Annotated in this window: 40 protein-coding genes; 18 read left to right on the forward strand and 22 right to left on the reverse strand. The window is 70.1% G+C overall.

Translation table 11 applies throughout. The annotated features are described in order from the left end of the window. Positions 1–38 precede the first annotated feature (38 nt). The 7 genes from ACFXAZ_RS21530 to ACFXAZ_RS21560 form a co-directional block, all read right to left on the reverse strand. Positions 39–455 carry a cytidine deaminase gene (locus ACFXAZ_RS21530; protein WP_384593454.1) on the reverse strand — a complete coding sequence of 139 codons (417 nt, stop codon included), beginning with the start codon at positions 453–455 and terminating at the stop codon, positions 39–41. Further along, on the reverse strand, positions 452–1717 hold the full coding sequence (locus ACFXAZ_RS21535; RefSeq protein WP_384593457.1) for an ABC transporter permease: 1266 nt from the start codon (positions 1715–1717) through the stop codon (positions 452–454). Before ACFXAZ_RS21535 ends, ACFXAZ_RS21530 begins: the two co-directional genes overlap by 4 nt. After that, positions 1714–2844: an ABC transporter permease gene (locus ACFXAZ_RS21540; RefSeq protein ID WP_384593459.1), complete on the reverse strand. Its 1131-nt coding sequence runs from the start codon at positions 2842–2844 to the stop codon at positions 1714–1716. Before ACFXAZ_RS21540 ends, ACFXAZ_RS21535 begins: the two co-directional genes overlap by 4 nt. Next, complete coding sequence (locus ACFXAZ_RS21545; RefSeq protein WP_384593462.1) at positions 2844–4580, reverse strand: ATP-binding cassette domain-containing protein; 1737 nt, start codon at positions 4578–4580, stop codon at positions 2844–2846. The genes ACFXAZ_RS21540 and ACFXAZ_RS21545 overlap by 1 nt, the downstream gene beginning before the upstream one ends. Positions 4581–4776: 196 nt before the next feature. Then, positions 4777–5832, reverse strand: a complete 1056-nt coding sequence (locus ACFXAZ_RS21550; RefSeq protein WP_384593465.1) for a BMP family protein — start codon at positions 5830–5832, stop codon at positions 4777–4779. Between the two features lie 301 nt (positions 5833–6133). Next, a complete protein-coding gene (locus ACFXAZ_RS21555) occupies positions 6134–7192 on the reverse strand; it encodes a BMP family protein (RefSeq protein ID WP_384593468.1) in 1059 nt (352 codons plus the stop codon). A 290-nt stretch (positions 7193–7482) separates the two neighbouring features. After that, the gene (locus ACFXAZ_RS21560) at positions 7483–8706 is read right to left on the reverse strand and encodes an amidohydrolase (protein WP_384593471.1); all 1224 of its coding nucleotides are present in this window, start codon (positions 8704–8706) and stop codon (positions 7483–7485) included. 312 nt (positions 8707–9018) lie between these two features. On the opposite strand from ACFXAZ_RS21560, the gene ACFXAZ_RS21565 reads away from it, so the two are divergent. Beyond that, on the forward strand, positions 9019–9690 hold the full coding sequence (locus ACFXAZ_RS21565; protein ID WP_384593474.1) for a class I SAM-dependent DNA methyltransferase: 672 nt from the start codon (positions 9019–9021) through the stop codon (positions 9688–9690). A gap of 4 nt (positions 9691–9694) precedes the next feature. Here the strand turns inward: ACFXAZ_RS21565 and ACFXAZ_RS21570 are convergent, their stop codons facing one another. Next, the gene (locus ACFXAZ_RS21570) at positions 9695–10099 is read right to left on the reverse strand and encodes an ATP-binding protein (protein WP_384593477.1); all 405 of its coding nucleotides are present in this window, start codon (positions 10097–10099) and stop codon (positions 9695–9697) included. Between the two features lie 204 nt (positions 10100–10303). Between ACFXAZ_RS21570 and ACFXAZ_RS21575 the strand changes: the two genes are divergently transcribed. From ACFXAZ_RS21575 to ACFXAZ_RS21585, 3 genes are read left to right on the forward strand one after another with little or no spacing between them, the layout of a single operon-like run. Further along, entirely contained in the window at positions 10304–11155 is an 852-nt protein-coding gene (locus tag ACFXAZ_RS21575) for a helix-turn-helix transcriptional regulator (RefSeq protein WP_384593480.1), read from the forward strand. A 7-nt stretch (positions 11156–11162) separates the two neighbouring features. Continuing rightward, positions 11163–11357 carry a DUF397 domain-containing protein gene (locus ACFXAZ_RS21580; RefSeq protein ID WP_384593483.1) on the forward strand — a complete coding sequence of 65 codons (195 nt, stop codon included), beginning with the start codon at positions 11163–11165 and terminating at the stop codon, positions 11355–11357. After that, a complete protein-coding gene (locus tag ACFXAZ_RS21585; RefSeq protein WP_384593486.1) occupies positions 11357–12199 on the forward strand; it encodes a hypothetical protein in 843 nt (280 codons plus the stop codon). The genes ACFXAZ_RS21580 and ACFXAZ_RS21585 overlap by 1 nt, the downstream gene beginning before the upstream one ends. A 95-nt stretch (positions 12200–12294) precedes the next feature. Here the strand turns inward: ACFXAZ_RS21585 and ACFXAZ_RS21590 are convergent, their stop codons facing one another. Together ACFXAZ_RS21590 and ACFXAZ_RS21595 are read right to left on the reverse strand one after the other, a co-directional pair. After that, entirely contained in the window at positions 12295–13146 is an 852-nt protein-coding gene (locus ACFXAZ_RS21590; RefSeq protein ID WP_384593489.1) for a helix-turn-helix domain-containing protein, read from the reverse strand. Positions 13147–13156: 10 nt separating this feature from the next. Then, positions 13157–13891: a DUF6879 family protein gene (locus ACFXAZ_RS21595; RefSeq protein WP_384593492.1), complete on the reverse strand. Its 735-nt coding sequence runs from the start codon at positions 13889–13891 to the stop codon at positions 13157–13159. Positions 13892–14062: 171 nt separating this feature from the next. Here ACFXAZ_RS21595 and ACFXAZ_RS21600 point away from each other — a divergent pair, with 171 nt between their 5' ends. From ACFXAZ_RS21600 to ACFXAZ_RS21620, 5 genes are read left to right on the forward strand one after another with little or no spacing between them, the layout of a single operon-like run. Continuing rightward, the gene (locus ACFXAZ_RS21600) at positions 14063–14233 is read left to right on the forward strand and encodes a hypothetical protein (RefSeq protein WP_384593495.1); all 171 of its coding nucleotides are present in this window, start codon (positions 14063–14065) and stop codon (positions 14231–14233) included. Continuing rightward, positions 14230–14388: a hypothetical protein gene (locus tag ACFXAZ_RS21605; RefSeq protein WP_384593498.1), complete on the forward strand. Its 159-nt coding sequence runs from the start codon at positions 14230–14232 to the stop codon at positions 14386–14388. The genes ACFXAZ_RS21600 and ACFXAZ_RS21605 overlap by 4 nt, the downstream gene beginning before the upstream one ends. 13 nt (positions 14389–14401) lie before the next feature. Continuing rightward, positions 14402–15583, forward strand: coding sequence for a JmjC domain-containing protein (locus ACFXAZ_RS21610; RefSeq protein WP_384593501.1), 1182 nt, complete (start codon positions 14402–14404; stop codon positions 15581–15583). A gap of 17 nt (positions 15584–15600) precedes the next feature. Beyond that, positions 15601–16491 (forward strand): aldo/keto reductase, encoded by an 891-nt coding sequence (locus ACFXAZ_RS21615; RefSeq protein ID WP_384593504.1) that lies wholly within the window; start codon positions 15601–15603, stop codon positions 16489–16491. Then, complete coding sequence (locus tag ACFXAZ_RS21620) at positions 16475–17296, forward strand: hypothetical protein (protein WP_384593506.1); 822 nt, start codon at positions 16475–16477, stop codon at positions 17294–17296. Before ACFXAZ_RS21615 ends, ACFXAZ_RS21620 begins: the two co-directional genes overlap by 17 nt. 395 nt (positions 17297–17691) lie before the next feature. On the opposite strand, the gene ACFXAZ_RS21625 is transcribed toward ACFXAZ_RS21620, so the two are convergent. Genes ACFXAZ_RS21625 through ACFXAZ_RS21635 form a run of 3 tightly spaced genes read right to left on the reverse strand, consistent with a single transcriptional unit; the run spans position 17692 to position 21320 of the window. Next, complete coding sequence (locus ACFXAZ_RS21625; RefSeq protein WP_384593509.1) at positions 17692–18759, reverse strand: hypothetical protein; 1068 nt, start codon at positions 18757–18759, stop codon at positions 17692–17694. After that, positions 18756–19904 (reverse strand): polyprenyl synthetase family protein, encoded by a 1149-nt coding sequence (locus ACFXAZ_RS21630; protein ID WP_384593512.1) that lies wholly within the window; start codon positions 19902–19904, stop codon positions 18756–18758. The genes ACFXAZ_RS21625 and ACFXAZ_RS21630 overlap by 4 nt, the downstream gene beginning before the upstream one ends. A 12-nt stretch (positions 19905–19916) precedes the next feature. Beyond that, on the reverse strand, positions 19917–21320 hold the full coding sequence (locus ACFXAZ_RS21635) for a cytochrome P450 (protein WP_384593515.1): 1404 nt from the start codon (positions 21318–21320) through the stop codon (positions 19917–19919). Positions 21321–21573: 253 nt separating this feature from the next. Between ACFXAZ_RS21635 and ACFXAZ_RS21640 the strand changes: the two genes are divergently transcribed. Further along, complete coding sequence (locus ACFXAZ_RS21640; protein WP_384593518.1) at positions 21574–22755, forward strand: LLM class flavin-dependent oxidoreductase; 1182 nt, start codon at positions 21574–21576, stop codon at positions 22753–22755. An 80-nt stretch (positions 22756–22835) separates the two neighbouring features. Continuing rightward, positions 22836–24974 (forward strand): acyltransferase family protein, encoded by a 2139-nt coding sequence (locus tag ACFXAZ_RS21645; RefSeq protein ID WP_384593521.1) that lies wholly within the window; start codon positions 22836–22838, stop codon positions 24972–24974. 45 nt (positions 24975–25019) lie between these two features. On the opposite strand, the gene ACFXAZ_RS21650 is transcribed toward ACFXAZ_RS21645, so the two are convergent. Genes ACFXAZ_RS21650 through ACFXAZ_RS21665 form a run of 4 tightly spaced genes read right to left on the reverse strand, consistent with a single transcriptional unit; the run spans position 25020 to position 29783 of the window. Continuing rightward, positions 25020–26105, reverse strand: a complete 1086-nt coding sequence (locus tag ACFXAZ_RS21650; RefSeq protein WP_384593524.1) for a hypothetical protein — start codon at positions 26103–26105, stop codon at positions 25020–25022. Positions 26106–26163: 58 nt separating this feature from the next. After that, on the reverse strand, positions 26164–27123 hold the full coding sequence (locus tag ACFXAZ_RS21655; RefSeq protein WP_384593527.1) for an N-acetylneuraminate synthase family protein: 960 nt from the start codon (positions 27121–27123) through the stop codon (positions 26164–26166). Positions 27124–27153: 30 nt separating this feature from the next. After that, complete coding sequence (locus ACFXAZ_RS21660) at positions 27154–28404, reverse strand: cytidylyltransferase domain-containing protein (protein WP_384593530.1); 1251 nt, start codon at positions 28402–28404, stop codon at positions 27154–27156. A 26-nt stretch (positions 28405–28430) separates the two neighbouring features. Next, positions 28431–29783, reverse strand: a complete 1353-nt coding sequence (locus tag ACFXAZ_RS21665) for a DUF6716 putative glycosyltransferase (RefSeq protein WP_384593533.1) — start codon at positions 29781–29783, stop codon at positions 28431–28433. Positions 29784–29981: 198 nt separating this feature from the next. On the opposite strand from ACFXAZ_RS21665, the gene ACFXAZ_RS21670 reads away from it, so the two are divergent. From ACFXAZ_RS21670 to ACFXAZ_RS21690, 5 genes are all read left to right on the forward strand, one after another. Further along, positions 29982–30968, forward strand: coding sequence for a glycosyltransferase family 2 protein (locus ACFXAZ_RS21670; RefSeq protein ID WP_384593535.1), 987 nt, complete (start codon positions 29982–29984; stop codon positions 30966–30968). Between the two features lie 278 nt (positions 30969–31246). Next, positions 31247–32581 (forward strand): alpha-2,8-polysialyltransferase family protein, encoded by a 1335-nt coding sequence (locus ACFXAZ_RS21675; RefSeq protein WP_384593538.1) that lies wholly within the window; start codon positions 31247–31249, stop codon positions 32579–32581. Between the two features lie 243 nt (positions 32582–32824). Beyond that, complete coding sequence (locus ACFXAZ_RS21680; protein ID WP_384593541.1) at positions 32825–33886, forward strand: glycosyltransferase family 2 protein; 1062 nt, start codon at positions 32825–32827, stop codon at positions 33884–33886. Next, the gene (locus ACFXAZ_RS21685) at positions 33876–34319 is read left to right on the forward strand and encodes a GtrA family protein (RefSeq protein ID WP_384593544.1); all 444 of its coding nucleotides are present in this window, start codon (positions 33876–33878) and stop codon (positions 34317–34319) included. Before ACFXAZ_RS21680 ends, ACFXAZ_RS21685 begins: the two co-directional genes overlap by 11 nt. Beyond that, positions 34316–35584, forward strand: coding sequence for an NAD(P)/FAD-dependent oxidoreductase (locus tag ACFXAZ_RS21690; protein ID WP_384593547.1), 1269 nt, complete (start codon positions 34316–34318; stop codon positions 35582–35584). The genes ACFXAZ_RS21685 and ACFXAZ_RS21690 overlap by 4 nt, the downstream gene beginning before the upstream one ends. Positions 35585–35636: 52 nt before the next feature. Here the strand turns inward: ACFXAZ_RS21690 and ACFXAZ_RS21695 are convergent, their stop codons facing one another. Genes ACFXAZ_RS21695 through ACFXAZ_RS21705 form a run of 3 tightly spaced genes read right to left on the reverse strand, consistent with a single transcriptional unit; the run spans position 35637 to position 41291 of the window. Next, the gene (locus ACFXAZ_RS21695; protein WP_384593550.1) at positions 35637–37385 is read right to left on the reverse strand and encodes a hypothetical protein; all 1749 of its coding nucleotides are present in this window, start codon (positions 37383–37385) and stop codon (positions 35637–35639) included. 4 nt (positions 37386–37389) lie between these two features. Continuing rightward, entirely contained in the window at positions 37390–39777 is a 2388-nt protein-coding gene (locus ACFXAZ_RS21700; RefSeq protein ID WP_384593553.1) for a glycosyltransferase, read from the reverse strand. Beyond that, the gene (locus ACFXAZ_RS21705; protein WP_384593556.1) at positions 39774–41291 is read right to left on the reverse strand and encodes a glycosyltransferase family 29 protein; all 1518 of its coding nucleotides are present in this window, start codon (positions 41289–41291) and stop codon (positions 39774–39776) included. Before ACFXAZ_RS21705 ends, ACFXAZ_RS21700 begins: the two co-directional genes overlap by 4 nt. Before the next feature lie 488 nt (positions 41292–41779). Between ACFXAZ_RS21705 and ACFXAZ_RS21710 the strand changes: the two genes are divergently transcribed. Beyond that, entirely contained in the window at positions 41780–42721 is a 942-nt protein-coding gene (locus ACFXAZ_RS21710; protein WP_384593559.1) for a class I SAM-dependent methyltransferase, read from the forward strand. A gap of 1030 nt (positions 42722–43751) precedes the next feature. Here the strand turns inward: ACFXAZ_RS21710 and ACFXAZ_RS21715 are convergent. Both ACFXAZ_RS21715 and ACFXAZ_RS21720 read right to left on the reverse strand, forming a co-directional pair. Beyond that, a complete protein-coding gene (locus tag ACFXAZ_RS21715; RefSeq protein ID WP_384593562.1) occupies positions 43752–45011 on the reverse strand; it encodes a trypsin-like serine protease in 1260 nt (419 codons plus the stop codon). Positions 45012–45087: 76 nt separating this feature from the next. Beyond that, the gene (locus tag ACFXAZ_RS21720; protein ID WP_384593565.1) at positions 45088–45636 is read right to left on the reverse strand and encodes a hypothetical protein; all 549 of its coding nucleotides are present in this window, start codon (positions 45634–45636) and stop codon (positions 45088–45090) included. A gap of 575 nt (positions 45637–46211) precedes the next feature. On the opposite strand from ACFXAZ_RS21720, the gene ACFXAZ_RS21725 reads away from it, so the two are divergent. Beyond that, the coding region (locus tag ACFXAZ_RS21725) for an ALF repeat-containing protein (protein ID WP_384593568.1) at positions 46212–47147 on the forward strand (936 nt) is incomplete at its 3' end.

Below are 47147 nucleotides of genomic sequence, written 5' to 3' on the forward strand. Positions count from 1 at the left end.
CTCCGAGTGGGGGGCTCGGAGGGGCCGCGGGGAACGGGCTATCCGGCGAGGTGGCCGGGCCCGAAGGCCTGCGGGAGCATGTCCGACAGGGGCAGGATTCCCGCCGGGGTGTCCACCAGCAGGCCCGGGCCGCCGAACTCGTACAGCAGCTGGCGGCAGCGTCCGCACGGGACGAGGAGGTCGCCGTTGCCGTCGACGCAGGTGAAGTGGGTCAGCCGGCCGCCGCCGGTGCGTTGCAGCTCGGAGACCAGCCCGCACTCGGCGCACAGGCTGAGGCCGTAACTGGCGTTCTCCACATTGCAGCCGGAGACCGTGCGGCCGTCGTCGACCAGGGCCGCGACCCCGACCGGGTAGCCGGAGTAGGGCGCGTAGGCGTGGGTCATGGCCTCGCGGGCGCGTCCGCGCAGCGCCGCCCAGTCGGGCTCGGGGGCGGCGGTGCTCGCCGGCCCGCTCACTTGCCCTGTCCCTTGCGGTACGGCATCCCGTCCGCCTTCGGCATCCGCAGCCGTTGCGCGGAGAGCGCGAGGACGACCAGCGTGATGACGTACGGCGTGGCCGAGACGACCTGGTTGGGGACCTCGTTGGTGCCCGCGTACCAGGCGAAGACCAGGGCGCCGATGACGAGGGTGATGGCGGCCTTGACGTATTTCTTGCGTACGGCCATCCAGATCGCGCCGATGATCAGCAGCAGGGCGGCGAGCAGGAGGAGGGCGTGGACGTTCTCCGAGCCGCCGCGCAGGTTCAGGCTGTCGGTGTAGCCGAACAGGCCCGCGCCGATCGCGAGGCCGCCCGGCATCCAGTTGCCGAAGATCATCGCGGCGAGGCCGATGTAACCGCGCCCGCTGACCTGGCCCTCCAGATAGAAGGGGTTGGCGACGATGGACAGGAAGACACCGCCGAGGCCCGCCAGGCCGCCGGAGATGATGACCGCCAGGTACTTGTACTTGTAGACGTTGACGCCGAGCGACTCGGCGGCGACCGGGTTCTCGCCGCAGGAGCGCAGCCGCAGGCCGAACGCGGTGCGCCACAGGATCCACCAGGTGGCGGGGATCAGCGCGACGGCGATCAGGGTCAGCCAGGAGACATTGGTGACCAGGCCGCCGAGCAGTCCGGCGATGTCGGAGACGAAGAACCAGCCCCGGTCGTTGAGATCCCGGAGCCAGTCGGACAGTCCCGGCACGGTGAAGTGGCCGAGCGACTCGACCGGCGGGGACTGCTTGGCGGAGCCGCCCTGGCGGCCCTCGAAGGCGAGCGGCGCGAGATAGCGGGTGGCGCCGAGGGCCAGGATGTTGATCGCCACACCGGAGACGATGTGGTTGACGTTGAAGGTGACGGTGACGATGGCGTGCAGCAGTCCGCCGAGGCAGCCGCCGATGATGCCGACGAGGACACCGGTCCACGGGCCCCACTGGAATCCGGCCCAGGCGCCGAACCAGGTGCCGAGGATCAGCATGCCTTCGAGGCCGATGTTGACCACGCCCGCGCGCTCGGCCCACAGTCCGCCGAGACCGGCGAGGCCGATGGGCACGGCGAGCTGGAGGGCGGTGGACATCTGGCTGACGTTGGTGATGCCGTCGGCGCCGGTGATGATCCGGACCAGCGAGGTCAGCGCCAGCCCGCCCGCGATGATCAGCAGCAGGACGGGCAGGGTCAAGCGGCGGCCGGTCGGCGCCGCGGGCTGCCGCGTGGGCTGGTTGAGGTCGGTCACGGTCGTCATCGGCCAGCCACCTCCTTCGTGGTGTTGTCGGTGCCGGTGGCGCCGAGGACATGACCGGCGGCGAGTTCGGCGCCGACCCGGCGCTGCTGGCGGCGCAGGCCCCACTCGCGGACGGCCTCGTAGGAGACGACGACCGAGAGCACGATCAGGCCCTGCATGATGACGGCGATCTCTTTGTCGTACCCGTGGAAGTCCAGCTCGGGGGACGCCTTGTCGAGCCAGGCCCACAGCAGCGCGGCGAACGCGATGCCGACCGGGTTGTTCCGGCCGAGCAGCGCGATGCCGATGCCGAGGAAGCCGATGCCGGTCGGGAAGTTCAGGCTGTAGGTGTGGGTGTCGCCGAGCAGGATCGGCAGGCCCGCGAGTCCGGCGATGGCGCCGGAGATCAGCATGGCGGTGAGCACCATCCGCTTGGGCTCGACGCCGCTGGCCGCCGCGGCGGTCTCGGAGGCGCCGGAGGCGCGCAGGTCGAAGCCGAAGCGGGTGCGGTTGAGGGTGACCCAGTAGCCGATGCCGAGGAGGACGGCGAGGACCACCAGGCCGTAGATCTCACCGGCCGCGCCCATGTCGATGCCGGGCACCCAGCCGGACTCGTGCATCTCGCCGGTGGTGTTGTTGTTGCCGACCTTGACGCCGAAGACGTCCGGCAGCCACATGTACGCGATGACGGCGGTGGCGATGGCGTTGAGCATGATCGTCGCCACCACCTCGCTGACCCCTCGGGTGACCTTGAGGACACCGGCGATGCCGGACCAGAAGGCGCCGGTGCACATGGCGGTGAGCAGCAGCAGCGGGATCTGGAGCACGGCGGGCAGGTTGGCGTGGGCGCCCACGACGGCGGCCATCATGGCGGCGAGCTGGTACTGGCCGTCGACGCCGATGTTGAACAGGTTCATCCGGAAGCCGATGGCCACCGCGAGGGCGGCGATGTAGTACATCGACGCCTGGTTGATGATCAGGACCTGGATGTCGGAGAAACCGGCCTGCTCGAACATCAGGGCGAACGGCTCGACCGGGTTCTTGCCCGAGGCGATCAGCACGATCGCGCTGAGCACGAAGGCCACGGCGAGCGCGATGACCGGTCCGGCCACCGCGAGGAGCACCCGCTCCTTGTCGAACTTCTTCATCAGCGGGCCTCGTCTTCCGGAGACGCGGGGGACGGTCCGGTCTTGCCGGTCTCGGGGGTGTCTGCTGGGGGCTGAGCGGTCCCCCGGGTCTCGGGCGTCCCAGGGGCCTCCAGGGCCTCCGGGGCCTCGGGCGCCTCCGGGTCGCCCAGCGTTTCGGGGCTGTCCTCGTCCAGGTGGCCGGTGGAGGCGCCGGTCATCGCCGAGCCGAGCTGCTCGGGGGTGATGTCGGCCGGGTCGGCGTCGGCGACGAAGCGGCCGTTGTAGATCACCCGCAGGGTGTCGGAGAGGCCGATCAGCTCGTCGAGGTCGGCGGAGATCAGCAGCACGGCCAGGCCCTCGCGGCGGGCGTCGCGGATGTGGTCCCAGATCGCGGCCTGGGCGCCGACGTCCACGCCCCTCGTCGGGTGGGCGGCGATCAGGAAGCGCGGCTGGTGGCTCATCTCACGGCCGACGATCAGCTTCTGCTGGTTGCCGCCGGACAGCGAGGCGGCGGTGACGTCGATGCCGGGGGTGCGGACGTCGTACTCCTCGACGATCCGGCGGGTGTCGGCCTGGGCGGCCTTGAGGTCGAGCCAGACGCCCTTGGCGTTGGGCTTCTCGGTGACATGGCCGAGGATACGGTTCTCCCAAAGGGGCGCCTCAAGGAGCAGTCCGTGGCGGTGGCGGTCCTCGGGGATGTAGCCGATGCCCTGCTCGCGGCGCTTGCGGGTGGCCCAGGAGGTGATCTCCTGCTGGGCCAGGACGATGGTCCCGGAGTCGGCGGAGCGCAGACCGATGAGGGCGTCCACCAGTTCGGTCTGGCCGTTGCCCTCGACGCCCGCGATGCCGAGCACCTCGCCCGCGTGGATGGTGAAGGTGATGTCGTCCAGCAGGGCCTTGCCGCCGGGGGCGACCAGGCGCAGCTTGTCGACGGCGATGACCGGCCGGTCGGTGACCGTGGAGTCCCCGGTGTGGGGCGTGGGCAGCTCGCTGCCGACCATCATCTCGGCGAGCTGCTTGGTGGTGGTCTCGGCGGGGATCGCCGTACCGACCGTGGTGCCCCGGCGTATGACGGTGATGTCGTCGGCGACGGAGAGCACCTCGCCCAGCTTGTGCGAGATGAAGATGACCGACAGGCCCTCGGCGGTCAGCTCGCGCAGGTTCACGAAGAGCGCGTCGACCTCCTGCGGGACGAGGACGGCGGTCGGCTCGTCCAGGATCAGGGTGGTGGCGCCCCGGTAGAGGACCTTGAGGATCTCCACGCGCTGCCGGGCGGCGACGCCCAGCTCCTCGACCAGCAGATCGGGCCGGACGTCCAGGCCGTAGCGCTCGGACAGCTCCTTGATCCGGCGGCGGGCGCGGGCGCCGATGCCGTACAGCTTCTCGCTGCCCAGGACCACGTTCTCCAGGACCGTGAGGTTGTCGGCGAGCATGAAGTGCTGGTGGACCATGCCGATGCCGCGGGCGATGGCGTCGGCGGGCGAGGAGAAGGTGACTTTCTCGCCATCGACGGCGATGACGCCCTCGTCCGGCTTCTGCATGCCGTACAGGATCTTCATCAGCGTCGACTTGCCGGCGCCGTTCTCGCCGACGAGGGCGTGGACGGTGCCCTTGCGGACGGTGAGGTGGATGTCGTGGTTGGCCACGACGCCGGGGAAGCGTTTGGTGATCCCGGCGAGTTCGACGGCGGTCGCCTGACCGCCCGCCGCCGCGGAGGCCGGAGGGCTGCTGGACGCGTTGATGGCGCACTCTCCCATGCAAACGGGGTCGAGGGGGGTCATCTACACGCGTAGCGCCCCTACGGCATATCTACGAGGGGGCCACGCACCGAGACAACGGGGTACCGGGAGACAGCCTCCCCGTACCCCGTCGAGCGGACGTGACCCGGTGGTTACACGCTGCTCAGAATGCTCGTACCGCTGGTGCTGGTACCGCTGGTACCACTGATGGTGCTCAGCTGCTCTTCACCGTGATCTCGCCGCTGATGATCTTCTCCTTGGCCGTGTCGATGGCGGTCTGGAGCTCGGCGTTGTCCGCGAACTGCGGGTTGGAATCCGCCAGTCCGACCTCGCCGGTCTTCAGATCGCCCTTGACGATACCGGTCTCGGGCTTGCCGTCCTCGACGGACTTCGCGAGGTTGAAGACCGCCTTGGCGACGTCCTTCGTGGCGGAGGTGAGGATGGCGTCCTTGTACTGCGCGAGCGCCTCCTGCTTGTACTGGTCGGAGTCGACACCGATCGCCCACACCTTGTTGGCGGAGGCGGCCTCGATGACGCCCTGACCGGACAGACCGGCCGCGGCGTACACCACGTCGGCCTTCTTCTCGATCTGGCCCTCGGCGGCGGTCTTGCCCTTGTCCGGGCTGGAGAAGCCGCCCTCCTCCGCGGTCTGCGTCAGGTACTGGGTGAGCACCTGGACCTTGGGGTCGGTGTCCTTGACGCCCTGCTCGAAGCCGGCCTGGAACTTGTGGATCAGCGGGATGTCCACGCCGCCGACGAAGCCGACGACATCGCTCTTGGTGCTCTTGGCGGCGGCGACACCGGCGAGGTACGACGCCTGCTCCTCGGAGAAGACCAGGTCGGCGACGTTCGTCGCCTCGATCGTGGAGTCGTCCACGATGCCGAAGGTGGTGTCCGGGTACTTCTCCGCCGCGGCCTTCAGGGCGGTCGCGTAGGCGTAGCCGACACCGACGACCGGGTTGTAGCCCTGGCGGGCCAGGGACTCCAGACGCTGCTGCTTGTCCGCGTCGGTCTCGCCCTCGGTGGGCTCGACGTCCTCGGTCTGGTAGCCGAATTCCTGCTGCGCCTGCTCCAGACCGGCGTACGCGGCGTCGTTGAAGGACTGGTCGCCCTTGCCGCCGACGTCGTAGGCGATGGCGAGGCCCTTGTCCGCGCCGTCCGACTCTGAGGACGAGCTGGACGAGGACGAGGTGCCGCCGCAGGCCGCGAGGGCGAGGGCCAGCGAGGCGGTCGCCGCGCCTGCGACCGTGATCCGGGAAATCCGGCGCATGAGTGGTGCTCCTGTCGTACAAGCGCCGGGAGGGTTCAGCCAGGATCGGCTTCGGCGCTGGTTTCGCCGCAGATTAACGCGCGTAGACCAGCCTGAAAACCCCTTCTGTCCACCTTGTTATCCGGCCGTGCCCAATGCCCTGCGGGCGGCGGGCGTGTACTGCCTGCGGGTTGGCTGCCTGGTTGGCTGTCGCAAAGGGGCTGCGGGCTGGCCGGGAACGCCGAAGCGGGCGGGACGACCGACCCCCACCCGCTTCGTACGGCTTACTGCCGCTTTGCCAGACTTTTACGTCTCTGGACGGCTACTCGGTGGCGACCTTGATGGTGCCGTCGATGATGCCCGCCTTGGCCGCGGCCACCGCGTCGGTCAGGCCCGCGACCTCGGCCATCTTCGGGTTGCTGTCGGCCAGGCCCACGCCGTCGACCTTGAGGTCGAAGGTCTGGGTGCCGGTCAGCGGCGTGCCGTCCTCGACGGACTTGCTCAGCGCGTACACCGCGCCGCCGACGTCCTTGAGGGCGGAGGTGAGGATGTAGTCCTTGTACCCGGCGAGGGCTTCCTGCTGGTACTGGTCGGAGTCGACGCCGATCGCCCAGACCTTGGCGGTGGCGGCGGCCTCGATGACCCCCTGCCCCGACAGCCCGGCCGCCTGGTAGACGACGTCGGCGTCCTTCTCGATCTGGCCCTCCGCGGCGGCCTTGCCCTTGTCCGGGCTGGAAAAGCCGCCCTCCTCGGCGGTCTGCGTCAGATACTGCGACTCGACGGTGACCTTGCCGCCGGAGGTGTCCTCGACGCCCTGCTTGTAACCGGCCTCGAACTTGTTGATCAGGGGAATGTCCACGCCGCCGACGAAGCCGACGATGTTGGTCTTGGTGGCCTTGGCGGCGGCGACACCGGCGAGGTAGGAGGCCTGCTCCTCGGCGAAGACCAGGGAGGCGACGTTCGGGCCCTCGACCACGGAGTCCACGATGCCGAAGGTGGTGTCGGGGTAGTCCTTGGCCACGGCCTCCATCGCGGGGCCGTAGGCGAAACCGACGCCGATCACGGGGTTGTAGCCCTGCCGGGCCAGCGAGGCGAGCCGCTGCTCCTTGTCGGCGTCCGTCTCGCCCTCGGTGGGCTCGACGTCGGCCGTCTTGTAGCCGTACTCCTGCTGCGCCTTCTCCAGACCGGCGAACGCGGCGTCGTTGAAGGACTGGTCGCCCTTGCCGCCGATGTCGTAGGCGATGGCGAGACCGAGTTCCTCGCCGCTGGAGCTGCTGTCCGAGGCGGTGTTCTCGTCACTGGTTCCACCGCAGGCGGTGGCGGCGATGGCGAGCGACGCGACCCCCACCGCGACGCGGGTCAGTTTGGAAATCCGACGCATCTGAAGTTCCCCATTCTCCAAAGCCCCGCAGTGGGTGCTGAGTTCGGCGCACATTAACGCGCGTAGACCATCCTGGGAACGGGGTATCGCCGTGCCGTTATCCATTCGTGCCGATGGCCGGTTACGTCCTTGTGTCCGACCGGGTCGAAAGGGATGGCGGGGGGTTTTTCGCGCGGGAGGTGGGGGGTGGTTGGGGGGCGCGGGCGGGTGCGGGTCCGATGTGGCTGGTCGCGCCCACGCGGCGGAGCCGCACATCGAAACAGCCCCGCGCCCCTTAGGTGGGCTGGTCCTCAGCCTGTGATCAGTGCTGCGGCGGTGAACAGCTCGACGCCCACGGTGATCGCATGCTCGTCGACGTCGAAGTCGCCTTGGTGCAGATCGCGTACCGCGCGCTCGCCCGGGGTGCGGACGCCCAGGCGGGCCATGGCGCCCGGGACGTGTTCCAGGTACCAGGAGAAGTCCTCGCCGCCGAGGCTCTGCTCGGTGCTCTCGACGGAGTCGGCGCCCCGGCGGACGGTCATGGCGTCGCGCAGCAGTTCGGTGACGGCGGGGTCGTTGACGACGGGCGGGACGCCGCGCACGTAGGTGATCTCGGACTTGGCGCGGTGGAGGGTGGCGACCTCGTCGATCGCGGCGTGCACGATGTCGGGCGCCTGGCGCCAGGCGTGGATGTCCAGGCAGCGCACGGTTCCGGACAGCTCGGCGTGCTGCGGGATGACGTTCGGGGCGTGGCCGGATTCGATGCGTCCCCAGGTGACGGCGAGCCCGGCGCGGGTGTCGACCCGGCGGGCGACGAGCGCGGGAACGTCGGTGACGACCCGGGCGACGGCCGTGACCAGGTCGGTGGTGAGGTGCGGGCGGGCGGTGTGGCCGCCGGGCCCGTCCAGGGAGATCTCCAGCCGGTCGCAGGCCGAGGTGATGGCGCCGGTACGCAGTCCGATCCGGCCGGCGTCCACGCGGGGGTCGCAGTGCACGGCGATGATCCGGCCGACGCCGTCCAGCACCCCGCAGTCGATGGCGTCGGCGGCGCCGCCGGGCAGCACCTCTTCGGCGGGCTGGAACAGCAGCCGCACGGGACGCGGCAGCCGCCCCTGCCGGTGCAGGTCGGCGAGGACTAGCCCGGCGCCGAGGACGGCGGTCGTGTGCACGTCGTGACCGCAGGCGTGGGCGCGGTCGGGCACGGTGGAGCGGTAGGCGCAGTCGGCCTTGGCGTCCGGGATGGGCAGCGCGTCGATGTCGGCGCGGAGCGCGAGCATGCCGGAGGGATCTCCGGCGGTGTCGTCCGGTACGCCGATGTCACACACGAGTCCGGTGCCCATGGCGAGTACGCGGGGCTCAAGGCCCGCCTTCTCCAGCCGGGCCTTGATCGCGGCGGTCGTACGGAACTCCTGATTGCCCAGTTCTGGATGCATGTGCAGGTCGCGACGGAAGGCGACGAGTTCTGCGCGCAGGGCCTCCGGCAAGGTGCCGGGCAGGGCGTCTCCGGGAAGATCGACCTCGGACTCTGGGGACATCAATTGCTTCACCCTCTGAAGGGTAGGCCGCCCGCACGGTCAACTGACCCACGATCAACAAAACTTCAGCCGGTTAGGGCAAAAAATCTGGCCGTACGGGGCTTAGGAGTGGACTTGGATGGGTAAGCTTGCCGCCTTTTCCCGCGGCGCTCCCTACGAGGACAGCACCCGTCCCCACCAGGACAGCACCCGGAAAAAACGTCCCACCCTCCACCTTTACCACGCCCGCCTCCAGACTTGCCGAACTGTTCATCTGACGGGACAGGGCGATGGGAGGGCGCCGTACGGGTGACTTCGGTAGCGTGCGGCGACGTGACGAACACCAGCGAGGGGCTGCCCGCCCAGGATTTCGTGCCCAGCACGCGTGACGCGTACGACGCGATCGCGGTGGAGTACGCCGATGAGCACGCCGACTGGCTGGCGGACCGCCCGCTGGACCAGGCCCTGGTCTCGTCATTCGCGGACCTCACCCGCGAGCACGCGCCGGCGCCGGTGGCGGACCTGGGGTCGGGACCGGGGTACGTGACGGCCCGGCTGCGTGATCTCGGCGTCCCGGTCTTCGGCGTGGACCTCTCCCCCCGCATGGTGGAAATGGCCCGCCGCGCCCACCCTGACCTGCGGTTCCATGTCGGTTCGATGACGTCGCTCGACCTGCCGGACGGGACGCTGGGCGGGGTGGTGGCGCTGTTCTCGATCATCCATGTCCCGGATGACCACCTGGTCGGGTTGTTCGAGGAGATGCGGCGGGTGCTGGTCCCGGGGGCACCGGTCCTGCTGAGCTTCCAGTCCGGGGACGAGGACGAACACGTACACCTGACCGAGCGCTACGGCCACGAGATCGCGCTCGACTACTACATGCGGGCCACCGGGACGGTGACGGAGGCGCTGGCCAAGGCGGGTCTGACGGTGCGGTCGCAGACCGTACGGGAGCCGCAGGGCGAGGAGAAATGGGCGAAGACGTTCGTGGTGGCGTCGAGGCCGTAGCCCGTCAGGCTCCCTTCAGCTCGCACCAGACGTACTTCCCCCGGTCCCTGACCTGCCAGCCCCAGTGATCCGAGCACGCCCGTACGAGTTCCAGCCCGCGCCCGTCCTCCAGATCGAGGGCCCGTCCCAGGAGGCAGGGCGGGTCCGGCGGCGCGGGGTCGGTGTCCCAGGCCCCGATCCACACGGCGCCCTCCGGGTTGCGGCGGACCCTGAGCGCGGCGGGCCCCTTCGTATGCCGCACGGCATTGGACACCAACTCGGCGGCGAGCAGCTCCGCTGTGTCCACGAGGGTGATGAGTCCGTGCAGGGTGAGGATCAGGCGGAGGGTGCGGCGGCAGACGGTGACGGCTCTCAGGTCGTTGGGGATGGAGAGGGTGTAGTCCCAGGTTTCGACGCCGTTTTCGGGCATGGGGGATCAACTCCGGTGGGGGGTGGGGGTGTTGGCGTGCGGTGGCAGTGCCGCGGCCGTCCCGGGCAGGGGGGAGCGGTGCGCTTCCGCTGCGCGTTTGGTGCGTCACCGACGGTAGGGCTTACTGTTAATGCATCGCAAGCCGATCGCGTAACCTGACGCCCGAACGAGTCGAGTTCACCGACCTGTTGAGGGGATCGTTAAATGCCATTGAGGTCCGAGCCGACAGCACGTCAGCTGCGCCTAGCTACTGAGCTGCGCAGACTGCGTGACGCGGCAGGACTCAGCGCGAGGGAGGCGGCGAAGCTGCTCGGAGTAAGCCCTCCGCACATCAGCCAGATCGAGTCCGGCCACACGGGCGTGAGCGAGAGCCGGCTGCGCCGACTCGCCTCCAACTACGCTTGCTCCGATCCGGAACTCATCGATGCCTTGGTGGCTATGGCTACCGACCGCACGCGGGGGTGGTGGGAGGAGTACCGGAACTCGCTGCCCGCCCCGTTCCTCGACCTCGCCGAGTTGGAGCATCACTCGACGTACCGAAGCGATGTGGAGTTCCTCTTCATCCCCGGCCTGCTCCAAACGGATGACTACGCCAGGGCGGCCTTCTCATCCAGGGTGCCCGAACTATCTGAGGAACAGCTGGAGTTGCGAGTGCGGCACCGGATACAACGTAGGGTCATCCTCGAAGAGCCTGCTCCTGTGCCGTACAAAGCCATCGTGCACGAAGCAGCACTTCGCGTGAGACTCGGTGATCGAGCCACCTCACGCGCCCAGCTCGCCCGCGTGCTGGAACTCTCGGAGGCGGATCACATCACCGTGCAGGTCACTCCCTTCGACCTCGATCATTTCGGAGGCTCCTGGACTCCGATGATGCTCTCAGGGGGTGCCGTACCCAGTCTGGACACCGCCGCCCATGACGCCCGGCACGGCACCAGGTACATCAATGACCAAACCCAACTCGGCATATTGCGAACGCTCTTTCGTAGAGTAGAAGCTGTCTCCCTCGACACAACGCGCTCGCGTGACGTCATCCGTCGAATCGCCAAGGAACTGTGAGAGCACCGTGACCACCCACGACATCTGGCGGAAGTCGTCGTACTCCGGCGGCAATGACGGAGACAACTGCGTGGAGATCGCCACCCGCCCCACCCACATATCCATCCGCGACTCCAAGACCCCCGGCCGAGCGACCCTCACCTTCCCCCCTGTTGCCTTCACTCCGTTCGTCAGAGCCCTGAAGAACGCCCAGCTCTCCTAGTGTTCTGGTCCCCGGAGTCGGAACTGATCATCGGCGGCTGGCTGCTGGCGTTCTTCGCCGTGGACGTCGCCTTACGGGTGGCCAGGTGGCGCGGCGCCCGGACCGACCGCGCGGTCATCCGCCGGGCCATGGCAGAGGGCGTCTCCCCCGTACAGGCGGCATATCAGCGTGCCCGGTGGATACCGGACGCGGCGGAGGTCGCCGTCTGCGGTCTCCTCGCGGACGGGATCGCCCAGGTCTCGGACGACGGAATGCTCACCGTGGCGGCGTCGGCGCCGGTACCGGCTGATCCGGCACTCCGGGAACTCGTTCTCGCACTCAAGGCACGGAGCGAGACCGGCACCCGGTTCTATGAGGTGCTGAGCGAGGACGACTTCGCGGCGTTCCGGGCCCGGGTCACCGAGGGGGCGTTGCCCCTGAAGCAGTACAACGGGTCGGAGCGCATGGGGCTGATCTGCTACGCCTTCCCCGTGGTCTTCGGGATGGCGATGCACGGCGGCTTCTCCGACGCCCCGGCACCCGGCGAGATGGTCGAGGCCGAGTTCTGGGCCTCGCTGCCGGTGATCGCCTGGCCGGTGCTGTGTCTGTGGGCGGTCGTGACCTGGCCGGACTCGTCCACGCCACGCTGGCCCCGGTTCAACCGCCACTGCTGGCAGATCGCCGACGCCGAGGTGGCGCGGACGCCCGTACGGGATCTCAGCGCACTGCGGCTCCACCGGTTCCGGCCGAGACCGCCGCGAACGTCCGGGGCGGGCGCCGGTGGGCGGACACGGGGTGCCGGGGACGGCGACGTAGGGGACTGGGGCGGGGACTCGGACGGCGGGGGCTTCGACGGCGACTAGTGTCTCCGTCTCGACCCTGTTTCACCGCACCTGACACTCTGCCAACTCATTGAAGTATCGTCAGCAGCCATGATCGGAGGGCACGCCAGCGCGTCTCAACGGGGGTTCAGCGCACGCCTGGCCGCGTTGATGACGTTGTGAGCGTCGGCTCCGTACACGGCCGACTCGCGCAGCGTGGCCCAGACCTTCGAGTACAAGGCGATGTTGTCGGCGTCGTCCAACCACATCTCGGCGTGCCAGTCCTCGGCAACCACCAGGCGGTCATCAAGGACCCAGAAGCCGTTCCCCGGCACGATCTTGACGGACGCCTTGAACGGGACAATGCCCAGCTCGACCGTGTCCATCCCGAGCATTCCCGTAAGGCGGTCGAGCTGGGCGGCCAGCACCGAGGGCGGGCATATCAGCGACCACAACGCGGCTTCCCACGTCAGGACGTGCAGCTTGCGGCCAGGCCGGTACAGCCACTCTTGCCGCTGCGCCCGGGACCGCACGGCAGCCTCGATGTCGTTGGCTCCGCCCAGCAGCTCGGAATAGCGCTGGATGACGTGGCGCGCGTACTCGGGAGTCTGCAACAGGCCCGGGATCACCGACTCTTCCCAGATCCACATGTCCGAGGTGCGGTCGATCTCGCCGCTCAGCCCCTCGTGCAGCGGCCTGAAGCCGTTCGCCAGAGCACGACGCCATGACCTGATGTGCGACTCGAACCCCGCCAGCCGGGCCGCGAGCTCGGCGTACGCGCCCGGCTGCTCGGTCGCGACGGCCCACGCCTTCAGATCCTCGGGGGTGGCCGTCTGCCTGCCGTTCTCCAGCTTGCTGACCTTGGAGCCGGGCCAGCCGAGCCGTTGGGCAAGCTGCTGACCGGTGAGCCGACCACCGGGGCACGAGAACCGGAGTTCGCGCAGTCGCGCCCCCAGGGCCACCCGTGCCTGTTGATAGTCGGTGCTCACCGGTCACGCGTCATTCGGTCGCGGCGAACTGGTGGAACGGCACAGCGCGGTGCATCGCCTCGTCCCGCACGATGGCGTACCGCACGACCTCGGCCGGTGCGGTGATCAGCTCGATGTTCGTGATGTTGTCGGCGTCATCGAAGTGCAGCAGCGCGACCAAGCGCGAGTCGAAGATCCAGAAGTCTTCGGCGGGCAGGTCAGCCGCGTCCTCGCGCCACAGGTACCGGATGTCCTCGCCGACCGCCGCGTTGTGCCGGGCGTAGTCGAGCAAGAACCGCTGTTCGGTGGTCATCGGGCGGTCGGCGACGCGCACTCGCCCGACGCGCTTGCCTGCCTCGGTCTGGGCCTTGATGTTGACGAACCAGGGCTCATCAGGATCGCAGGGCGAGGATCCGGTGGCCAAGAACTCCTGAAAGTCGGGGTCCTCACGGTCCGACGCGTAACCGCGTCGCGTCTCCAGCCTCCAGGCAGTGTGCTTGAAGGTCTCGAAGAGGCGGCGAAAGGCGGCCCGGTCGACGCGTTCTGGCACGCGCTCCACCTCCTTCGGGCCCCAGTTCACGAGCAGTTCGCGCGGCACGGCCACCGCCGCATCGTCCGGCCCGAAGTGGTTGAGCTGCGCGAGGTCGTCCGGGTCGGTGACGGGCGTGCCCTGGACGATGATCTCGCCGGTTCCCTCGTCCGTGTGCAGGGCGGGGCAACCGTCGACCTTGCTGTCCGTGCCGGTGAAGCGAAGCTGACGAGCCATGGACTCTCTCCCTCCGAAGGGCTGATCCACTCAGCATGACCGGAGGTCCGGCTCGGTTCTACGGGGTCAGTCGGGATGGAGGAGAAAACACCAGCAATCTGAACGAGGCGTCGAGCAAACACGAGAAAACAGCGTATCGCCAGCCAACCCCCCACTTCTAGTCTCCGGTTCATGGCAACGAAGAAGCCGGATGTCGCCTCGTACGCGGCAGTGAAGCCGCCAACGATGCTCAGCCACGGTGAACTGCCGTACCCGGCTGGAACGCTTGTCGAGGATCCTGCGAAACCGAGTGTGGAGACCGGCTCCACGCTCAACCACCAACAACAGATGAGGAGTTCATGATGGAAACTCGACACGAGGAGCAGGCGGGTGCCCAGTCGGCACCCGCGCCGGGCGGCGGTCTGCTGCTTGCCCGCGCCAAGGTGAAGGCCGCGCGAGAGCGCATGTCCGTCCCCTCCGACAACACTGGCGGCAAGTCCGACCAGAACGACAGCTGACAGGACTGGACACATGACCGCTGAGCCCCATGCGGTCGTCGCACACCTCGGCGAGGACTTCCTCGCCGAGGCGTCCGGCCGCACTTACCGCCTCATGCCCGGTGGTCAGGCCGTTGCCGGGCTTCTCGACTGGGATGACGTGAACGAGATTCTCGCCCGCCATCGCCTTGAGGCACCGCGGCTTCGCCTCTCGGTCAATGGTGTGGCGGTTCCGTCTGATGCCTACACCGTGCGGGAGGTCGCAAGGCGGCGCACGGTCTGGAACCGCCTTCATCCGGCAGCCCTGCACGAGCAGCTCGCCAAGGGTGCCACGCTGGTGATCGACTCGTTCGACGAGCTTCACCCCGGCGTGCAGAGCCTTGCCGGAAGCCTTGAGACGGCACTGCGCTCTCGGGTCCAGGTGAACCTCTACGCCTCTTGGACAGCCACCGAGGGCTTCGGTGTCCATTGGGACGATCACGATGTGGTGGTGGTCCAGGTGGACGGGCGGAAGCGTTGGCGAATCTACGGTCCGACCCGCGTCGCCCCGACGTATCGAGACGTGGCAGAGGCTGAGATGCCGCCGGAGGAACCAATAGCAGAGTTCGTTCTCGTCCCTGGGGACGTGCTGTATCTGCCGCGCGGCTGGTGGCACGCCGTCTCTGCCTCTGAGGGGGAACGGTCGCTGCATCTGACGTGCGGGCTGACCACCACGACTGGTCGTGATCTCGTTTCCTGGGTTCTGGACAGCCTCCTCTCGGAGGAACTGGTCCGGGCGGACCTCCCCCACTTCGGCTCGGCCGCAGAAAAGCAGCGGGCGGTCAACGGGCTGCGGGAACTCATCGTCAAGGAGTTGGCCGACGGTAGCCTGATCGACCGTTACTTTGAGCACCAGGACGCGGACGAGCGGGTACGGCTCCGGCCCAGCCTCCCGTTCGTAGCCGGAGTGCCAGCTGATCCTGACCTCCGGGCGCGGCTGCTCGCGACTCGTCACACGCTCGGCACCGACGAGGACGGCAATGCCGTACTGGCCGCAGGGGGCGAGTCCTGGACCTTCGCCCCGCCCGCCCTGCCCCTGCTCGAACGCCTCACCGACCGGTCGGAGCACCGGCTCGCGGATCTCGTCAGCAGTACCGGCCTCACGCTGGAGCAGGCGGCGGCAGTCGTCGGAGAACTGGTAGCCGGGCAGATCGTCGCGGTCGGGGGCGCGGTATGAGGGGTGCAGAGTTGGCCATGGGCACGTACCGGACGCACGGGATGGTCGCGGCAGCCCGGTCCGCCATTGCCCAGGGAGTGAGGTGGATCGACACCGCTCCGAACTACCAACAGGGGACCGCCGAGCAACAGCTCGCGTCTGTGCTGGCCGCGCATGCGTCCGTCCGGGTATCCACGAAAGTCGGCTTCCCCGGCCCGGTCGGCCGGCGGCAGGCCGTGAAGGCGGGGATACGCACGCCCTGCCGCACCGGGGTGGGGTACAGCCTCGATCCGGCCTTTGTCAGATGGCAGGCCGAGCAGAGCAGAGCCGCACTCGGCCGGACTCCGGACGTCACCTTCGTTCATAACCCCGAGCACGGCGACCCTGATCCGGGCGAACTCGATGCTCGTCTCCTGGGGGCCTTCCGGGTACTGGAAGACTGTTGCCGACAGGGGGTGATCAGGGGGTACGGGGTCGCCACCTGGTCGTCTCTGCACGACGGGTCCCTGACGGTCCCCCGTCTCTTGGATCTGGCTACCCGGGCGGGCGGGGCGGCACACGCGCTCAAGGCCATTCAGCTTCCTTTGAGCCTCGTCCACAGTGGCCCGATGTCCGATGCGCTGAAGGGCCGTGGCGTCCTCTGTGACGCCCACGAAGCCGGACTGGAAGTCTTCGCGTCGGCTCCGCTCCACGGCGGGGAACTGCTGGAGATCGTGACTCCCGGCGTCGCGGAATTGGTCTCGCCTGGCGCGACACCTCTCGATGTTGTGTTGGGTACCGTGGCTTCCTCGCCGGGCGTGACCCGCGTACTTCTTTCGGCCAGCACGGCTCATCACTGGGCAGATGCGGCCCGACTCATCCGCGTGACCCGAAGCGGCCCCTTGCACAGCACCGAAATCACGAGGATCTTGGATGCCTTCCGCTCCTGACCCGGCCACGGCACAGCGCATGCGCAAGGCGTTCGAGTACGCCGCCTCCGTCTTCGGCCTCCGCCCGGCCGGGGATGCAGAGACCTGGGGATGGGACGGCAAGACGCTCAGCGGCCCCGTGACGAGCGGTCGGTGGCTCCGCGTCGCGGCGGCACTGACGGAGAAGGCTGCTCGGGCCGCGTGGGACGGGGCGGAAACCGCGCAGGAGGCGATGCCCGACAGCGTTCCCCGGCCCCGGCTGGAAAACGTCCGTCAATGGTCGGAGGCCACATACACCTACCGGGCGGAGGTCCACGAACGCATTGAGGGCGGCGTGATCAGCTCGACCGTCATGCCCCCCTCGGGGCTCGACCTCCCCGACGCGTGGTGGGGCTCACTCCGCAATGCCCTCGGCGCGGTCTCCGAGGTCCCCACGGACAGGGTGGCCATCCGCCAGGAGCGGCTTCACTGGGCTATGCCGGAGTTCCTGGGCATCCAGGTGGATACCGAGATCCCGGAGTGGGCGACGCTGCACGCTGACATTCAGTGGTCGAATCTGGTCGGGCCTGAGCTGTGCATCCTCGACTGGGAGCGATGGGGCTTGGGCCCGGCGGGATACGACGAGGCCAATCTCTACGTTTCCAGCCTGTCCGAGCCCTCTGTCGCGGATCGCGTCCAGCGCGAGTTCGCCCCCGCACTCGCATCCCCCTCGGGGCGCTTCTCCCAGTTGGTTGTGGCCGGCGAGTACCTCCAAGGCATCGGGCGCGGCAACAACCTGGAGCTGGAAGCGCCCCTGCGGGAACTCGTCGCCCGTCTGCTCGGCTGACCCTTTCCACATGAGAAACGCCGACCGGACCTCTACTCGGGCACCCGCACCGTGGAGGAAACAGTGCGACGCTGGCTGCACGGACAGCACAGCACGTATCCCCATCTGTGGCCGCCTCCCGTGCGAGTCACTTTGAGCCCGGCCGCCTCCGCCCTCTTGAGCGCGGCTTCCACGTCCTTCTTCTGATGCCGGTCGCCGATTCCCATGGCCATACGTGCTGCTCGCAACCGGGAGGAGGACACGGAACCAGATGCGAAACCTCCCGATCCAGCCAACCCACCCGCCCGCGGCCAGGCAGCCGGGAGGCGTTCAGCCCTCCCATCCGCGCTCGCGCGGGGCAGCGCGCACGGTTGCGGGACCGACGCACCCAACCGCGTCACCCCCGCCACCCCGGCTCACCACCCCTCCGACCACCACGCGATAGACGCCAGATCCCTAGGGTCGATCCGTGGGGCGCGGGTCATGTCCGGGTGGTCGGTGACAGGGTGGGCCGAGTAGCGCGGGACCAGGTCGGACCAGTCCAGGACGCCCCGGATCAGGCCGCCCAGGGCTGTCAGGTAGGTGCGGGTGGGCGGGCTCAGCGTGGGGGACACCTCCGCCCTCAGGCGGCAGAACTGGTCGATGATGCGGTTGCACAGGTGGACGGCCTCCGTGGTCGCCTCCGCGCGGGTGCACGCCAGTTCGTGGGCGATGACGTTGACGATGTTGTAGTCGAGGGGGCCCTCCTTGGGGGCCGAGCCCAGGTCGCCGAAGAGGGACATCACGATGGACGCGGCGTCGGTCAGGGCGTGGACGGACGGGGTCTCCAGCTCGGTGGCGTCCGGGCCCGGGCCCGCGCACAGGTCGACCAGTGCCGCGCCCGCCGCCCCGGCCGCGGTGTACATCCGCAGATAGAGGAAGTCGTCCAGCGTGGGCAGCACGCCCCTTTCCGCGTCCAGCAGTTCGCGGGCCACGCCCGTCATGTACCGGGCGTGCGAGTCCACCCAGCGGCGGATCTGCGGCGCCGAGACCCGGCCCTCCAGGTACAGCCGCATGTCCCGGAGCAGCAGGATCACCGGGTGCAGTCCCTCGGGGCGGCGCCAGGGGTCGTTGAGGGTGCGGACCAGTTGGGGGGCCAGCAGGGCGTAGTTCCGCTTGCGGTCCGCCAGTTCGCCGTGGTCCAGCAGCGTGTCGAACAGCAGGCCCCACACGATGTACGCCGAGGAGAACCGGAGCAGGTCCTCGGGGGCGTCCGGGGTGAGCATGCAGGCGCAGTGGGCGGGGGCGCAGGCCACCAGCATCTCGCGTTCGGCGGCGCTCGCGCCGAATCCGAAGCGGGCGAACCAGTCCAGGGTGTGTTTCTCGATGCTCCCGGCCCGGGTGGGCGGGGTGTGCGGGATGGGGCACTTGATGTGCGAGAGGGATGGGTGAGGGGAGGTCACGGGGGTGGTGGGGGGCAGGGGGTTACGGGGGGCCGTGTTCATGGGGTGCTCCTCACGTCCTGCACACCGCTCGGGTCCGGTGACGGCACGCCCCGCACGCTCAAGCGGCGGGCCGCGTGCAGCAGTACGGCCGTGTAGGCGTGGTCGTCGGAGCGGAGGCGGGCCAGGGCGGCGCAGGCCAGGTCCGCCTCCTCGTGGACCATGGCCCGTGCCGTGTCCAGCGCGCCCAGCCGGGTCAGCAGCCCCCGCATCGCCGTGAGGGCCGACGCCGGGTCGTCGCCGCCCAGTAACGCCCGCCGCATCGCGTCCCGGTCGGCCGGACCCGCCCCCCGGTAGGCGAGCAGGACCGGCAGCGTGGGGCGCCGGTTGCGCAGATCGCTGACCGGGGGCTTCCCCTCCGTATCGGGAGCGTCGTACGGCAACAGGTCGTCCCGTAGCTGGAACGCGACCCCGAGATGGTGGCCGAACCGCCCGACCGCGTCGATCACGGGCTTCTCCGCCCCGGCGAGCACGGCCCCCACCCGGCACGCCGCCTCGAACAGCACGGCGGTCTTGGCCTCCGCCATCCTCAGGTATTCCTCCACGGTGCTGTCGATCGCCCCGGCCATGGTGATCTCGTCGTAGGCGCCCCCGCAGACCCGGCTACCGGCCGCCGACTGCACCTGCATCGCCAGTGCCACCCGGTCCACCGGGATGCCCCGCCGCGCGCATTCGGCGAGCGCGGAGAACCACTCGAAGTACAGGGCGTTCCCCGCGACGATCGCCTTCCCCGGGCCGAACACCGTGTGCGCCGCCGGACGGCCACGGCGTTCCCCGTCCTGGTCGATGATGTCGTCGTGGAGCAGGCTGCCGACATGGGCCGCCTCGAAACCGACCGCGGCCGGAACGGTGGCGTACAGCGAGCCGCCGGTGGCCAGGGCCGAGCAGAGCAGCAGTACCGGGCGCAGGAGTTTGCCCGGGGGGAGCATCGCGTGCCGGTGCAGGGTGGCCATCCCGGTCGCTGCCCCTGCCCCGCCAGTCGTACCGTCTGCCCTCCCGGCCGCTGCCGCACCGGCCGGCTCGCCGGACATCCCGCCCGTCGCCCCGTCCGCCTCACGCGGCCAGCGCCAGCCGATCTCGTCCGCGACGGCGCTCCGCAGGATCTGGAAGGTGGACAGCGCGCCGGGATCGTCGTCCTGGGCGACCATGGCGACCTCCCCTCACCTCGCGGACCCGGCCGTGGGCACGTGGTCCGGCACCGGGCCCCGCCGGGTCAGGTCGAAGTGGAGTCGGCGCGGGATGTTGAGGGCCATCAGCGGGGTCAGCCGCAGATCGGCGCCCGGTGCGGGGGTGGTGTCCCAGCGGCCCGCGATGGTCGCCAGGCCGATGACGGACTCCGTCAGGCCGTAGACGTCGCCGATGCATTTACGGGCCCCGGCGCTGAACGCCTGGAACGAGCCCTTCGGCATCGCCGACCGGGCCTCGGGCAGCCAGCGGTCCGGGTCGAAGCGTTCCGGGTCCGGGAAGACATCGGCGTTGAGATGGACGGCCGGAGGGCAGATGAGGATCGGGGCTCCCTCGGGCAGGCGCACCCCGCCGAGATCCACCGGCACGGTCGTCGCCCGGGTGAACAGCCAGGCCGGGGTCCGCACCCGCAGGGTCTCCCTGACGACCCGCTCGGTGACCACCAGCGCGGGCAGATCGTCCCAGCCCGCCGGACGGCCCTTGAGTACGTCGTCGGCCTCCGCCCGCACCGCGCGGGCGATGTCGGGATGCTCGGAGAGCAGATACAGGGCCCAGGTGAGGGTGGTGGCCACGGTCTCCGAACCGCCGGCCAGCATGGTCAGGATCTGCGCCTCGATCTCCTCGTCACTGAGGCCCGGCCCGTCCTGTGCCCCGCCGGCACCGTCGTCGCCGGGGTCGCCCGCCGCGATCAGCATGGAGAGCAGATCCCCGTGGTCCACACCGTCGCGCCGGTAGTTCTCGACAATGCGCTGTACGGTGCCCCGCACATAGGTCATGGAACGGCGATGGCGCCGATAGGCCGGAAGCGGCAGCCGGTGCAGGGCGTCCGGGAAGAACATCCACTGGAAGAATCCCGCGCTCAGTGTCTCGAAGGCATGCCGGACCCCCTCGACGGTTTCCTCGTCGGCATGGGCCGAGAAGAGGGTGCGGATGACCGTGCGCAGGGTGAGCCGGTTCATCGTCGCGTAGGCGTCGATCCGTTCCCCGTTGGACCAGGAACGCGTCAGTTCTTCGATCTCCTCCTGCATGACGGAGGCGTAGTACGCGATACGGTGCCGGTGAAAGGCGGGCTGGAGCAGTCGGCGCTGCCTTCGGTGCTCGGATTGCGGGCAGGTGCCGATGCTGTTCCCGAACAGATCTCGCGCCTTGCGGTAGAACGGGCCGCCCTTGTCGAAGGTACGGTCGTCCGCCAGAATGCGCCGGACTAATTCCGGATGGCACGGGACATAGGCGCGGGTGGGGCCCAGCCTGACCTCGACCAGATCGCCGTACTCCCGCAGCGAGGCCAGGAAGTCGACCGGCCTGCGGATCAGCGGCAGGGCGTGTCCGGCGAGCGGCAGGGCGCCGGGGGCCCGTCCGCCGATGAAGGTGGATGTCATATGAATTCCCTTCCCTTCTCTTCTTTGGATCGTAGGATTTTCTTGCGCATTCCCTTCCGGGTGCCGTCTGCGCCTTCCTGGTCTTCTCTGCCGCCAAAAGGCCGGTGATCACCCCTCCGACCGAAGGGATTCACCATTTCCCTGGAGGATCTTCACCGATGAATACCCCCCGTGAATTCCCCCACGAATGCACTCTTGTCCGGGCAGTCCGCCACGGATACGCTTGACAGTCGTGCATAAATCACATTTACGCGTGGGAGTTTTCACGCCCCCCTGGCTGCTCCCGCTGACCTCGGATCCGACCCTCGCCATCCGCCGCGAGATCGACCTCATCGAGTTCCTGGACCGTCTCGGATATGACGAGGCGTGGATCGGGGAACACCATTCCGGCGGAATGGAGATCATCGGATCTCCCGAATTGATCGTGGCGGCGGCAGCCGAGCGCACCCGGCGCATCCGGCTGGGTACGGGCGTCATCTCGCTGCCGTTCCACCACCCCCTCACCGTCGCCGACCGGATCGTCCAGCTCGACCACCAGACCCGGGGGCGCGCGATGTTCGGGTTCGGCCCGGGGCTGCTGCCCGGCGACGCCCATATGTTCGGGGTGCCCGCCCGGCAACAGCGCGCCAGAATGGCCGAATCCCTCGACATCGTCATCCGGCTCCTGGACGGCGGGACGGTGACCCGGCAGGCCGGACCGCACACCCTGCGCGACGCCCGGCTCCAGCTCGGGCCGTACACCAGGCCACGGCCCGAACTCGCCGTCGCCAGCGCCGTCACCCCCTCCGGCGGCAGACTCGCCGGGCGCTACGGCATCGGCATGCTCTGCCTCGCCGCGGCGACCGGCCCCGGCTACAGCGTCCTCGACGTGAACTGGGCGAACGCCCTGGCCGCCGCCGAGGAACACGGCCAGGTCATGGACCGCTCCGCGCTGCGCCTGGTCGCCCCCTTCCATCTCGCCCCGACCCGCGACCAGGCGATCCGCGAGGTCGAAGCCGGCTTCCGGCGCTGGGCCCGGCACGCCGACCGCGTGATCGAGGGCGGCACCGCGACGGTCGGATACGCCGACTTCGAATCGTTTCTGGGCAGCGACGGGGTCACGGTCGGCACCCCCGCCGACGCGGTCGCCGCGCTCGCCCGGTACTGGGACAAGTCAGGCGGCTTCGGCGCGATCCTCAACCAGATCACCCACTTCGCCGACGACGAGGCCGGCAGACGTTCCCATCTGCTCCTCATCGACCAGGTGATGCCCGCCTTCACCGCACACTGCGCGCCCCGCCTGGCCTCCCACGACTGGTCCGCCGCCCACCGCACCACCTGGTTCGGCGACACCTTCAAAGCGGCGGAGGCGGAGATCCGCAGACATCTCGACGGGGGCCGCGCCTCCGGAAATCCACCCGAATCGGAGACCGGTCCGGGTATCGGCACCACCTGACCCGAAAAGCTGTGCAACCCTCCAGGTGAGCCATCGGTCCAACGTGGGCGAATTCCCGTCGCCCAACACAAGGGACCGAATTGAAGACATCACCCTGCGAGGGTCACGGATCGCTACCCTCCATATCCCCGACACCCCCCATATCTCCACGAGGAATTCATCCGCCCCCGCACCTTCGGCCCGATATACAAGGGCTCCGCGCGGTGGCCGTCGCACTGGTCGTCCTCTCACATGCCGCCATTCCTCCCTTCAGCGGTGGATATGTCGGCGTCGATGTCTTCTTCGTCATCTCGGGCTTTCTCATCACCTCCTCGCTGCTGCGCGAGTTGTCGACCACGGGTCGGATATCGATCCGGACGTTCTACGCCCGCCGCGCGCTGCGGCTGCTGCCCGCCTCGACGCTCGTGGTCGTCGCCACCCTGGCCGGCTCCTGGCTGTTCCTGTCGAAGGCCCGCTTCACCGAGTACGCGGGGGACGCGCTGAGCAGTGCCCTGTACGCGGTGAACTTCCGGTACGCGCTGAGCGGCACCGACTATCTCGCCGAGGGCAGCCCTCCGTCGCCGTTCCAGCATTTCTGGTCGCTGGCCGTGGAGGAGCAGTTCTATCTGCTCTGGCCGCTGCTGCTGATGCTCAGTTGGCGGCCCACGGGCCGACGCCGGTTCCTGGCCGTACCGCTCGTCGTGCTCTGCCTGGTCTCGCTCGGGCTGAGCGTCCTGACGACGAGCGGTTCGCCGTCCTGGGCGTACTTCGGCTCGCACACGCGTTTCTGGGAACTCGGCGCCGGCGCTCTCCTCGCCCTGTCCGCACGGCGACTCGACAGGCTCCCCGCCCATTGCGCCGCCCCGGCCACCTGGATCGGCCTGCTCTGCATCGCGCTGTCGGCCGTCCTGTACGACGGCGGCACGCCGTTCCCCGGCCCCTACGCGCTCCTGCCGGTGCTCGGAACCGTCCTCGTCCTGGCGGGCGGCGGCTCGCCGACTCCGTACGGCGCCCGGTGGCTGCTCGCCCGGCGGCCCGCGGTGTGGATCGGCGGGCTGTCGTACAGCTGGTATCTGTGGCACTGGCCGTTGCTGATCATCGGCCCGCTGGCCCTGGACCGCCCCGCGGACCTGCCGCTCGCGCTGGGGCTGGGGCTGCTCGCGCTGCTCCCGGCCTGGGCGACCCTGCGGCTGGTGGAGAATCCCGTACGGTTCCACGCCGGTCTGCGCGGCAGGCCCGGCCGGGCGCTGGTGCTCGGCGGGGTGCTGTCGGCGGGCGCGGCGGTGCTGGCCCTGACGTCGTCCTTCTTCCCGCCGCCGATCGACTCCGGCAGACCCGGGCCGGAGCTGCGACAGGAGACGGCGACCGCCACGGATCCGCTGCCACGCCTGCGGCAACTCCTGGAGGACTCCGGGACGAGCCTGCCCAGCAATCTGACGCCACCCCTGACCGAGGTCAAGGACGCGGAGTCCGCGGTGTACCGGGACGGCTGTCATGTGGGGTACGCCGGCACCCAGAGCCCGTCCTGTGTCTATGGCGACCCCGGCTCGGACACCGTCGTCGTGCTGTTCGGGGACTCCCACGCGGCCCAGTGGTTCCCCGCGCTCGACGCGCTCGCCCGTACCCACCACTGGAAACTGGTGTCCCTGACGAAGGCGTCGTGCAAACCGGCGAGGGTGACCACCGTCCAGAACGGCGGGCCGTACAGCGCCTGCGACACCTGGCGCACCAGGGCGCTCGCGCGGATCGCGGCGCTCGATCCCTCGCTGGTGATCGTGTCGTCCTCGGAGGCGGGTGATCCGGCGTACCCCACGAGCGATCCCGGTCAGCAGTGGACCGACGGGTTCCGTGAGACCTTCGCGGCGCTCGGGGAGTCGGGGGCCCGGGTCGCCGCCCTGCTCGACACACCGTGGCCGAAGTCGGACGCGGTCGACTGCGCGGCGACCTACCCGCTGGACCTCGGCCGCTGCGCGAGCGAGGTGTCCGAGGCGATCCGGGACCCGGCCCGCAGAGACGCCGTCCGGGAGGCGGCGGAGTCGGCCGGTGCCCTGGTGATCGATCCCGCGCCCTGGCTGTGCACCCCGGCCGGAGACTGTCCGGTCCTCGCGGGCAACGCCCTTGTCTATCGCGACGACAGCCATCTGTCCGAGGCGTTCGCCGGGGCGGTCGCGCCGGTGCTGGGCGAGGTGATCACCCCTGTGCTCGGCGAGGAGCCGCCGGACCTTTCCGCAGGGCCGTAGGCGGTAGGGCGGTAGGGCGGTAGGCCAGACCGGTGGAGCCCTCGGCTACACCGCCCGCACCGCCGACAGCCGATGCACATCCCGGGCCGTCCCCGTCACCCCCGACAGGAATCCCTGCGCCCGGGGGGACGCGTTGCGGGTGAGCCATTCCGGGTCGATGTCGCACACCGCGACCTTGACCTCCGTACCGGCGAGGGCCAGGGGGAGGGTGTGGACGACCGTGGAGGGGAAGCTGAGGATGGTGCGGCCCACCGGGCCGCGGCGGGCGATGAGTTCGAGGGGGAGTTCGGGGCGGACGATCTCCAGGCCGGTCTCCGCGTGCAGCCGGTGGAGTTTCTCGGTGCTCTCGCGGCGGTGGGCGAAGTAGCGGGTCGCGCCATGGGTCTTGGCGAGGGTACGGACCGCGTCCAGATAGCGCTCGCCGTCCACGACCCCCGTCTCGACCAGGGAGGTGCCCACCATGTCGGCGCCCTTGGTGATGCGCGGGGGGCCGAAGCGGGCGCGGGTCCAGGAGAAGTCGTTGGCCGAGACGGTGACGCCCTCGGGGGTCTCCGCCATCGGCATGGAGGAGAAGATCTCGACCCGGCGGCCGGGCCGGGGGGTCAGCCGGCGCCTCGCCGCCGAGGACACCGGGGCGAACAGCAGATCGCGCGGGCTCTGCCGGCTGCCCTTGCGGTGCCAGCGCACCAGGCGCTCACCGCGGGCCAGTTGGGTGACGAACTCCATCGTGGCCGTGCCGTCGTCCACGACGACGAGGTCACGGGCGGAGGTGATGGTGAGCAGCAGCTGTACATAGCGGGAGAACGGGTCGCCCATGACGATCCGGTCGGCGCGGCGCAGGATGCCCAGCAGGCCGCCGACCGTCTGGAAGGGGGCCGTGCTGCCGCCGCGCGCCTCCTCCCAGCGCACCTCGTAGCCCTCTTCGCGGGCCAGCTCCGACATCCGGCGCAGCTGGCCCCGGGTCATCGGGTCGAGGGGCGAGAGGACCACGAGGGTGAGGCCCGCGCCGGGGGTGTGCGTGTGCGCCCACTCCAGGACGTTCAGGAGCTGCACCGGGCTCTCGACGAACGCGAGGGTGCGGTGCGGCTGCTCTGCGGAGCGGGGGCCGGGCACTTCGGCGCGGGGACTCATCCTCGTACGACCATCCCGTTCAGGAGGGAGAGATAACCGGAGAAGAAGGGAGGGGGCTTCAGACCTGGACGGGCTCGCCGGCCGCCGCCGCGATCTCCGCCTCGGCCACCACGCCCTGGACGCGGCGCAGCTTCTTCATCGGGCCCAGCTCCGAGTCGTAGACCTGCTTGATGCCGTTGCCCAGCGACGCCTCGATGGTGCGGATGTCGCGGACCAGCCGGGTCAGGCCCTGCGGCTCGACGGAGGCGGCCTGGTCGGAGCCCCACATCGCGCGGTCCAGGGTGATGTGGCGCTCGACGAACGTGGCGCCGAGCGCGACGGCGGCGAGGGTGGTCTGGAGGCCGGTCTCGTGGCCGGAGTAGCCGATCGGGACGTTCGGGTACTCCTTCTCCAGGGTGTTGATCACCCGGAGGTTCAGCTCCTCCGCCTTCGCGGGGTAGGTGGAGGTGGCGTGGCACAGGAGGATGTTGTCCGAGCCCAGGACCTCCACCGCGTGGCGGATCTGGCGGGGGGTGGACATGCCGGTGGAGAGGATCACCGCGCGGCCGGTGGCGCGCAGGGCGCGCAGCAGTTCGTCGTCGGTGAGGGAGGCGGAGGCCACCTTGTGGGCGGGGACGTCGAACTTCTCCAGGAAGGCGACGGCCTCGGTGTCCCACGGGGAGGCGAACCAGGCGATCCCCTTCTCCTTGCAGTGCTCGTCGATCTGGCGGTACTCGGCCTCGCCGAACTCCACGCGGTGGCGGTAGTCGATGTAGGTCATCCGGCCCCAGGGGGTGTCGCGCTCGATGTCCCACTGGTCGCGCGGGGTGCAGATCTCCGGGGTGCGCTTCTGGAACTTGACCGCGTCGCAGCCGGCCTCGGCGGCCACGTCGATCAGCTTGAAGGCGTTCTCCAGATCACCGTTGTGGTTGATGCCGATCTCGCCGCAGACGTAGACGGGCTTGCCGGGGCCGACCTCGCGGGCGCCGAAGGAGCGGACGCGGGAGTGCGAGTGGGGGTGGGGGAAGGAGTTGCTCATGACTCGGGGGTGTCCTTAACTGTCACGTTGTCACTTGTCGAGGGTGTCGAGAGAGGGGCCGAGGAGCCATCCGGCGATCTCCCGGATGGCGCCGTCACCGCCGGGCAGGGAGGTGACGGCGCGGGCGGCGCCGCGGACGACGTCGTGGGCGCTCGCGACCGCCACCGGCCAGCCGACGAGGGCGAAGCACGGCAGGTCGTTGACGTCGTTGCCGACGTAGAGCACGCGCTCCGGCGCGATGCCCTGCTCCTCGCACCACTGCTTGAGGGCGAGGTCCTTGCGGTCGATGCCGTGCAGCACGGGAACCTTCAGCTTCCGGGCGCGGGCGGCGACGACGGGGTTCTGTTCCGTGGACAGGACGAGCAGCTTCAGGCCGCTCTTGCGCAGGGCGGCGACACCGAGGCCGTCGCCGCGGTGCACGGCGACGAACTCCCGGCCCTCGGAGTCGATCAGCACCCGGTCGTCGGTCTGGGTGCCGTCGAAGTCGAGGACGACCGCGTCGATGTCGTCGGCGGTCGGCAGCGCGCCGGGCCGGTCGGCGTCGAAGATCGTGGCGAGCGCGCGGGCGCGGGCCAGCTCGTGCGGGTCGTCGATCTCCAGCACCCGGGCCGGGTCGGTGCGCACCAGTTCGGTGCGGCCGAAGAAGCGGTGCTGGTGCTCGCGGAAGCCGGGCGCGGCCATGGCGTAGGCGGCGCCGGTCTCCAGGAAGTCCTGGGGGCGGTCCTGGCGGCGCGGCCGGAAGGACTTGTCGTGGTTGACGCCGTAGCCGCCGGTGGGCCGGGCGCCCAGGTCGGAGGCCTCGTCGTCGGCGTTGCGCCAGAGGAAGCCGTGGAAGGGGGCGACGGTGACGGCGGTGTCGGCGCCGTTGTCCACGATCGCGGCGGCCACCCCGTCGATGTCCTCGCGCAGGAGGAAGGGGCTGGTGCACTGGACGAGCAGGACGACGTCGACGGGGGCGCCGTGCAGCGCCTCGTGGGCGTTCATGGCGTGCAGCACGGCCGCCTCGGAGGTGGCGGTGTCCCCGGCGATGGCGGCGGGGCGCAGCACCACCTCGGCGCCGGCCTGACGGGCGGCGGCGGCGATGGCCTGGTCGTCGGTGGAGACCACGACGTCGGTGACCAGCCGGGCGCCGACGCATTCGCGGACCGCGCGGGCGACCAGCGGGACGCCGCCGACGGAGGCGAGGTTCTTCGCGGGCACGCCCTTGGAACCGCCGCGGGCGGGGATCACCGCGAGCACCCGGCGCAGCGTCGCGCGGTTGCCCGTCTGGGGGTGGGACATGGGTGTCACTCCTTGTTCGGTGCGGCTCACAGCTCCCCCATCCGCCGGATGACGGGAGCGACCCGCTGGACGCCGTGCCGGTAGGCGCCGCGTGCGGCGCGGCGCACTATCTGCCGGACCGGTCCGGGGTCCTTGTCGTGCGCGGGGGCGCCGGGCAGCGGGGTGCCGTCGGGGCCGAGGTGGTGGCGGGCGAGGATGCCGGGCAGATAGCCGGGCGCGGTCGCCGGGGTGTAGTACGGCGTGAGCGGGGCGAGTCCGCCGGGCCGGGCGAGCAGCTTGCCGATCCGCTCGCGGGCGGCGTCGAACGCGGTCGCGTACGAGCCGTCGGCCGCCACGCCCTGCCGGGCCACCCAGTCCGGGTCCGGGGCGGGCCGGTGCCCGGCGTCGAGCTGGTCCCAGGAGGCGAGGCAGCCGGAGCCGACGAAGTGGTGGTTGCCGAGCGGCTCGCGGACGCCGAGGTCGGTGAGGACGACGGTGGGGATCCGGCGGTGCAGCGACTCCAGCGCGGCCGTCGAGCTGACCGTGACCAGCAGATCGCTGCGGTCCAGGACCTCGCCCATGTTGCCGTACACCAGCCGGAAGTTGGCGGGCGGCTCGCCGAGCCGCTGGGCCAGCTTCTGGTACGGGTGTTCCTCGATGTGGGTGGTGTGCTCGCCGGGCTTGGAGCGCAGCTTGAGCAGCACCTGGCGGTCCGGATGCAGCCGGGCGTGCCCGACCAGCCGCTCCAGCAGATACGCCCGGTCCCGGCGGCTCTCGGGGACGGAGGGCTGGGCGGCGAAGACGACGGTGTACGGGTGGTCGTGCTCGCAGGTGTAGGGGGCGCCGCCCAGGAACGGCAGGGCCACCTCGGTCACCGCCGAGGCGTCCGCGCCCACCCCCTCGTACACCGCCCGGAAGCGTTCGGCGTCCTGGCGGGAGTTGGCGAGGACCAGGTCGGCGCCGTGCCGCAGCAGCAGGCCGTCGGTGAGCTTCTCGTAGACGACGCCGACATAGCCGGTGACGACGACGGGCCGCTGGCGGTGGTCCTCCCAGATCCGCTTCAGGCCGTGCAGCATCGCCTGGACGCCGCCGCCGACCAGGGAGAGGACCAGGACGTCGTATCTCTCCCGGGCCATGATTCTCAGGAACTCCACAGCCGTGACCTCGCGCAGCGAGTCGGCGGGCACGCCGACCTCGGCGAGCTGGCGCGGGGTGGGGGTGGCCCGGCCGCGCAGCAGATAGCCGTCCAGGGCGGGGGAGACTTGCGAGCCGTCACCGGCTGCGGTTTCCATGGACGGGCCGGGGGCGATACGGCGCGCGGTCAGGGCACCCCATTTCCATCGGGTGTCCGAGTCCGCGAGTACGGCGATCCGGGGGGCCTTCGTTGTACTTGGTGGCACGCCCAAGACCGTAGGAAGCAATTCCTAGTTGTAGCCCAACCGCGACTCAACAAAAAGTTAACAGCAGCCCACCGAAAGACGAACTGGCTCGCCAGAGCCGAGAAAGTACACGGGATGCACCGTTCCGACACATTGAGTTCACCCTCTGTACCCCAACCGGAAAGTTCACCAGCGGGGCCGCCTTCTAGGCTTTCGCGGGTGCCAAAGCTTTCCGTGATCGTGCCGTTCTACAACGTGCAGCAATATGCCCCGGACACCCTCCGAAGTCTTCATATGAACGCCAGGAGCGACTTCGAATTCATTCTTGTCGACGACTGCTCCCGGGACGAGACGCCGGCGATTCTCGAACGCGCGGCCGATGACCTCTCGGCCGTCGCCCAGGTGAGGTTCATCCGCCACCAGGAGAACGGCGGGCTCGCCACCGCCCGCAACACCGGCCTCGACGCCGCGACCGGCGAGTATCTGACCTTCCTGGACGGTGACGACTGGCTGGCCCCCGGCTATCTGGGCGAGCTGGTCGGCGCCCTGGAGGAGCTGGGCTGCGACTTCATCCGCACCGATCATGTGCAGGCCAAGGCGCGTGCCCGATCCGTGCACCGGGTGCCGGTGGGCCTGCGGGGCGAGGTGCTGAACCCGCGCGAGGCGATCCTCCCGGCCGACCGCACCACGTCCGTCGACTACGCCTACGCCTGGGCCGGCGCCTATCACCGCCGGCTGCTGGACAAGGGCCTGCTGCACTTCACCCACGGGCTGCGCACCGCCGAGGACCGGCCGTGGATCTGGCAGCTGCACCGGGAGGCGGAGTCCTTCGCCGTGGTCGGTCTGCTGGGCGTCTTCTACCGCCGCGGGGTGGCCAGCTCGCTCACCCAGATCGGTGACGTCCGCCAGCTCGACTTCATCCGCGCCTTCGACGAGGTGATCGAGGAGACGTCCGCCGACCGCGACGCCGCCAAGCTGCTGCCCAAGGCGGTGCGCACCTATCTGGCGATCATCGCCCACCATCTCTCGGAGATCGAGAAGTTCGAGCCGCCGGTGGCCAAGCAGCTGCGGGTGCTGAGCGCGGCGGCGATAAAGCGGATGCCGCAGGAGATGCTGGGGGACGTCCTCGACACCATGGACCTGAACCGCTCGACCAAGCTGCGCCGACTGCGGCGCCGGGTCACCTCAGCGAAGGCGGCGGCGTGATGTCCCGTACCGACCGGACTTCCGGTATGAGCGAGAACGCCGGGGTGGGCGGGGGCTCCGGTGCGGGCGGGGGCTCCGCTGTGGGCGAGGGCTCCGCTGTGGGCGGGACTTCTGGTGCGACCCGGACCTCCGGGGGGACCGAAGCCTCCGGTACCACCTGGTCCTCCGGTACGACCCGGACCTCAGGTACGACCGACACCTCAGGTACGACCGACACCTCAGGTACGACCGACACCTCAGGTACTACTGAGAACTCAGGTACGGCCCAGGCCTCCGGGGTGACCGGGAGCGCCCGTACCACGCAGATCTTCTGTGTCTCCACTCTCTACGGCGCCGCCACCCTCGCCGCCGCGATCGAGTCGGACTGCTTCACCGAGCCCGACCGCCGGGTGCTGCTGGTCTTCAACAACGCGGCGACCCCGGAGACCACGCCGAGCGTGGACGAGATGCCGGGCTTCGAGTCGCTGCGCCCGCACTTCGACGAGGTGCTGTCCTTCAACGAGGCGATCCGGCCCTTCCACCCCGGGGCGTGGGCGCCGCGGCTGGACGACATGCCGTTGCTGGAGCGGTACTTCCGGCTGCTGTGGGGGATGGAGGGCGACCGGGTCTCCCTGGTCATGGAGTCCCTCCAGGTCAACCCCGCGCTGTCGCTGGCCCAGATCTTCACCGGCTGCCCGGTGCATGTCTACGCCGACGGGCTGATGAGCTACGGCCCCACCCGCAACAAGATCGACCCGTTGGTCGGCACCCGGGTGCAGCGGCTGCTGCACCTGGATCTGGTGCCGGGGCTGAAGCCGACGCTGCTGACCGAGTTCGGGGTGCCCGCCGAGACCGTGCCGACCTCGGCCTTCCTGAAGGTGCTGAGCGAACTGACCGCCGGCGAGCTGCCCGCCGTACCGGACAACGCGGCGCTGCTGCTCGGCCAGTATCTGTCCGCGCTGAACATCCTCTCCCCCGCCGAGGAGGAGGACCTCCATGTGCGGATGATGCGCGGGGCCGTCGAGCGCGGCCACCGCTCCATCGTCTTCAAGCCCCACCCGACCGCCCCCGCGAGCTACGGCCACGCGCTGGAGAGCGAGGCGGCGAAGCTCGGCGTCCAGCTCACCGTGGTCGACACCCCGGTGCTCGCCGAGGTGCTCTACGAGAAGACCCGGCCCGCCCTGGTCGTCGGCTGCTTCTCGACGGCGCTGTTCACCGCGTCCGCCCTCTACGACCTGCCCGTCGCCCGGATCGGCACGGAGCTGCTGCTGGAGCGGCTGGCCCCGTTCCAGAACAGCAACCGGGTGCCGGTGGCGCTGGCGCATGCGCTGGTGCCGGGGCTGGCGGACGGGAAGGGCGCCGGCACGCTGTCGGCCGAGCTGCTGCAAGGGCTGATCACCACCATAAGCTTCACGATGCAGCCGCAGATCTACCCGGAATTGCGAGCCCCGGCTGAACGATTCCTTGAACAGCACTACGGGCCACGCACCCTGGTCTACTTCAGACGGCGCCGGCTGACCGCGCTGGGCCTGCCGGGCGGTATCCCGGAACGGCTGTCGTTCCTCCCCCGCTCCTCCACCGCACGGCGAGTGGTGCGCAAGGCACGGCAGCTGAAGAAAAGGATGCACAGCTGAATCCCGGTGTGATGAACGGACATATGGGTGGGTGGATCCGACGGCTGAGGATCCACCCACTCGGCTTTCCACCGGATAGGGGGTGAATTTCCACTATTCCCGGTGACGGAACGGGAAGCGATACCCCATGGACGACCCCCGGCCGACCACTCGTCGCCTGCCGTTCATACGATTTCCATAGCTTCCCCCAATGTCACAATCGCCCTGCGCCCTGCCGGCATCCCCCCGCTCCGGCGGGCCGAGATGACCCAGCAGGACATACGCGTGGTGGCCCAGGCCACCGCCCCCACCACCGTGCCCGCAACCGCACCCGGTCCACGGACACCGCCGGACCCCGGGCGCCGCCCGCTGATCTCGTACGTGCTCCCGGTCTACAACGAGCGGGAGGGCATCACCGCCTTCCACACCGAGCTGACCGCCGCGCTCACCGAACGCCCGGACCTGGACTACGAGCTGGTCTACGTCAACGACGGCTCCTCGGACGGCTCGCTCGCCCTGCTCACCGACCTGGCGAAGAGCGACGGGCATGTGCGCGTGGTCGACTTCGCCCGGAACTTCGGGCACCAGATCGCCATCACCGCCGGACTGGACGTCGCCGAGGGCGACGCCGTCATCGTGATGGACACCGATCTCCAGGACCCGCCCCGGGTCAGCCTGGAACTGGTCGACGCCTGGCGCGACGGCGCCGAGATCGTGCACGCGCGCCGGCGCACCCGCCAGGACTCCGCCTTCAAACGGGCCACCGCGCACCTCTACTACCGGGCCCTGCGCTCCTGCACCGACGTGGACATCCCGCTGGACACCGGCGACTTCCGGCTGCTGGACCGCAAGGTCGCCGACGAACTGCGCCGGTTCCGTGAGCGCAGCCGCTTCGTGCGCGGCATCGTCGCCTCGATGGGGTACCGGCAGACCGAGGTGTCCTTCGACCGCGACGAACGGTTCGCCGGGGAGACCAAGTACCCGTTGCGCAAGATGGCCCGGCTCGCCGTCGACGGTGTCACCAGCTTCTCCACCGTCCCGCTGAAACTGATCACACGGCTGGGCTTCGTGGTGCTGCTGCTGTCCCTCGCGGGCATCGTCTACGCCCTCGCCATGAAGCTGTTCCGGCCCGACATCACCGTCTCCGGCTGGACCATGCTGATGGTCGTCGTGCTCTTCCTCGGCGGCACCCAGATGCTGTCCCTCGGCGTGATCGGCGCCTACCTCGGACGCGTCTACAGCGAGGCCCAGGGGCGGCCCCTGTATCTGGTGCGCGAGGTGATCGGCGGGCGGGACGCCCGGCGGGGGACGCCCGGTGCCCGCTGAGATCCTCACCGGGGACGCGCCCGTGACGGCCCGGGACCCGGCCGGGGCCGCCGGGCGGACCCGCACGCTGCGCCAGCTGGTCCGCTACACCCTGATCGGCGGCAGCGGAGTCGTCCTCGACCTGCTGGCCTTCCTGGTCCTGCACAACGCGGCGGGCCTGGACGAACAGCTCGCCAACGTGCTCAGCACCACGCTGGGCATCACCAACAACTTCGTACTGAACGCGCTGTTCACCTTCGAACGGCGGGACCGGCTCGTGGTGCGCTTCCTGCGCTTCTACGCCGTCGGGCTGACCGGGATCGCCCTGACGCAGCTGCTCTTCCTCGTCCTCACCGACTCTCTGGGGATCGACGCCAACCTGGTCAAGGCGGGCTCGCTGCCGCTGGTCCTGGCGCTCCAGTTCGCGCTCAACAGAAAGTGGAGCTTCGCATGAACCTCGGCATCATCGGCGCGGGTGCCGCCGGCCTCACCGCGGGCTGGGACGCCGTACGCGCCGGCCACCAGGTCACCCTTCTGGAGGCGGCCGGCGAACCGGGCGGTCTGGCGGCCTCGCTGGAGGTGGGCGGCGCCCCGCTGGAGCGCTACTACCACCACATCTTCCGCAGCGACCGCGCCATGATCGGCCTGATCCAGGAGCTGGGGCTCGGTGACGCGCTGCGCTTCCACAAGCCGACCACCGGTATCTACCGGGGCGGCCGGCTGATCGACTTCACCACACCGTTCGACATGGTGCGCTTCCCTGGGTTCTCGCCGCTGGACTCCCTGCGCTTCGCGGTCTCCTCCGCCGCGCTCAAGGCGATCCGCGGCGGCGAGCGCTTCAACGACCGTACGGCGCTGGCCTGGCTGCGGCGCTGGGCGGGCCGCCGGGCCACCGCGTCGGTGTGGGAGCCGCTGCTGCGCGGCAAGTTCGGCGAGCGGGCCGAGCAGGTGTCGATGGCGTGGCTGTGGGCCCGTATCCACTGCCGCACCTTCGAACTGGGCTATGTGGACGGCGGGTTCGAGCGGGTGTACACGGCGCTGCGCGACGGGATCGAGGAGCGCGGCGGGAAGGTCGAGTTCAACAAGGCCGTCGAGTCGATCCAGCAGGACGGCGAGGACGCACCGGCGGTGGTGCGGTGCGCCGACGGCTCCCGCTACGCGTTCGACCGGCTGATCGTCACCACGCCGCAGCCCGTGTTCGCGCGGGCGGCCGGGCTGCCCGCCGGCGACACCGTGTGGCAGAACCAGTACCTGGGCGCGACCTGCTTCGTGCTGGAGCTGGACCGCAGCGCGATCCCGTACTACTGGCTCAACATCAATGAGCCGGACTTCCCGTTCCTCGCGGTGGTCGAGCACACCAAGATGATCGACCCGGCCGTCTACGGCGGCCGTCACCTCCTCTACGTCGGCAACTACGTCGAGCGCGAGGACTGGCGGTTCACCACCGAACCGGCCGAGCTGCTGGAGCGGTTCCTGCCGTATCTCCAGCGGATCAACCCGGAGTTCGACCGGTCCTGGATCAAGGACTGGCACTTCTCCCGGGCCGGGTACGCACAGCCGGTGGTCACCCCCGGGTACCGGTCGCTGATCCCGCCGCACGAGACGCCGATGAGCAAGGTCACGCTGGTGACGATGGCCCAGATCTATCCGCAGGACCGGGGGCAGAGCTACTCGGTGGCGCTGGCCCGGAAGGTCACCGCCTCACTCGGGCTCAGCTGACGAGAAAGGGGCCCCGGCGATCACCCGGCCGGGGCCCCTCATCAGACACGCCCTAGGCCTTGCGCGTGCACAGCACCGTCTTCGAGTTCGGCAGTGACGCCGACGGGGGCGGGCAGTCGTACACGGCGAAGATCCGCTCGCGCAGGGCGGTGTCCACGTTGCCGGGCTGGAACCAGAACCGGTCCAGGACCGCGTAGGGCGCCGGGTCGTGGTCCACGCAGTCCGCGTTCTCCCGGTAGGAGGGCAGCTCGGCGACATCGGGCAGGAACCGGGTGCGCTGGAGGAAGGTGGCGATCGGGTAGCGGCACCGGACCGGATTGCCCAGCTGGTACGCCGTCTCCCCGAAGGCCAGATACAGCACCGGGGCGTCCTCGGGCAGCCCGGCGGCCCGCAGTTCATCCGCGAGGCGGGCCGCGTCCCGCTGCGAGGCCAGGAATTCGGCGTTGGTCTCCTGGACCTTGCCGTGCTGGACCAGGTGCGGTGAGCCGGGCCATGGACCGGCGGCCAGGCAGACCACACCGGACAGGGCGATCAGCGCGGCGGGCAGGATCGCGCGGCGCGGACCGGCGTCCGTGCGCGCGGCCCGGGTCCGGCGCCGCTCCCGCATCGCATCCAGCACCGCCGCCAGCAGCACCAGCACGCCCACGGCCCACAGCACCGCCGGACGCTGGAGGGCCTTCGGCGCCTGCGCGTACAGCGGGGTCAGCGCACCGAGGGCCAGCGAGGCCACGCCGAACAGCCAGGGCGGGGAGCGGCGGGACCCGCCGACGGCGAGGCCCCACAGGGCGGCGGCGAGCACCGGGAGCTGGGCGCCGTGGTAGGTGAACCAGTTGCCCTGGTAGGCGACGACCGCGAGCGAACCGGCACCGGCCGCGAGGCACACCAGCAGCAGTTCCGCGCGCCGGGCCCGGCCTCTCACCCGGGCCAGGAGCAGCACCAGCGCGCCAGGCAGCAGCAGGAGAACGGGGCTCGGCGCGGCCCGGTCGGCCAGGAAGTCCACCGTGCGGGCCAGCAGCTCGGACGGGTCGACGCCGGTCCGGCCGAGCGCGGACTGGTTGATCCGTGGCATGTCCTTGGTCCACTGCCACTCGCGGGGCGCGGCGAGGAGGCTGAACCCGAGCAGGGCGAGCGACACCGCGCCGGAGACCAGCGCGAGACGTACCGCCCGCCACCGGTCGAACGCGTACACCGCCAGCAGCGCGACGCACGCGGTGACGACGGTGGTGAACTTCATCATCACCGCGAGGGCCAGCGGCAGCGCGCCGAGCAGCGCCGCGGGCCAGGGCCGGGCGCAGCCCAGCGCGGCGGCGACACCGCACACGGACAGCACCACGGCGGCCCACTCGGGCTGGAGGAAGTCCACTCGTGGCGCGAGTGCCATGGCCAGGCCCACGGCTCCCGCGGTGAGCGCCGCCTCACGTCCGCTGACCCGGCGGATCAGCGCGAGGTACAGGGCGTAGGCGGCGGCAGCGGCGAGCAGCACGCCCGCCGCGTTCATCAGGGCCTCGCTGAGCGCCGTACCGCCGAAGGAGAGGGCGTCGAGGCCGGCGACGAACCACCGGTAGAAGAAGGGGCGATGGACGAAGAGGTCCGACGGGGAGTGGCCGGCCGCCTCGCCGGAGCGCAGGGCGGCCAGCACATAGTGCAGATCGCCGGTGAGCCGGCGGGCGACGACGGTGTACACCACGGCCGCCGCCGCGGGCAGGGCCACCACCGGCCACCACAGCCGGGAGCGGCCCGGACCTCCCCGCCGCCCCCGGGGCGCGGTGGCGGCGGGGGCGTCCGGGGTGAGCACGCTCACCGGATCAGCTCCCGAGAATCGCGCGCAGGTCGGCGGCGTTGGCCTGGGTCACCTTCCACAGCTCCTGCTGCCGGCCGTGCACGTCGGCGACGCTCTTGGCGTGGTCGGCGAGCAGATCGCGGGAGCGCTCCACGAGCAGCGCGGCGAGGTCGCGGTCGTGCACGGAGACGCCCCACTCGGGCCGGTCGATGTCGCGCAGGAAGTACGCCATCTTCGGGTGCGAGATCAGGCTGATGATGGGCGTGCCGCAGCCGAACGGGATCATGCCCGCGTGGCCGCGCATGCCGATGACCAGCCGGGTGCGGGCGTACAGATCGCGGATCTCGTCGTTGTCGAAGTCGTACATCGGGATGACCGGCAGCGAGATGCCGTGCTCGCGGCGCAGGTCGAAGGCGAGCTTCTCGTCGTCGAGGGAGTGCGCGACGCACTGCACCTCGGCGAGCGCGCCGAGGTCCTTGACGGCGCTGGCCATCTGGGCGAGGAAGTAGCGGTAGTCGTGGCCGAAGCGCAGGCCCGCGCGGTCGTAGGCGGCGTTGAGCAGAATGGTGTCGTCGCGGATCAGCGGGTCCTGCCAGTCGTCGACGAGCTGCCGGGTGACCGTGGTGGGGCAGGGCTGGAAGCGGACCTTGTCGTGCAGGTGCGCGGGGAGCATGCCGCGCACCTTCTCTATGGAGCCGTGGTTGCGCAGCCCGAAGAAGGCGGAGCGCTCCACGAGCTTGAGCAGCGATTCGCGGAACCGCTGGGCGCGGTAGGACTGCCCGTCGAAGGCGTTGAAGCCGACCGCGTAGACCGCGATGGGGACGTCGATGCGCTCCAGGAGGTCGTCCGGGACGTTCCACTGCCAGGCGCTGTTGCCGTTGGGCATGGTGTCCGGGATGAACAGGCCGCCACCGCCGATGACCAGTCCGCGCCGGGCGTTGACCCGCTCCAGGGCGGCCTCGTCGAACAGCCGGTGGGCGTGCACGGAGTGCCAGCGCCGGGTGGTGGTGTCGGGGTCGAAGGCGAGCCGGACGCTCTCCGGGAGCAGCTTGTCGCCGGCGTTGCCCTGCCGGTCCATGTAGAAGGCGACGTGCGCGAGCTGCTGGTCGGCGCTGCCCTGCTGCTGGGTGGGCACCTGGGTGGTGCGCTGGTGCCAGAGGCGGCTGGCGCGGTGTGTGGGATCGACGGTGAGTCCGGCCAGCGCGTAGGCGCGGGCGGTGGCGTCCTCGCCGTGCACCCAGGAGATCTGGGCGAGCCGGGCGAAGGCGGTGGCGGCGCGGTTGGGCGCGGCGGTGGCCAGCAGCAGCTGGGCGTCGGCCTCGTCGTAGCGGGAGACGCTCATCAGGGCGTGGCCGTAGACCTCGTGCGGCCAGGCCTCGTCGATGGGGATGTGCACCTGCTCCAGGACATCCACGGCCGACTGGTAGTCGCCGGCGCCTATGTGGGCGAGGGCGAGGCGGCGGGCGATGTCGACATCGCCGGTGCGCCGGACGTGCGGGGTGGCGAAGTGCACCAGCAGGTCGTGGTGGTGGGTGCCCGGCCGGGAGACGTAGGCGGCGGCCAGTTCGGCGTCGCTGATGTCGAACTCGCGCCAGCGCTCCTGTGCCTGGCCGTAGCCGGACTCGCCGCCCTGCCAGGGCTTGTGGCGGCCGGTGAAGTGCAGGATCGCGGTGTCGTCGGGGACCGGCAGGTCGCCGGACAGCCGCCGCTTGACGAAGTTGTACTTGGGGTCGAGGTCGACGAAGTCGCCGTCGAGCAGGGCGTTGAGGATGCCCTGGTCGTGCTTGTCGAGTTCGTAGGCGCCGCTGCGGCCGATCTCGTCGAGGCGGGCGCAGAACGCGTCGGTGAGGTATTCCTTCTGGATGACGAGCAGTCCGCTGTTGAGCATGCGGGACTTGTCGCCGTAGAAGAACTGCGAAACGGCCGCCAGGCCCCGGCGCAGCGCGAGGAGTTCCTTGAGCGGACCCAGGACCACCATGTCGGTGTCCAGGGTGATCACGGTGTCGTAGTCGCGGATCTTGAAGACGTCGAGGATGAAGTACGCCTTGCGGACCAGGTAGTTGTCCTGGTCGCCCTTCTGGTACGAGTCGTAGTGGTCGGCGTCGACCCGGCGGAAGATCACGCGGGGGTGCAGGGCGCGGATGCGGGCCACGGAGGACGGCTTGAGGTCGTCGTGCAGGACGATGAAGTCCTCGCACACATCCGGGTTGGACAGCGCGAGCGAGCGCAGCAGGACGAGGAAGCCGGGCAGGTAGTTCTCGTCCACGAAGCTCGCGAAGGCGATCCGCCGCTTGCCGGTGAGGGCGGCGGCGGACCCTGCGGCGGATCCCGCGGTGGCGGAACCGGCGGACGGGGGCACGGCGGTGCGGGCCGCCGGCTGGGTGGGTGCGGCGGCTATCGGGGGGGTGGTCATCGCAGGGAAGTCCTCATGCCGGAGACGCGCTGGGCCCGTTCCATGACCCATGCCTTCTCGCTGCCGTATTCGTGGACGTTGGTGATCGGCAGCTTCATCGCCTCCGGGACGCGGTAGGCGCCGCTCTCGTAGAAGTCGAAGCCGATCAGGTCGAGGGTGGGGCTGACGTCGAGGAAGTCGAGCAGCCAGAGCATGTTGAAGCCGGAGGTCGGGATGCCGGAGAGCTGCTCGGAGGTCCAGCCGCCGATGTTGCGGACCGGCCAGCGCAGCGACTCGTCGCAGATGTACTTCTGCGCGCCGGCCACCAGCTTGTTGCGCATCGAGTACTTCCAGTCGGACGAGGAGCCGCCGGTGATCAGGCGGATGTCGACCGGTTTGTCCCAGTTGAAGGCGTGCTTGTGGATGGAGACATGGATGTTCGTCTTCTTGCCGGTGTGCACCGGGTCGATGCGGTACGAGTTGAAGCGCATCACCAGGTCGTAGGAGTCGATCTCGGCGCCCATGCCGCTGTCGCCGACCTTCGCGGAGTTGGCGATCAGGCAGATGGACTTCCCGGCGACCAGGTTGCGGAACTCGCCGAGGCTGATCCACTGCACGCCCTCGAAGAGCGGGTCGACGACGGGGCCGCGCATCCGGACCCGGCGGGCCTCGGCGTACAGGCCAATGGCCTCGGTGAGTTCGGGCGTCGGCCTGGAGTGGCTGCGGGTGCACAGGTCCAGGTAGTGGCTGAGCGCCTCCTGGAAGTCCGGCTCGGCGGCCTCGGTGCGGTCCATGGCGAGGAGGGCGCCGACGAGCCGGGGCTGCGCGGCGTCCCAGTCCTCGACGGCGTGGGCCGCGAGCCCCTCCGCCCATACGTCGGTGGCGGGGCGGTCGGAGAAGCGGCCGGCCTCCGGTGCGGTGCGCTGGAGCAGGGCGAGCAGCTTGGCGCGGCGGTCGAGGGCCGTGCGGATGCCGGAGACGCGGGCGGCGACGCCGTAGCCGTCGTCCTGGGTCAGACCGAGGTAGCGGTCGAAGGCGTCGGCCGCGGCGGCGGGGCGGCCCATGGCCTCCAGCAGCCGGCCGCGCAGCCGCCAGCCGGCGCGGGAGTTCTTGCGCTGGGTGAGGACGGTGTCGCTGATGAGCAGGGCCAGGTTCAGCTCGTCGTCGTAGCCGACGTCCACCGCCTTGTTGCCGACATTGAGCAGGGCGTCGAGCAGTTCGTTGGAGATCGAGCCGGGGCCGGAGCCCGAGGCCGCCTTCACACCGCGGCGGAGCAGTCCGCCGGCGCCCGGCGCGGCGGGTGCGGCCTGGGCCTGCGAGGCCCAGGCGGCCAGCAGTTCGCGCAGCTTCTCGGCCAGAGCGATACGACGGGAGTCGAGGCTGCCGACGAGCTTGCCGCTGTGCACCGCGCAGGCGCGCAGGCAGTCGTCCAGCTCGGCCGGGGTGATCTGGGCACTCGGTGGTTCGGCGTCGGCGGGCGCGGACGTCAGGCCCCCGGTCCTGGGGCGTGCCCATCTGCTGCGAACCCTCGTCATGGTGCTCCTGCTCTGGATATGGCGAACTCTGGATTTGGCGAACTCTGGGTGGGGCGAAGTCTGGATAGGCGGACGTCTACGGACGGCGGACGCCCGCCCACGCGAAGAGGAAGGTCGGGGCACGGTAAGAAACCAAGGCAACGCTGCGGTGAACTACGCGAAACCGGATAGCAAATCGTATGATCAGCCCGCCAAGAAGGGTTACGCCCTCTTCATGAGCATGGCGACCCCGTGACCAGCGGACACACCGGCCCGCACCCCTCGCGCTCCCCTTCCCGCCATGGCGCGTTCGGCAGAAGTTATCTGACCGGCCACTGCGCTAGCCCTTACGTTCGAACGGCACGGGCCTAGCCTTTCCTGCACTCACGGGTCGGCACGCCGCCCTGCTGGCGCGCCCGTCGCCAGGATCCGCGCCTCCCGACCCGCCCCGCCCCGCTCCCCTCAGCTCTCGTCTCTCCTCCCGCGATGCGATCGAGGTCATCGGTTCTATGAAAAGCCGTTCCCTGCTCCGCAGTTCGGTCTCCCGGCGGGTGCTGCGCCCCGTCGCCGACCTGATCGACCAGCGCATCGAGCGGCGGGTCCGCTCGGCCGTCGCCGGGTCCACCGCCGACCACAGCCGCACGGACGTCGCCCAGCTGCGGCGCGAACTGGACGAGCTGAAGCAGCTTCAGCTCACGCTCGACCTGCTGCTGGGCAAGCGGGCGCGGGGCATCAGCCGCATCGTCGTGCACACCCATCTCAACCGGCTGTACGCCGAGGTCGCCAAGCTGTCCGGCGACCGTGCCACCGCCGAGCGCAATGTCGCCGCCGCCTACCGGCTGCTGATCGCCCTGGAGTCCCTGGGTGTGGGCCGGGTCGCGGGCGGCACCATGAACATCTGCGGCAAGCTGGGCACCATCCCGCTGCTCGACCCTCCGAACGACGAGGTCCTGGAGATCGGCACGCTGTACGGCATGTTCTCCGCCGGTCTGATCCGGATGCTGGAGCGCGACGGCCGCAGCCCGAGCGTGACGATCGTGGACCCGTTCGCCGGGGTGCAGCTCCAGCCGGGCACCACCCAGAGCGACGACCCCACGGGCACGCCGGTCGACGAGCACGCGGTGCGCGCCAATCTCGCCCTCGCGGGCCCGGCGGGCGTGAACGCCCGGATCCAGCGCGGCTTCTCGGAGGACCCGCAGACCCGGGCCGCGGTGTCCGACCGCCGGTACGGGGTGATCATCGTGGACGGCGACCACTCGGCCGAGGGGGTGCTGGCCGATCTCCAGTGGGCCGAGGAGATAGCGGCCCCGGGCGGGGTCGTCGTCCTCGACGACTACGGCGACCCCCGCTGGCCCGGCATCAAGGACGCCCTGGACAAACACCTGACCGGCGAGACCCGATTCACGTACCTGGGAAAGGCGGCCCGGTCGGCGTTTTTGCGGGCGGGGTGACCGGGGCCTGGGCGGGGCCTGGGCGGCGGTGCTTTCGCGGGCGGGGTGACCGGGCCCGGGCGACGGCATACCTGCGGTGCCCTGATCCGGGCCCGGGCGACGGCGTTCTTGCCGACGGCGTGACCAGCGGCTCGCGTGGCGGCGTCCGCGGACGGCATGACCGGAGGCTCGGACTCCGACGCTCTTGCGGGTGACCTGAGCCCGGCCCGGGCAGCGGCGTTCCCGCGGGCCACCTGGTCCGAACCCGGGCGTCAGTGTTTTCGCGGGCGGCGTGACCGGGCCCGGGCAGCGGCGTCCTTGCCGACGGCGTGATCGAGGCCCGGGCGACGGCATTCCTGCGGGCCATCTGATCCGAACCCGGACGCTGGTGTGTTCGCCGACGGCGTGACCGGGGGCTCGGGTGGCGGCGTCCTCGCGGACGGCGTGACCGGAGGCCCCGACGCCGACGCTCTTACGCGACCTGAGCCCGGCCCGGGCGGCCCGACGTTCCCGCGAGCCACCTGGTCCGAACCCAGGCGCCGGTGTTTTCGCAGCCCGCGTGACCAGGAACGGGCAGCGGCGTTCCTGCCGACGGCGTGATCGAGGCTCGGGTGGCGGTGTCCTCGCGGGCCGCCTGATCCGGGCCCGGGGCGGCGAGCGGAGGAGCTGTCGGCGGGGGCGGGTTGAGGGGGGCGGCGTCAGCCGAGACAGCTGCTGGCAGTCGTGACCGCTGAGGCGATGGAGGTCCGTCGCCCCAGCGGAGCCGAGCGTGAGGGGGGAGAGCCGGCGCGGGGGCACTCCGTCGCGCCGGGTCGCGGGGCGTGCTGGGGAGCGTGTTGCGCCGTCATCCGGCAGGACCCCGGGCAGTCCTGCCGACGGGGCGGCGGCGAGGTCCCCTCGCGTGAGCGAAGCCGAGCGTGGGGGGAGCGGGCGAGCGCAGAGGCGGCGGCGCGCCGGGCGCGAGGCCGTGCCGGGAGGAGGATCTCCGCCGTACGGGGGGGCCGTCGGCCTCCCCCGCACAGGCGGGATCCTGGGCATCCGACCCCCGGCGTCAGCCCAGCGGCAGCGGTGTCGGGGCCGCCGGGGCCGCGCCCGCCACCTGGAAGTTGTCCGCGTGCTCGAAGGTGAACCGCTCCCAGCCGCCGGTGACCGCGGCCGAGCGGGCGCGCAGCAGATTCGCGTCGTCGCCGGTGTAGTTGGCCTCGACGGCGACGTACTTGTCGTTCACCTCCGCCCTCAGGGCGTAGTTCGCGCCGCCCTGGGGCACCAGGGTGTACGACTCCCAGCCGTAGGGGATCGCGGTGCGGGCGCGCAGCATCCCGTTGTAGTCGCCGGTCTGGCTGTTCTCCGTGGTCACGTAGAGACCGTTCGCCAGGGACCGGAGGGCGATCGTCGTCCCGCCGTCGCGGGTGTGCAGCGTGAACTGCTCCCAACTGCCGGCGGCGGTGTCGCTGCGGGCCCGCAACTTGCCCGTGTGGTTGCCGGTGGCGTTCAGTTCAGTGGTCACGTACTTGTCATTGACGTGCGCCTTCAGGGCCCACCGGGCGACCTGGGGGCCGATCCAGCCCGCGAGGTCGTCCACCCGGGTATCGATGGCTCCGGTGCTGGTGACGGACTCGTCCGTGCCGAAACAACCGCCCTGCCAGGAGCGGCTGTTGATGGCAACGAGCTGGACCGTCCCGCCGCTCTCCCGGAACGCGGGGCCACCGGTGTCACCGGCGCAGACGGCGGCGCCGCCCTGGCCCGTGATGTCGATCTCGGTGGCACCGACCGCGTCGACGCCGAAGGTGCCGGTGTGCAGCTTCAGCGGCGACCACTCATCGGTGGTGCGGCCGTATCCGGCGACCTTCAGCTGCTCTCCGGCGACGGGCGCGGTGGCGCTGAGGGTGACGGGGGTGATGCCGGTCACCGCCGTCGCCAGCCGGGCGAGGACCAGGTCGCGGTCCGGGTGCGGCACCAGTTCCACGATCTCGCGGACCTGGCCGCCGGTGGTGGCGAGGTCGGTGCGGCCGACGGTCGCGGTGGTGGGGAGCGCGGGGGCCCCGGCCGGGACGTCGATGCTGACGGCGGGGTCCGCGGCGAAGCAGCTGGCGGCGGTGAGCAGCCAGCGTGCCTCGATGAGGGTCGCGGAGCAGGCGCGGGTGTCGTCACCCGTGCCGATGTCCAGCTTCGCGGTGAAGGCGTAGGCGCCGGCGGCGGCGGGAGTGGCGGTGATGGCGTGGGCCGAAGTGGTGGGGAGCAGCAGGGACACCGCGGCCAGAGGCGCGGTGAGTGCGGCGAGCCAGGTGGTGCGGGCGTGACGTCGTGGCATGACCGTTTCCTTGAACGAGGGGAGCGGCGGGCGGGCTCGGGGCGCTTCGGTGACGTGAGAAGGTCCGCGCGAAGCCCTACTTGGTGGCTCTGATCTCCACGAGCGTGTGGTCGCGCTGTTCGGGATCGGTGGTCTCGCCGACCGCCGTGAACTCGTTCTTGGGGATGTCGTAGGTCTTCTCCTCGTCATCGACGGTCATGCTGAGCTCGGTGGTGTAGTCGTTGCCCAGCACGCCGTAGACCGCGGGGATCTCCAGGCTGAGGTAACCGCTGTTGCCCGTGACGCGGAAGCAGATCTCGCCGCCGCCGCGGGCCCAGAGCGAGAGCAGGCCGGTCTGGCTGTCGCACTCGGCGAGCACGATGTGGCCGTCGCCGCGCTTGAGGGTGATGCCGCGCTCCGCGAGGATCTCGTCCGCCTGCGGATAGGCGAAGTCCTCGACCGCGTAGCCCGGTGCCGCGTCGGCGACGGTCTCGGTGGAGGCGCCGACGCCGTCCGCCGCCACGGTCGGGCCGCCCGACACCGCGAGCCAGGCCAGGGCGCCCGCGACCACGGTGGTCAGGGCACCCCGCACCAGGCGCTTCAGGTTCGGCCTCGGCTTCGGCGTACTACCGCTGTGTTCCTTCATCACTGTCCTAGTTGTCGGTTCCGATCGGATATCCGGAACGTGGCAAATTCAGGGGTGAAGGCCGCATGGTCCGCTCACGGCATTCGGGTGAGCGGAAATACCGGGCCGGAAAACCCGGCCGGAGAATAAAGGAGTGGATTCGAATGCACAGCCTCCGCACAAGATTCCCCCAGGCACCCCTCCCCCAAGAATCAACATGCCCTCAATTCACTGTCAAGGGCACCCATGAGGTTCACAGCAAGCTGGTGTCTTTTGCTCCAAGTCACCTACATTTGCGGCGAGTTGACCCCCTGCCCCCTTGATAGTAAATGAACAGCAGGTGGCGGAATGACGAATTACCCATTCAAGCAAGATCCGGTTTCAACTATCTGGTGAGCCTATTTCCTTTTCCTGGCCGCATGTGCCTGTGGCCAGTGCACGCTTTCTTGCTTAAGGTCACCATGCACGTTGTCGCGTCCGGTCCCAGGGATATCGCCTACGCGTTTCGGGACACGTACGTGGCCGACACAACGTTCAGCCCGGCGGTCTTCAGCCGTATATCGGCGACCGCCGGGCGCCGATCCCGAGGGGCCTCTTTGGACACCAGCGAGACCACCTTTTGGAGCAGACGACGCTTTATCGGGGCCCTGGCCGCCACCACGGCGGTCGCAGCCACCTCCAGCCTCGTCCTGCCCCCGACAGCCGCCCACGCCAACACCCTTCCCGTGGACGACCTGCCACCCCATCTGCCCGACACCGAGCGCGCGAAGGCCGTATGGGCCTACCGGCTCGGCGGGCGCGCGGTCCGGGAGAGCGCCGGCACCGCCCTGGCCGGCACCGACAGCCAGGTCACCACCTTTCTGACCAGCCAACTCCCCGTGGCTGTCGCCGAGGACAACCGGGTGGCGATCTTCGGCGCCTTCGCCTGGGCCGGACGGTCCGTCCAGACCGCCGCGACACAGGCGCTGACCTCGGGTGACCCGGCGATCGCCGCCTACCTCAAGGACGGCTTCCAGTCACCGCTCCTGACCGACCTGCGCGCCGAGGTCTTCCGGGTCAGGAACAGCGGCGGCAGGGGCATCCAGCGGGAAGCCGCCGCGGCACTGGCCACGGACACGCGCGGCGCGCTGGAGACGTTTCTCTCCGAGACCCGCTACACAGCGCTGGACGAGGACGAACACGCCGAGGTCTTCAGGATCCTCGCCACCGCGTCCCCCGAGGTGAAGAAGTACGCGCAGCGCGCGCTTTCCGACGGCTCCGCGGGGGCCGTCAACTGGTTCCTGACCACCGGTCAGCACATCGCCCGGGCCCGCGACGAGGAAGCCGCCACCATCGATCAACTGGTGGCGATCGTCGAACGCGAGGGCAAGGAGGCCAGGCTCAACACGGACAAGGCCGTGACCGCCTCCGAGCAGGCCACGGAGGCCGCGAACAAGGCGAAGGAAGCGGCCCTTGAGGCCGCCGCCGAGGCCCAGGCCGCACAGAACGACGTCGCCAAGTCGGCGAAGGCCGCCAACAAGGCGGCCAGCGCC

The organism is Streptomyces sp. NPDC059477, from assembly GCF_042749375.1.
In the GTDB taxonomy this organism is placed as follows: Bacteria; Actinomycetota; Actinomycetes; order Streptomycetales; family Streptomycetaceae; genus Streptomyces.

Bases quoted from the DNA above. Each gene is read 5' to 3' on its own strand.
- ACFXAZ_RS21535 (WP_384593457.1), bottom strand. From the start codon at position 1,717: ATGACGACCGTGACCGACCTCAACCAGCCCACGCGGCAGCCCGCGGCG.
- ACFXAZ_RS21540 (WP_384593459.1), bottom strand. From the start codon at position 2,844: ATGAAGAAGTTCGACAAGGAGCGGGTGCTCCTCGCGGTGGCCGGACCG.
- ACFXAZ_RS21545 (WP_384593462.1), bottom strand. From the start codon at position 4,580: ATGGGAGAGTGCGCCATCAACGCGTCCAGCAGCCCTCCGGCCTCCGCG.
- ACFXAZ_RS21550 (WP_384593465.1), bottom strand. From the start codon at position 5,832: ATGCGCCGGATTTCCCGGATCACGGTCGCAGGCGCGGCGACCGCCTCG.
- ACFXAZ_RS21555 (WP_384593468.1), bottom strand. From the start codon at position 7,192: ATGCGTCGGATTTCCAAACTGACCCGCGTCGCGGTGGGGGTCGCGTCG.
- ACFXAZ_RS21560 (WP_384593471.1), bottom strand. From the start codon at position 8,706: ATGTCCCCAGAGTCCGAGGTCGATCTTCCCGGAGACGCCCTGCCCGGC.
- ACFXAZ_RS21570 (WP_384593477.1), bottom strand. From the start codon at position 10,099: ATGCCCGAAAACGGCGTCGAAACCTGGGACTACACCCTCTCCATCCCC.
- ACFXAZ_RS21575 (WP_384593480.1), top strand. From the start codon at position 10,304: ATGCCATTGAGGTCCGAGCCGACAGCACGTCAGCTGCGCCTAGCTACT.
- ACFXAZ_RS21595 (WP_384593492.1), bottom strand. From the start codon at position 13,891: ATGGCTCGTCAGCTTCGCTTCACCGGCACGGACAGCAAGGTCGACGGT.
- ACFXAZ_RS21600 (WP_384593495.1), top strand. From the start codon at position 14,063: ATGGCAACGAAGAAGCCGGATGTCGCCTCGTACGCGGCAGTGAAGCCG.
- ACFXAZ_RS21605 (WP_384593498.1), top strand. From the start codon at position 14,230: ATGATGGAAACTCGACACGAGGAGCAGGCGGGTGCCCAGTCGGCACCC.
- ACFXAZ_RS21610 (WP_384593501.1), top strand. From the start codon at position 14,402: ATGACCGCTGAGCCCCATGCGGTCGTCGCACACCTCGGCGAGGACTTC.
- ACFXAZ_RS21615 (WP_384593504.1), top strand. From the start codon at position 15,601: ATGGGCACGTACCGGACGCACGGGATGGTCGCGGCAGCCCGGTCCGCC.
- ACFXAZ_RS21620 (WP_384593506.1), top strand. From the start codon at position 16,475: ATGCCTTCCGCTCCTGACCCGGCCACGGCACAGCGCATGCGCAAGGCG.
- ACFXAZ_RS21625 (WP_384593509.1), bottom strand. From the start codon at position 18,759: ATGAACACGGCCCCCCGTAACCCCCTGCCCCCCACCACCCCCGTGACC.
- ACFXAZ_RS21630 (WP_384593512.1), bottom strand. From the start codon at position 19,904: ATGGTCGCCCAGGACGACGATCCCGGCGCGCTGTCCACCTTCCAGATC.
- ACFXAZ_RS21635 (WP_384593515.1), bottom strand. From the start codon at position 21,320: ATGACATCCACCTTCATCGGCGGACGGGCCCCCGGCGCCCTGCCGCTC.
- ACFXAZ_RS21650 (WP_384593524.1), bottom strand. From the start codon at position 26,105: ATGAGTCCCCGCGCCGAAGTGCCCGGCCCCCGCTCCGCAGAGCAGCCG.
- ACFXAZ_RS21655 (WP_384593527.1), bottom strand. From the start codon at position 27,123: ATGAGCAACTCCTTCCCCCACCCCCACTCGCACTCCCGCGTCCGCTCC.
- ACFXAZ_RS21660 (WP_384593530.1), bottom strand. From the start codon at position 28,404: ATGTCCCACCCCCAGACGGGCAACCGCGCGACGCTGCGCCGGGTGCTC.
- ACFXAZ_RS21680 (WP_384593541.1), top strand. From the start codon at position 32,825: ATGACCCAGCAGGACATACGCGTGGTGGCCCAGGCCACCGCCCCCACC.
- ACFXAZ_RS21690 (WP_384593547.1), top strand. From the start codon at position 34,316: ATGAACCTCGGCATCATCGGCGCGGGTGCCGCCGGCCTCACCGCGGGC.
- ACFXAZ_RS21700 (WP_384593553.1), bottom strand. From the start codon at position 39,777: ATGACCACCCCCCCGATAGCCGCCGCACCCACCCAGCCGGCGGCCCGC.
- ACFXAZ_RS21705 (WP_384593556.1), bottom strand. From the start codon at position 41,291: ATGACGAGGGTTCGCAGCAGATGGGCACGCCCCAGGACCGGGGGCCTG.
- ACFXAZ_RS21710 (WP_384593559.1), top strand. From the start codon at position 41,780: ATGAAAAGCCGTTCCCTGCTCCGCAGTTCGGTCTCCCGGCGGGTGCTG.
- ACFXAZ_RS21715 (WP_384593562.1), bottom strand. From the start codon at position 45,011: ATGCCACGACGTCACGCCCGCACCACCTGGCTCGCCGCACTCACCGCG.
- ACFXAZ_RS21720 (WP_384593565.1), bottom strand. From the start codon at position 45,636: ATGAAGGAACACAGCGGTAGTACGCCGAAGCCGAGGCCGAACCTGAAG.